At 71.1% G+C, this 57,671-nt stretch carries 46 protein-coding genes (1 of these 46 running past the window's edge); 27 read left to right on the top strand and 19 right to left on the bottom strand.

All coding sequences use genetic code 11. The annotated features are described in order from the left end of the window. Nucleotides 1-506, top strand: the 3' portion of a protein-coding gene (locus ODJ79_RS00230; RefSeq protein ID WP_263021200.1) for a fructosamine kinase family protein. It extends 376 nt beyond the left edge of the window; only the last 506 of its 882 coding nucleotides appear in the window; its start codon lies beyond the left edge, outside the window; it ends in the stop codon at nt 504-506. A 68-nt stretch (nt 507-574) separates the two neighbouring features. Here the strand turns inward: ODJ79_RS00230 and ODJ79_RS00225 are convergent, their stop codons facing one another. After that, complete coding sequence (locus tag ODJ79_RS00225) at nt 575-1,339, bottom strand: class I SAM-dependent methyltransferase (protein ID WP_263021199.1); 765 nt, start codon at nt 1,337-1,339, stop codon at nt 575-577. 165 nt (nt 1,340-1,504) lie between these two features. Between ODJ79_RS00225 and moaA the strand changes: the two genes are divergently transcribed. The 4 genes from moaA (at nt 1,505) to ODJ79_RS00205 (ending at nt 7,816) form a co-directional block, all read left to right on the top strand. Continuing rightward, nucleotides 1,505-2,521 (top strand): GTP 3',8-cyclase MoaA, encoded by a 1,017-nt coding sequence (moaA, locus tag ODJ79_RS00220; protein ID WP_263021198.1) that lies wholly within the window; start codon nt 1,505-1,507, stop codon nt 2,519-2,521. Between the two features lies 1 nt (nt 2,522). Next, nucleotides 2,523-2,765 (top strand): MoaD/ThiS family protein, encoded by a 243-nt coding sequence (locus ODJ79_RS00215; RefSeq protein WP_263021197.1) that lies wholly within the window; start codon nt 2,523-2,525, stop codon nt 2,763-2,765. A 506-nt stretch (nt 2,766-3,271) separates the two neighbouring features. Then, nucleotides 3,272-4,552, top strand: a complete 1,281-nt coding sequence (locus ODJ79_RS00210) for a metallophosphoesterase (protein ID WP_263021455.1) — start codon at nt 3,272-3,274, stop codon at nt 4,550-4,552. 66 nt (nt 4,553-4,618) lie between these two features. After that, entirely contained in the window at nt 4,619-7,816 is a 3,198-nt protein-coding gene (locus ODJ79_RS00205; RefSeq protein WP_263021196.1) for a UvrD-helicase domain-containing protein, read from the top strand. On the opposite strand, the gene ODJ79_RS00200 is transcribed toward ODJ79_RS00205, so the two are convergent. After that, nucleotides 7,803-8,252 carry a prepilin peptidase gene (locus tag ODJ79_RS00200; RefSeq protein WP_263021195.1) on the bottom strand — a complete coding sequence of 150 codons (450 nt, stop codon included), beginning with the start codon at nt 8,250-8,252 and terminating at the stop codon, nt 7,803-7,805. The genes ODJ79_RS00205 and ODJ79_RS00200 overlap by 14 nt on opposite strands. Nucleotides 8,253-8,622: 370 nt before the next feature. Between ODJ79_RS00200 and ODJ79_RS00195 the strand changes: the two genes are divergently transcribed. The 4 genes from ODJ79_RS00195 to ODJ79_RS00180 all read left to right on the top strand — a co-directional run bounded on the left by ODJ79_RS00195 (nt 8,623) and on the right by ODJ79_RS00180 (nt 12,436). After that, on the top strand, nt 8,623-9,255 hold the full coding sequence (locus ODJ79_RS00195; RefSeq protein ID WP_263021194.1) for a hypothetical protein: 633 nt from the start codon (nt 8,623-8,625) through the stop codon (nt 9,253-9,255). 100 nt (nt 9,256-9,355) lie between these two features. Beyond that, nucleotides 9,356-10,561 carry an ATP-binding protein gene (locus ODJ79_RS00190; RefSeq protein WP_263021193.1) on the top strand — a complete coding sequence of 402 codons (1,206 nt, stop codon included), beginning with the start codon at nt 9,356-9,358 and terminating at the stop codon, nt 10,559-10,561. A gap of 28 nt (nt 10,562-10,589) precedes the next feature. Continuing rightward, nucleotides 10,590-11,102, top strand: coding sequence for a DoxX family protein (locus tag ODJ79_RS00185; protein ID WP_263021192.1), 513 nt, complete (start codon nt 10,590-10,592; stop codon nt 11,100-11,102). 149 nt (nt 11,103-11,251) lie between these two features. After that, on the top strand, nt 11,252-12,436 hold the full coding sequence (locus tag ODJ79_RS00180) for a glycosyltransferase 87 family protein (protein ID WP_263021191.1): 1,185 nt from the start codon (nt 11,252-11,254) through the stop codon (nt 12,434-12,436). A gap of 55 nt (nt 12,437-12,491) precedes the next feature. Here ODJ79_RS00180 and ODJ79_RS00175 read toward each other — a convergent pair whose 3' ends face one another. From ODJ79_RS00175 to moaC, 4 genes are all read right to left on the bottom strand, one after another. Further along, entirely contained in the window at nt 12,492-12,920 is a 429-nt protein-coding gene (locus tag ODJ79_RS00175) for a molybdenum cofactor biosynthesis protein MoaE (RefSeq protein WP_263021190.1), read from the bottom strand. 163 nt (nt 12,921-13,083) lie between these two features. Next, nucleotides 13,084-14,310 carry a molybdopterin molybdotransferase MoeA gene (locus ODJ79_RS00170; RefSeq protein ID WP_263021189.1) on the bottom strand — a complete coding sequence of 409 codons (1,227 nt, stop codon included), beginning with the start codon at nt 14,308-14,310 and terminating at the stop codon, nt 13,084-13,086. A 120-nt stretch (nt 14,311-14,430) separates the two neighbouring features. Further along, a complete protein-coding gene (locus ODJ79_RS00165) occupies nt 14,431-14,937 on the bottom strand; it encodes a molybdenum cofactor biosynthesis protein B (RefSeq protein ID WP_263021188.1) in 507 nt (168 codons plus the stop codon). Beyond that, nucleotides 14,934-15,425, bottom strand: a complete 492-nt coding sequence (gene moaC, locus ODJ79_RS00160; RefSeq protein WP_263021187.1) for a cyclic pyranopterin monophosphate synthase MoaC — start codon at nt 15,423-15,425, stop codon at nt 14,934-14,936. The genes ODJ79_RS00165 and moaC overlap by 4 nt, the downstream gene beginning before the upstream one ends. A gap of 492 nt (nt 15,426-15,917) precedes the next feature. Between moaC and ODJ79_RS00155 the strand changes: the two genes are divergently transcribed. From ODJ79_RS00155 to ODJ79_RS00145, 3 genes are all read left to right on the top strand, one after another. Next, nucleotides 15,918-18,455: a bifunctional diguanylate cyclase/phosphodiesterase gene (locus ODJ79_RS00155; protein ID WP_263021186.1), complete on the top strand. Its 2,538-nt coding sequence runs from the start codon at nt 15,918-15,920 to the stop codon at nt 18,453-18,455. Between the two features lie 127 nt (nt 18,456-18,582). After that, nucleotides 18,583-19,818: a glycosyltransferase 87 family protein gene (locus ODJ79_RS00150; protein ID WP_263021185.1), complete on the top strand. Its 1,236-nt coding sequence runs from the start codon at nt 18,583-18,585 to the stop codon at nt 19,816-19,818. A gap of 41 nt (nt 19,819-19,859) precedes the next feature. After that, on the top strand, nt 19,860-20,297 hold the full coding sequence (locus tag ODJ79_RS00145; protein ID WP_263021184.1) for a zf-TFIIB domain-containing protein: 438 nt from the start codon (nt 19,860-19,862) through the stop codon (nt 20,295-20,297). Nucleotides 20,298-20,740: 443 nt separating this feature from the next. Here the strand turns inward: ODJ79_RS00145 and dnaB are convergent, their stop codons facing one another. Then, entirely contained in the window at nt 20,741-22,171 is a 1,431-nt protein-coding gene (dnaB, locus tag ODJ79_RS00140) for a replicative DNA helicase (protein WP_263021183.1), read from the bottom strand. Between the two features lie 490 nt (nt 22,172-22,661). On the opposite strand from dnaB, the gene ODJ79_RS00135 reads away from it, so the two are divergent. Next, nucleotides 22,662-26,258, top strand: a complete 3,597-nt coding sequence (locus tag ODJ79_RS00135) for a hypothetical protein (protein ID WP_263021182.1) — start codon at nt 22,662-22,664, stop codon at nt 26,256-26,258. 91 nt (nt 26,259-26,349) lie between these two features. Here ODJ79_RS00135 and rplI read toward each other — a convergent pair whose 3' ends face one another. The 5 genes from rplI to ODJ79_RS00110 all read right to left on the bottom strand — a co-directional run bounded on the left by rplI (nt 26,350) and on the right by ODJ79_RS00110 (nt 29,290). Beyond that, complete coding sequence (rplI, locus tag ODJ79_RS00130) at nt 26,350-26,799, bottom strand: 50S ribosomal protein L9 (protein ID WP_263021181.1); 450 nt, start codon at nt 26,797-26,799, stop codon at nt 26,350-26,352. A 14-nt stretch (nt 26,800-26,813) separates the two neighbouring features. Next, entirely contained in the window at nt 26,814-27,053 is a 240-nt protein-coding gene (gene rpsR / locus ODJ79_RS00125) for a 30S ribosomal protein S18 (protein ID WP_007073789.1), read from the bottom strand. A gap of 38 nt (nt 27,054-27,091) precedes the next feature. Beyond that, the gene (locus tag ODJ79_RS00120; protein WP_263021180.1) at nt 27,092-27,640 is read right to left on the bottom strand and encodes a single-stranded DNA-binding protein; all 549 of its coding nucleotides are present in this window, start codon (nt 27,638-27,640) and stop codon (nt 27,092-27,094) included. Nucleotides 27,641-27,706: 66 nt separating this feature from the next. Continuing rightward, on the bottom strand, nt 27,707-27,997 hold the full coding sequence (gene rpsF, locus ODJ79_RS00115; RefSeq protein ID WP_014448192.1) for a 30S ribosomal protein S6: 291 nt from the start codon (nt 27,995-27,997) through the stop codon (nt 27,707-27,709). A 321-nt stretch (nt 27,998-28,318) separates the two neighbouring features. Further along, nucleotides 28,319-29,290 (bottom strand): hypothetical protein, encoded by a 972-nt coding sequence (locus ODJ79_RS00110; protein ID WP_263021179.1) that lies wholly within the window; start codon nt 29,288-29,290, stop codon nt 28,319-28,321. 106 nt (nt 29,291-29,396) lie between these two features. Here ODJ79_RS00110 and ODJ79_RS00105 point away from each other — a divergent pair, with 106 nt between their 5' ends. Then, the gene (locus ODJ79_RS00105; RefSeq protein ID WP_263021178.1) at nt 29,397-30,173 is read left to right on the top strand and encodes a deoxyribonuclease IV; all 777 of its coding nucleotides are present in this window, start codon (nt 29,397-29,399) and stop codon (nt 30,171-30,173) included. Between the two features lie 38 nt (nt 30,174-30,211). After that, nucleotides 30,212-33,178 carry a hypothetical protein gene (locus ODJ79_RS00100; protein ID WP_263021177.1) on the top strand — a complete coding sequence of 989 codons (2,967 nt, stop codon included), beginning with the start codon at nt 30,212-30,214 and terminating at the stop codon, nt 33,176-33,178. A gap of 648 nt (nt 33,179-33,826) precedes the next feature. On the opposite strand, the gene ODJ79_RS00095 is transcribed toward ODJ79_RS00100, so the two are convergent. The 3 genes from ODJ79_RS00095 to ODJ79_RS00085 form a co-directional block, all read right to left on the bottom strand. After that, a complete protein-coding gene (locus ODJ79_RS00095; protein ID WP_263021176.1) occupies nt 33,827-35,356 on the bottom strand; it encodes a glycosyltransferase family 87 protein in 1,530 nt (509 codons plus the stop codon). A 154-nt stretch (nt 35,357-35,510) separates the two neighbouring features. Beyond that, entirely contained in the window at nt 35,511-37,973 is a 2,463-nt protein-coding gene (locus ODJ79_RS00090; protein WP_263021175.1) for a transglycosylase domain-containing protein, read from the bottom strand. A gap of 432 nt (nt 37,974-38,405) precedes the next feature. Then, nucleotides 38,406-38,873: a DUF5318 domain-containing protein gene (locus ODJ79_RS00085; RefSeq protein WP_263021174.1), complete on the bottom strand. Its 468-nt coding sequence runs from the start codon at nt 38,871-38,873 to the stop codon at nt 38,406-38,408. A gap of 168 nt (nt 38,874-39,041) precedes the next feature. On the opposite strand from ODJ79_RS00085, the gene ODJ79_RS00080 reads away from it, so the two are divergent. Beyond that, complete coding sequence (locus ODJ79_RS00080; protein WP_263021173.1) at nt 39,042-39,686, top strand: PadR family transcriptional regulator; 645 nt, start codon at nt 39,042-39,044, stop codon at nt 39,684-39,686. Nucleotides 39,687-39,707: 21 nt separating this feature from the next. Further along, nucleotides 39,708-40,787, top strand: coding sequence for an inositol-3-phosphate synthase (locus ODJ79_RS00075; protein WP_263021172.1), 1,080 nt, complete (start codon nt 39,708-39,710; stop codon nt 40,785-40,787). Between the two features lie 137 nt (nt 40,788-40,924). Here the strand turns inward: ODJ79_RS00075 and ODJ79_RS00070 are convergent, their stop codons facing one another. Beyond that, a complete protein-coding gene (locus tag ODJ79_RS00070) occupies nt 40,925-41,380 on the bottom strand; it encodes a methylated-DNA--[protein]-cysteine S-methyltransferase (protein ID WP_263021171.1) in 456 nt (151 codons plus the stop codon). A 39-nt stretch (nt 41,381-41,419) separates the two neighbouring features. Then, nucleotides 41,420-42,853 carry a CCA tRNA nucleotidyltransferase gene (locus ODJ79_RS00065; protein ID WP_263021170.1) on the bottom strand — a complete coding sequence of 478 codons (1,434 nt, stop codon included), beginning with the start codon at nt 42,851-42,853 and terminating at the stop codon, nt 41,420-41,422. A 134-nt stretch (nt 42,854-42,987) separates the two neighbouring features. On the opposite strand from ODJ79_RS00065, the gene ODJ79_RS00060 reads away from it, so the two are divergent. The 8 genes from ODJ79_RS00060 to ODJ79_RS00025 all read left to right on the top strand — a co-directional run bounded on the left by ODJ79_RS00060 (nt 42,988) and on the right by ODJ79_RS00025 (nt 52,040). Continuing rightward, nucleotides 42,988-43,869: a hypothetical protein gene (locus ODJ79_RS00060; protein WP_263021169.1), complete on the top strand. Its 882-nt coding sequence runs from the start codon at nt 42,988-42,990 to the stop codon at nt 43,867-43,869. 48 nt (nt 43,870-43,917) lie between these two features. Beyond that, nucleotides 43,918-45,801: a murein biosynthesis integral membrane protein MurJ gene (murJ, locus tag ODJ79_RS00055; RefSeq protein ID WP_263021168.1), complete on the top strand. Its 1,884-nt coding sequence runs from the start codon at nt 43,918-43,920 to the stop codon at nt 45,799-45,801. Between the two features lie 292 nt (nt 45,802-46,093). Then, entirely contained in the window at nt 46,094-47,635 is a 1,542-nt protein-coding gene (locus tag ODJ79_RS00050; protein ID WP_263021167.1) for a protein kinase family protein, read from the top strand. 16 nt (nt 47,636-47,651) lie between these two features. Then, nucleotides 47,652-48,431, top strand: a complete 780-nt coding sequence (sigM, locus tag ODJ79_RS00045) for an RNA polymerase sigma factor SigM (RefSeq protein WP_263021454.1) — start codon at nt 47,652-47,654, stop codon at nt 48,429-48,431. Further along, on the top strand, nt 48,428-49,318 hold the full coding sequence (locus tag ODJ79_RS00040; protein WP_263021166.1) for a hypothetical protein: 891 nt from the start codon (nt 48,428-48,430) through the stop codon (nt 49,316-49,318). Before sigM ends, ODJ79_RS00040 begins: the two co-directional genes overlap by 4 nt. Before the next feature lie 127 nt (nt 49,319-49,445). After that, entirely contained in the window at nt 49,446-50,405 is a 960-nt protein-coding gene (trxB, locus tag ODJ79_RS00035; protein WP_263021165.1) for a thioredoxin-disulfide reductase, read from the top strand. Nucleotides 50,406-50,418: 13 nt separating this feature from the next. Next, nucleotides 50,419-50,742 carry a thioredoxin gene (gene trxA, locus ODJ79_RS00030; protein WP_263021164.1) on the top strand — a complete coding sequence of 108 codons (324 nt, stop codon included), beginning with the start codon at nt 50,419-50,421 and terminating at the stop codon, nt 50,740-50,742. A 143-nt stretch (nt 50,743-50,885) separates the two neighbouring features. Beyond that, nucleotides 50,886-52,040: an N-acetylmuramoyl-L-alanine amidase gene (locus tag ODJ79_RS00025; RefSeq protein WP_263021163.1), complete on the top strand. Its 1,155-nt coding sequence runs from the start codon at nt 50,886-50,888 to the stop codon at nt 52,038-52,040. On the opposite strand, the gene ODJ79_RS00020 is transcribed toward ODJ79_RS00025, so the two are convergent. Continuing rightward, nucleotides 52,018-52,686 (bottom strand): GNAT family N-acetyltransferase, encoded by a 669-nt coding sequence (locus ODJ79_RS00020; protein ID WP_263021162.1) that lies wholly within the window; start codon nt 52,684-52,686, stop codon nt 52,018-52,020. The genes ODJ79_RS00025 and ODJ79_RS00020 overlap by 23 nt on opposite strands. Before the next feature lie 183 nt (nt 52,687-52,869). On the opposite strand from ODJ79_RS00020, the gene ODJ79_RS00015 reads away from it, so the two are divergent. Next, entirely contained in the window at nt 52,870-54,180 is a 1,311-nt protein-coding gene (locus ODJ79_RS00015; RefSeq protein WP_263021161.1) for a PLP-dependent aminotransferase family protein, read from the top strand. Further along, nucleotides 54,177-55,145 (top strand): D-alanine--D-alanine ligase, encoded by a 969-nt coding sequence (locus ODJ79_RS00010; protein ID WP_263021160.1) that lies wholly within the window; start codon nt 54,177-54,179, stop codon nt 55,143-55,145. The genes ODJ79_RS00015 and ODJ79_RS00010 overlap by 4 nt, the downstream gene beginning before the upstream one ends. 165 nt (nt 55,146-55,310) lie before the next feature. Here ODJ79_RS00010 and ODJ79_RS00005 read toward each other — a convergent pair whose 3' ends face one another. Further along, nucleotides 55,311-56,150 (bottom strand): hypothetical protein, encoded by an 840-nt coding sequence (locus ODJ79_RS00005; protein ID WP_263021453.1) that lies wholly within the window; start codon nt 56,148-56,150, stop codon nt 55,311-55,313. Nucleotides 56,151-57,671: the final 1,521 nt, after the last annotated feature.

The following is a 57,671-nucleotide window of genomic DNA, read 5'->3' as shown; positions in this document are numbered from 1 at the left end:
GGCCCGGCTACATCGGCCCGCTCCCGCTGGACAACACCCAGGATCCGGGCCCGTGGGGGCGGTGGTTCGCCGCCCGCCGCCTCCGGCCGTTCCTCCAGCGCTCCGCCGACCGCGGCGCGCTGACCTCGGACGATGTCGCGCTGCTGGACCGCCTCCTGGCCGCGCTGGATGCCTATTCCGACCCAGAGCGGCCGAGCCGTACCCACGGCGATCTCTGGCCCGGCAACCTGCTGTGGTCCGCGTCGAGGGCCTACCTGATCGACCCGGCGGCCCACGGCGCCCATCGAGAGACCGACCTTGCGGAGTTGGCCCTGTTCGGCGGCGCCCCGTACCTGGATCGCATCCTCGCGGCGTACCAGGAGGTGCATCCGCTGTCCGACGGCTGGCGCGCCCGCGTTCCCCTGCATCAGCTACACCTCTTACTGGTGCACACCGCGGCGTTCGGTGCTTCCTATCGCAGTGCGGTGGCGACAGCCGCCGAAGCGGCCCTCCGAGCAATCGGCTAGACGACCCCTCGGTTGCTCCGGGCTGTCATCTAGGCGCCCGGGCGGCTCCGGGTAGTGGCCGGACAGCGCTAGGTCGCCGCTCGGGCCGGCTTGCGTGCCTCGATGAGGAAGCGCTGCGAGTGGGTCACGAAAGCGCCGTCGCGCTCGACCTGGTCGTACAGGGCTCGGAGGCGGTCGCGGAAGGCGTCGACGGTGAATTTCGGCACCGTCCAGATGACCTTCCGCAGGAAGACGATGACGGCGGCGACGTCGAAGAACTCGATCCGGAGGGCTTCGCTGCGCAGGTCGACCACGTCGAGTCCGGCGGCGGTCGCCGATTCGCGGGCAAGCTCGGGATCGCGGGCTCGGCCCACCTCCTGCGGGCCCAGCATGAAGTCGATCAGCTCGCTCAGCGAGCCGGCGCCGACCTGCTGAGAGAAATAGGTGCCGCCCGGCTCGAGGATCCGAGCCACCTCCGCCCAGTTCACCGCGACCGGATGGCGGCTGACCACCAGGTCGAAGGCGCCGTCCGGGAACGGCAGGGGCTCGTCCTCGCCCACTTCGACGACCTTTCCGCCGAGCGGGGCAAGCCGTTCGCGGGCCAGCGCCGCGTTGGCCGGCCAACCCTCGGTGGCGACCAGTACCTCGGGCGCTGTCGGGATGGAGGCGAGCACCTCGCCACCGCCGGTCTGCAGGTCGAGCGCCCGCCGGGCCGCAGCCATCCGCTCGCCCATCAGTCGCGCGTAACCCCAGGACGGCCGCTCCTCGGTGGCCCGGCCGGCGAACCACGAGAAGTCCCACCCGTCGACCGGAACGGCCGACCCCTCGGCCACCAGCTCTTCGAACGTCGCCATGCCGCCACTTTCCCGGCCCCCAGAGCTCTGATCAACCTGTTTCGCCGCGCGGAAGGCGTCTCCGGGCGCGCTTGTCCACAGGTCGAAATCAGCGCGGGCGCGGGCAGGCGGGAGCGGCTATTTTTGGAGCGTGGATGACAGGACGAGATCAGGTACGGGCGTGGGGTGGCGCTCGTGACCGGGCTCGTGGATCGGTTCGGTCGGGTGGCTACCGACCTTCGGGTGTCGCTGACCGATCGATGCAACCTGCGCTGCACGTACTGCATGCCGGCCGAAGGACTGGCCTGGCTGCCTCGTGAGGAGCAGCTCACCGACGACGAGGTGGGGCGGCTCATCCGGATCGGGGTGGAGCTGCTGGGCATCGCCGAAGTGCGGCTCACCGGCGGCGAGCCGCTCCTGCGGCGTGGGCTGCTCGAGATCGTGGCGGCGGCCGCCCGGCTGGAGCCTCGACCTCGTCTGATGCTGACCACTAATGGCATCGGGCTGGAGCGGGTCGCGGCTGGGCTTCGGGAGGCAGGGCTCGACCGGATCAACGTGTCGCTCGACACGCTGGATCCGGAGCGGTTCAACAGGCTCACTCGGCGCGATCGGCTCGATGACGTGCTGCGGGGACTCGAGGCGGCGGCCTCGGCGGGGCTGACGCCGGTCAAAATCAACACCGTGCTGATGCGGGGGATCAACGAGGACGAGGCGCCGCAGCTGCTGAAGTTCGCATTGACGTACGGATATCAGCTGCGGTTCATCGAGCAGATGCCGCTCGACGCACAGCACCAGTGGGACCGGCACACAATGGTGACCGCCGACGAGATCCTGGCAGCGCTGGTGCCGTTCGATCTACAGCCCGATCCCGTTTCACGTGGAACCTCGCCGGCCGAGACGTGGCTCGTGCCGGGGCACGTGGATGCGGCGGGAGAGCCCGCCCGGGTGGGGGTCATCGCCAGCGTGACCCGGCCGTTCTGCGGCGACTGCGACCGCACCCGGCTGACGGCGGACGGGCAGATCCGCAATTGCCTGTTTGCCACCGACGAAAGCGACCTGCGGAAGCTGCTGCGCGCCGGGGCGTCCGACCCGGAGATCGCGGAGGCTTGGCGGACGGCGATGCGCGGCAAGCGGGCCGGGCACGGGATCGACGATCCAAGCTTCCTTCAGCCGGCTCGGCCGATGTCGGCGATCGGGGGCTGACGTGATCGCCGTGCGGTTCTTCGCGGGGGCGCGTGCCGCCGCGGGCGGGGTGTCGTCCGAGGGGGCGGAGGCCGGGTCGCTGCGGGAGTTGGTGCAGGTGTTGACCGATCGGCACGGGGAGCGGCTCGGGCTGGTGCTGAAGTCGGCCAGCTTCCTGGTGGACGGACTCGTCTGCCACGACCGCGAGGCGCCGCTGCCCGCCGGGGTCACGGTGGACGTGCTGCCGCCGTTCGCGGGCGGCTGAGCCCGGGCGCCGGCGGGCACGGCGGGGCGGGCTGGGCGCGGCCGGGCGGCGCGGCCGGGCGAGGGCTGGGGGCGGGCGGGCTCGGCGCGGGCCGGCGGGCTCGGCGCGGGCGGCCTCGGCACGAGCGGGCGCGGCGCGGGCGGGCTCGGCGCGGGCCGGCGGGCTCGGCGCGGGCGGCCTCGGCACGAGCGGGCGCGGCGCGGGCGGGCTCGGCGCGAGCGGGCGCGGCGCGAGCGGGCAGGCCGGGCGCGGCAGGCCGGGCGCGGGCGGACCCGGCGCGAGCGGGCGCGGCGCGAGCCGGCAGGCGCGGGCAGGCGCGGCGCGGGCGTGCTCGGCTCGGGCGGGTCGGCGCGGGCAGGCGCGGCGGGCTGGGTCCGCGGCGGGCTCGCGGGTGGGCGCGGCGCGCATCGGCTCGCGCGGCATCGGGTTGATCGTGAAACTCGGCGTCGGTGGTGGGTGCGATCGGCCGCGGCGGCAAACTTGACGCCTTAGGTGCTGAGGGAGCGGTGTTGGTCGCGTTCGTTGGGCTGATCTTTGGCGTCGTCGGGCTTGTTCACTTCTATCTGTGGAAGCGGCTTGTGCGGGATCCGCTGGGGTCCGGCCGGGATCGGCGGCTGGGTGGAATCGTGGCCGTCGGGTTGGCTGTCCTGCTGCCGGCGACGCTGATCGGCGCCCGGACCGGTTATGCCGAATGGCTGGCTTGGCCGGGCTATCTCTGGCTGGCCCTGATGTTCTATCTGCTGGTGACGCTGGTTCTGCTGGAGGTCCTGCGCGCGGCCGTGCTGCTCTTGTGGCGCTCGCGGAGGCGTACGGCGGAACCGGCAGTAAGCGTGAGCGCCCGCGCCCAGGGCGAGCGCGACGTGGTCGCGAGCGGCAACACCGAGCGCGACGTGGTCGCGAGCGGCAACACCGAGGGCGACGTGGGCACGAGCGGCAACGCCCAGAGCGAGGGCGAGGAGAGTCCCGGGGTCGATCGGCGGCTGGTGCTGGCCCGCGGGATGGCGATCTTCGCCGGACTGACCGCCGCCTGCATCACGGGGTACGGGATGAAGACCGCCCTCGGGCCACCGCAGGTCAATCGGTGGGCCATGCCGATGACGAAGCTCCCGTGGGGGATGGATGGGACGCGGCTGGTCGTCGTGTCCGACATTCACCTCGGGCCGCTGGCGGGGACGCATCACGTCGGGCGGATCGTTGAGCTGATCAATTCGGTCGGGGCGGACATCGTGTGCGTCGTCGGTGACCTGGTCGACGGGACGGTGGCCGAGCTCGGGCGGTTCGCGACACCGCTGGCCGACATCGAGTCGCGGTTCGGGGCGTACTTCGTGACCGGGAACCACGAGTACTACTCGGGCTATGCGCCCTGGGTGGAGGAGGTCGCGCAGCTGGGCGTGAAGCCGCTGCGCAACGAGCGGGTCGAGATCAACGGGCTGGATCTGGCCGGGGTCAACGACCTCGGCGGTACGCCGTACGGCGATGCGCCGGACTTCGCCAAGGCGCTCGGCGATCGGGACACCACCCGGCCCGTCGTGCTGATGGCCCATCAGCCGCTCGCGGCCCGCCAGGCCGCCCCGTTCGGGGTCGATCTCCAGGTCTCCGGGCACACCCACGGCGGTCAGATGGTGCCCTTCAATCTGGTGGTCAAGCTGCAACAACCTGTCGTCTCCGGCTACGGCGAGGTGGACGGCGTCCCGGTTTTCGTGACCAACGGCGCCGGCACCTGGGGCCCGCCGGTACGGGTCGGCGCACCTCCGCAGGTCACGGTCGTCGAGCTGCGGACCACGTGAGGGCATCAAGATCCGTAAGTTTGTCAGCGCGTGGCGATTGGTAGCGGAACCGGAGGGCATGACAGGATGCAGCGCGTGCCCTCGGAGAACGCAGGGTCCTCGGTTGCCGCGGACACATACGTCGCGGATCTGCACATCCACTCCCGGTTCTCCCGCGCCTGCAGCCGCGATCTGACGCTCCCCAATCTGGCCTGGTGGGCCCGCCGTAAGGGCATCGCCCTGCTGGGCACCGGCGACTTCACCCACCCCGCCTGGTTCGACCATCTCAAGGAGAGCCTGGTCGAGGACGCCGCCGGCCTGTTCCGCTACCGGGACGAGGACGAGGTCACCCACCGTCTGCCGGGATCGCTGCAGGCGGCGGAAAAAGCGAAGTTCATGCTGAGCGTCGAGATCTCGACGATCTACAAGCGGGATGACCGCACCCGCAAGGTGCACCACCTCATCTACATGCCGGACTTCGCGGCGGCCGGAAAATTCAACACCGCGCTGGGCCGGATCGGCAATCTCACCGCCGACGGCCGGCCGATCCTCGGGCTCGACTCCCGCGACCTGCTGGAGATCACCCTGGAGGCGGGCGGCTATCTGGTCCCGGCGCACATCTGGACGCCTTGGTTCTCGGCGCTCGGCTCGAAGTCCGGCTTCGACGCGATCGCCGACTGCTACGCCGATCTCGCCGAGCACATCACCGCCGTGGAGACCGGCCTCTCCTCGGACCCGGAGATGAACTGGCGGGTGTCCAGTCTGGACCGATACCGGCTGGTCTCGAACTCCGACGCGCACTCCCCGGCCGCGCTGGCCCGGGAGGCGACGCTGTTCGCCGGCGTCCCCGACTACGAGGCCGTCAAGAACGGAAACACCCTCGCGGGTACGCTCGAGTTCTTCCCCGAGGAGGGCAAGTACCACGCCGACGGGCACCGGGTCTGCGGGGTCAACTGGGAGCCGGAGCGCACCCGGGAGGCCGGCGGCCGCTGTCCGGAATGCGGCAAGCCGCTGACCGTGGGCGTGCTGAGCCGCGTCGAGGATCTCGCCGACCGTCCGGCCGGCTACCGGAAGAACGGTCACGTCGAGCACCTGATCCAGCTCCATGAGGTGCTCGGCGAGATCAACGGCGTCGGGCCGAAGTCGAAGACGGTCGAGGCGCAGCTCAACCACCTGGTCGCCACGCTCGGCTCGGAGCTGGACATCCTGCGCCGCACGCCGCTCGACGAGATCGGCCAGGCCGGCGGGGACGATCTTCAGGAGGCGATCACCCGGCTGCGCCGCGGCGACGTCCGCCGCGTTCCGGGCTATGACGGCGAATATGGCGTTATTTCCCTGTTCGACCCCGGCGAACTGAAGCACAAGTCCGCCCCGGCGCAGACCGAGACGCTGTTCGACGTCGCGATGTTCGAGGTCCCGCAGCAGCGCCAGCCTGAAAAGCCAGCAAATATCGCGAAAAAGGCGACAAAATCGGTCAAGGCTAAGCCGCAACCGCCCATCGCCACGCCCCCGAGCCCGCACGAACCCTTCGAGCCGATGCTCGCCGGCATGGAAGAGGTAGGAACGGGTCTGCTCGACCGCCTCGACGCCATGCAACGAGTCGCCGCGAGCGCCCCCGGCGGCCCCCTCCTGATCGTCGCCGGCCCCGGCACCGGCAAGACCCGCACCCTGACCCACCGCATCGCGTACCTCTGCGCCGAACTCGGTGTCTTCCCGCACCGCTGCCTGGCCATCACCTTCACCCGCCGGGCCGCCGCCGAGCTACGGGAGCGCCTCGACGCCCTGCTCGGCGACGTGGCCGAGGACATCACGGTCGGCACCTTCCACTCGGTCGGGCTGACCATCCTCAAGGAGAACGCCAAGGCGGCCGGGCTCGGGCCGCATTGGCGCATAGCCGAGGAGCACGAGCAGAAGGAGGCTCGCGAGCAGGCCGGCGACGACGATCTCGCGTACCGGAAGCTGCTCCGCCAGCAGGATCTCGTGGACCTCGACGATTTGATCAGGCTGCCGGTCGAGCTGCTGCGGGACGAGCCCGCCCTGACCGAGAAGTACCGCAAGCAGTGGCAGTGGATCTTCGTGGACGAGTACCAGGACGTCGACGAGGTCCAGTACGAACTGCTGCGCCTGCTCAGCCCGGCCGACGGCAACCTGTGCGCGATCGGCGACCCCGATCAGGCGATCTACTCGTTCCGCGGCGCCGACGTGAAGTACTTCCTGCGCTTCAACGAGGACTTCGTCGACGCCCGCCTGGTCCGTCTGACCCGCAACTACCGGTCGAGCGCCCCGATCCTGGCCGCCGCCGTGCAGGCGATCGCGCCGTCCTCGCTGGTCAGCGGCCGTCGGCTGGACCCGGCCCGGCTGGACCCCGAGGCCGCGCTGGTCGGCCGCTATCCGGCGGCGAGCGTCGCCGACGAGGCCGACTTCGTGGTTCGCACGATCGACGAGCTGGTCGGCGGCCTTTCGCACCGGTCGCTGGACTCGGGCCGGATCGACTCCCGCGCAGCCGCCGCCGGCAACCTGTCCTTCTCCGACATCGCCGTGCTCTATCGCACCGACGCCCAGTCCGGCCCGATCGTCGAGGCGCTGTCGCGGGCCGGCGTGCCGGTGCAGAAGCGCTCGCACAACCGGCTGCGCGACCGCGCCGGTGTCCAGGCCATCGCCCGCGAGCTGCGGCACGCCGGCGGTTCAGTCGGTCCCGGCGGTTCAGTCGGTCCCGGCGGTCCCGGCGGTCCCGGCGGCTCGCTCGCGGCCCGGGTGAAGCTGGCCGCGCAGGTGCTGGCCCAACGCTTCGCCGCGCCGACGCTGGACGCCGAGCAGCTCGCCCCGGAGGACATCTGGACCGCCGCCGACCTGCTCACGCCGCTGGCCCAGCGCGTCGGGAACAACCTCCCGCGCTTGCTGCAGGAGATCGAGACAGGTGCCGAGGTGGACGCGCTGGACCCGCGCGCCGAGGCGGTCAACCTGCTCACCCTGCACGCCGCCAAGGGCCTCGAGTTCCCGGTGGTCTTCCTGGTCGGCTGCGAGGACGGCCTGTTGCCGCTGCGCTGGCCGGGCTCGGCGCCGGCGGACGACGAGATCGCCGAGGAGCGCCGGCTGTTCTTCGTGGGCCTGACCCGCGCCCAGGACCGCCTCTACGTCACCCACGCGGCGCGGCGGTTCCGGCACGGCAGCGAACGCGAGCAGAGCCCGACCCCGTTCCTCGACGCGATCGACTCGGGGCTGTTCGAGCGCCTCGGCGACATCGTCCCGGCCCGTCCGAGGGACCGGCAGCTCAGGCTGTTGTGAGCGCCAGCAGCGCTCCGACCAACAGCGCCGGCCCGAACGGCAGCGCTCGGCGCCGCCCCCTGACCAGCAGGAACAGCGCGATCGGCCCGTTGATCAGGTGCGCCGCGAGCACCCCCGTGAGCACCGCCGGCCAACCGGCGAAACCCAGGATCAACGCGAGCACGGCGGCCAGCTTGGCGTCGCCGAGTCCAAGACCTCCGAGCAAAACCAGGATTGCGTACGCGAGGAGCACCGTCCCCGCAGCCAGGACCGCCGGCCCGATCCGCTCCGGCCGCAGCACCGCCAACGGCGCGCCGGCCAGCACCGCCACGGCGCCGACCAGTCGATCGGGCAGTCGCCGGCAGCGCAGGTCGATCACCGCGAGCAGCACTGCTGGGACGGCCGCCAGCAGGTAGGGCGGCAGCATCGGGGAGGGCCCGATCGCGATCGCTAGCACCGCCGCCACCGTCCCGCCGGCGAGGACCGTGCAGCCACCACTCCCGGAGCAGGGGCACGCGGCTCCCGCCCGTACCCACCCTGGGAGCCCCGGGGGAAACGGCCGCAAGCAATCCGCGCAGTGCCGACGAGGCTCGTCGGCGTAGCCGACGGCGAGGCGGTGAGCGACCCGGGGCAGGAACGCGCCCGACGACGCGCCGAACCCGGCTGCGAAGATCACGAGGAGGGGCGACACGACCGTGGACCGTAGCCGCCGGAGCCACCCGGCGGGCGTCGTGTTGCCGACACCTGCGGCGATTCCGTACCGGTTTGTATCACCCCCGCACGCTACGGTGGCAGGCAGCGTTTGACCGCACCCGGAGGAACCCCCCATGTCGCAGAACGGCCCGCACTCCGGCCCGCCATGGTCGCACGGGGGCTCCGACGAGCCGTATGGCGAGCCCGCCGACCCCTGGAGCGACCAGGGCGCGGCCGTGCCGCCGGATCCGTCGTGGGGTGGCCAGACGTCCGTTCCCCAGCAATCGATCTCGTACCCCTCCGAGTCGATGTGGGGCCAGCAGCAGCCGCCCTCGCCGCCGCCGAGCCGGAACACGCCGATCATCGCGCTGGTGGTCACCCTCGGCGTGCTGATCGTCATCGGCCTCGGCACCACCGGCTGGCTGCTCAAGGAGCGTGCCGACAAGCCGGCCGCCGCGCCGAGCCCGTCGGATGCCGCCACCAACCCCGGCCCGGCGCCGCTGGGCAGCGAGGACGCCCGCTTCAACGTGAAACAGGGCGACTGCGTGGTGAACGAGGGCACCGACGATCGGCCGGAGATGCGCGCGACCGCCTGCACCACGGGGACGTACGAGGTGCTCAAGCGGGTCGACGGCAAGACCACGGGGGAGAAGGACGCCGAGTCCAAGTGCTCGAAGGTGCCGGGCTACACGAAGTGGTACTTCTACGACAGCCCGCTCGACGACCTGGACTTCGTGCTCTGCCTCAAAGAGCATAAGACGCTCTAGCTCGTTCTAGCTCAAACGCTAGATTCCGGTAGATGACGCTCGCGAGGTTTTACTAGCGGACTCTAGCTATTTCGCTAGATGACCCGATACGGTGCAATGCGTGGATCCGGTGCGGAATCCCTACGCTCCCGGCGCCGGGCAGCGCCCGCCCGAGCTCGCCGGGCGAGGCCGTGAGCTCGACGCCTTCGACGTGGTGCTCGAGCGGGTCGCGCGCGGCCGGCCCGAGCGCAGCCTGGTCCTGACCGGCCTGCGCGGCGTCGGCAAGACGGTGCTGCTCAACACGCTGCGCTCGGCGGCGATCGGCCGGCTCTGGGGCACCGGCAAGATCGAGGCCCGTCCCGACCAGTCGCTGCGCCGCCCGGTCTCGGCCGCCCTGCACATGGCCATCCGCGAGCTGGCACCGCACCACCGCGACCCCGACCGGGTCGACGAGGTGCTGAGCGTGCTCAAGGCGTTCGCGCTGCGGGTCAACGACCCGAACGGCAAGATCCGCGATCGCTGGTCCCCCGGCATCGACGTGCCGCCCGCCCGCGGCCGCGCCGACTCCGGCGACATCGAGATCGACCTGGTCGAGCTGTTCACCGACGCGGCCTCGGTGGCCACCGACGTCGGCACCGGCATCGCCCTGTTCATCGACGAGATGCAGGATCTCGGGCCGGCCGACGTCTCCGCGCTCTGCGCCGCCTGCCATGAGCTCTCCCAGCTCGGCGCCCCGCTGATCGTGGTGGGCGCCGGGCTGCCACACCTGCCGGCCGTGCTGTCGGCGGCGAAGTCGTACTCCGAGCGACTCTTCCGCTACCAGCGCATCGACCGCCTCGACCGGGTGTCCGCCGATCTTGCGCTCAGCGCGCCGGCCGCCCGCGAGGACGTGGAGTACGAGGCGAAGGCGCTCGACCTGCTCTACGAGAAGTCCGGCGGATATCCGTACTTCGTCCAGGCGTACGGGAAGGCGACCTGGGACCACGCCCCGCAGTCCCCGGTCACCGATGCCGACGTGCGGGTCGCCGCCCCCGAGGCCGAGGCCGAGCTCGCGGTCGGCTTCTTCGGCTCGCGCTTCGAGCGGGCCACCCCGGCCGAGCGCGAGTACATGCGGGCGATGGCCACGCTCTCCGGCGATCCCGACAACGACATGGACGCCGCGGTGCCCACCGCGGAAATCGCGACGGCGCTCGGGCGCAAGCCCGCCAGCCTCTCCCCGGCCCGGGATGCCCTGATCAAGAAGGGTTTGATCTACTCGGGCGAGCGCGGCACGGTCGCGTTCACGGTGCCGCACTTCGGCCGATACCTGCGTACCCAGCCGGTATGAGGGCCGCCCGCCGGGTATAACCATTTTCATGAGACCCGTACGCACCGCGGCCCGTGCCATGCTCGCCTCGATCTTCGTGGTCGACGGCGTCCGTCATCTCATCAACCCCGAGGCCAAGGTCGAGACGGCGCGCCGGGTGCTCGACAAGGTGGGCCCGATGCTGGAGAAGGCGGACCCCCGCATCCCGACCGATCCGCGGACGATCGTGCGGGCCAAGGCGGCGACCGACGTGGTGGCCGGTCTCGCGCTCGCCACCGGGCATCTCACCCGGCCGGCCGCCGCGGTGCTCGCCGTCGGCCTGCTGCCGGTCGCGGCCACCGACCGGGGCGACATGCCGACCTCGCTGCTCAAGAACCTCGGCCTGCTCGGCGGCCTGCTGCTCGCCGCGGCCGACACCGAGGGCCGGCCCAGCCTGCACTACCGCACGACGCACGCGGTCGACCGCTCGCAGCGAGCCGTGAAGCGCGCCGCGAAGGCCGCCAAGCGGGATGCCAAGATCGCCGCGATGTCGGCCACGATGGCCCGCAAGCTCCCCGGGTGATCTGCCAACAGAACGGCACGGTCATCTCGGCTTCGCCGGTGACCTTGTAGCGATCCCAGCGTTAAAGCGATCGAGGGCCGCGCGGGCTGGTCTGCGTCTTCGAGAGCGACGGGGGTCGCGCCATGCCGGCGAAGCACACAAGGTCCGTCGTGGTCATTCTGGGCGGCATCGCCGCCGGCTTGGCCATCATCGACTTGCAGCAGGCGTACGGGATGAAGTCGGTCGCCGCCAACCGGCATGCCTCCGGCCTCGCCGCGCTGCTGCTGTCTCCCCTGTCCGCGCTCCCGGTCCCGTTCGCCGGTCTGCTACTCGCGCTGGTCGGCGTGGTCGCACTGGGCCTCGCCATGATCGTCCTGGCCGGCCCGGTCGCCCGTCGTTACGGCAAGTCCCGCTTCTGGGCCGTGCTCGCCGCGATCGGCCTGGCCCTGCCGGTCGCGCCGGTGCGCGCAACGCTCGGCCTCGGCTGCCTGGATCTGCTGCTGTTCGGCCTGGTGATCGCCGACGTGGTGGCGCTGCGGCGATCGGCCTGGGCGCGCAGCCGGGCCGTGTGGTGGCCCGGCCCACGCGCCTCCCGCGCGCCCGGCGGCCGGCTGCCGGCCCTGCTGCGCCGCGGTTGGCACACCGGAGCCTGGGCCGGCCTGGGCACCGGGATCGCCACCGCACTGACCCTCGGCCCCGGCCTGTTCGTCGCCTACTTCGCGGTGACCCGGCAGTGGCGGGCGGCGCTGACCGCCCTCGGCACGGCGGTCGCGCTGCTCGGCGGGGCGGCGCTGATCGCGCCGGGCCCGTTCCTGCGGCGGTCGGCGCCGTTGGCCGACCCGCTCAACCAGTCGCTGGCCGGGGTGCTGGCCCGGCTCTACCACTCGGCGAGCACGCCGGTGCTGATCTGGCTCTCGTTCGCGGGGCTGCTGGCGGCGGTCGGGCTGATCCGGGCGCGGTCGGCTCATGCCGATGGCGACGAGGTAACGGCGTTCACCCTGGTGGGGCTCTCCGCGGCGGTGGTGGGGCCGGTGACCCGGATCCACGAGATGATCTGGCTCCTGCCGGCGGTGCTGGTCCTGGTGGACGCCGCGGCCCGGCGGAGGGTCATCGCCACGACCCGGCGCGCGCGCCGGTTCCCGGGCATCGGGTTCGCCGTCTGGGCGGGATCGGTCTACCTGCTGCTGGTCGTCGATCCACGGTGGACGAGCGGGTGGAACGGCTATGCGTTCGCCGTGATTCTGCTGCTCAACGCTCTGCCGTGGCGGCCGGGAGCGGCGTCGGCGGTGCCGGCTCGTCGGGTGCCACAGGAGGTGCGCCGGGTGCCGGCCATCCCGGGCCCGCGAGGCCGCTGACCCGGGCTAGGAACCGCTCATCGGTGCCGTCGGACCGCGCGGCCGCGGACCCGGGCTAGGGGCAGTTGACCCACTCGTCGGTGCCGTCGGTGAAGACCTGCCGCTTCCAGATGGGCAGGCGAGCCTTCACCTCGTCGACCAACCGGGCGCAGGCCGCGAAGGCCGCCGCCCGATGCGCCGTGCTCACCGACGCGATCAGCGCCACGTCGCCGATCGCGAGCCGGCCGATCCGGTGCGACACGGCCACCGCGTACACCTCCGGGTCGGCGGCGATCTCGGCGGCGACCTCCCGCAGGATCGCCTCGGCGGTCGGGTGCCCCTCGTACTCGAGCAGCGTCACGCCCCGACCCGCGTCGTGATCGCGCACGACGCCCTGGAAGGAGACGACCGCTCCGGCGCGGGCCTCGGTGACCGCCTTCTCGTGCGCCGCCAGTTCGAGCGGCACGTCCAGCACCTGGGCGATGGCAACGATTGCGCCGGTCATGGCGTCTCCCCGGCTAGCAGCGGCAGAAACGGCGCGAGGTCACCGGTCATGGCCTCTTCCCCGCTGGCAGTGGCGGGCCCGTGCGTCATGGCCTCTCCCCGGCCGACAGTGGCGGGCCCGTGCGTCATGGTCTCTCCCCGGCCGACAGTGGCGGGATCGCGCGTCATGGCCTCTCCCCGGCCAGCAGCGGCAGCGGCAGGAACGGAACGAGGTCACCGGCCGCGGCCTCGGTGCCCGGACGAACCACTACGAAGCCGTGCGCGTTGGACAAACCGCGCAGCATCGCCGAGCCGACGTGGCCGACCGGCGTGGCGGTTCGTCCGTCGCGGTCGAGGCGGGCCAGGGCCAGATGCGTGAACCCGCCGCGACCCGGCACGGCGGCGGACGCCTCGACCCGGGTCAGGGCCGGCGCCGGGCGGCCCTGGAGGCCGGCGAGCAGCGGAGCGACCAGGGTGATCAGGGCGATCACGGCGGACTGCGGGTTACCGGGCAGGCCGGCCAGGAAGCGTGGGCGGCCGTCCGGGCCCGGGATGCGGGCGAGCAGCATCGGGAAGCCGGGGCGGACGGCGACGGTGTTCACCACGTACTCGGCGCCGAGCTCGGCCAGCGTCGGATGCAGGTGGTCGACCGGGCCGTGCATGGTGCCGCCGGTGGTGCAGACCAGGTCGGCGGTGGCCAGGGCGCCGCGTACCGCGTCGAGATGGGCCGCCAGGGTGTCGCGCACCGGCCCGGCCACCGCGTGCGGCTCGACGGTGGCGCCGCAGCGGCGCAGCCAGCCCGGCACCTGCGGGCCGAGCGAGTCGCGCACCCGGCCGGCGCCCGGCGTGCCCGCGGTGAGCAGCTCGTCGCCGAAGACCAGCACCCCGGCGCGCGGCCGGGGCAGGACACTCAGCGCTTCGTACCCGCAGGTGGCGGCGACGCCGATCACCGCCGGGTCGACGGCCGTGCCGGCCGGCAGCAGCTCCTCGTCCTTGTGCGCCTCCTCGCCGGGCAGCCGCCAGTCGGGCAGCGCCCGCGGCTCGCCGGTGACCGGGCCGGAGCCGTCCCGGGCGGAGTCTTCCACCCGGACCAGAGCGGTCGCGCCGGCCGGCACCATCGCGCCGGTCGCGATCTCGACGCAGTCGCCGTCCGCGTCGAGTGCGGGGGCGATGCCGCCGGCCAGCACCCGGCCGACGACGCGCCAGGGCTGCGGGCCGCGCACCGCCCAGCCGTCGATGCTCGACGTGGCGAACGCGGGGAGGTCGGTGAGCGCGCGCAACGGCTCGGCGAGGGTGCGGCCGTCCGCCTCGGGCAGCGAGATCAGCTCGGCCGGCCCGGAAGCCTGCCGACCCGCCTCGTACGCGAGGGCGCGGGCGTGCTCCCAGTCGACCGGAGTCGCGTCAACACTCACCGTGCGAGCCTATCCGGGATCACCCCGGGTGGTCGCCGGTAGGTGCCCGGCTAGGCAGCGTCCCATTATATGGAAGATCGCCGTTGTCGAGTTTTGCACTATCCGTCTAGGACTTGAGGTTTAATCCTCCGAGTACAGTCCTCGCCGCTGGTCGCCTCGCGGGTGGTCCCCGCCGTTGATCTGGTCGACCGTGTGCCTGAGCAGGGGCTTCAGCACCGCCAGGCCGTCCTTGGCCCCACCGGACGAACCCGGCAAATTCACAATTAACGTACGCCCGGCGACTCCCGCGAGCCCCCGGGAGAGGGCGGCCGCGGGCACCCTGTCCCGACTGTAGGCACGGATCGCCTCGGCGATGCCCGGAACCTCGAAGTCGAGCACCCCACGGGTCGCCTCCGGGGTCCGGTCGGTCGGGGTCACCCCCGTTCCGCCGCTGGTCAGGACGACATCGATTCCGTCGGCGACGGCCGCGCGGAGCGCCTCGGCGACCGGCTCGCCGTCCGGCACCACGATCGGGTCGCCGACCTCGCAGCCGAGCTCGCGCAGGCCCGCGACCAGGCGCGGACCGCTCGTGTCGGAGTAGACGCCGCTCGCCGCCCGGTTACTGGCGACGATCACTCGGGCCCTCATGGACGGTCCTCCGGGCGTACCCAATCGCCGGTCTTTCCACCTTCTTTGCGCAGGACCCGCACGTTTTCGATGCTCGCCGCCGGATCCACCGCCTTGATCATGTCGACCATGGCGAGGCCGGCGGTCGCGACGGCAGTGAGCGCCTCCATCTCTACACCGGTACGGTCGGCGGTCTTGGTGGTCGCAGTGATCTCAACCGCACTGTCGGTGAGGTCGAGGTCGAGCGTGACGCCATGCAGGCCGATCGGGTGGCAGAGAGGAATCAATTCGGGAGTTCGCTTCGCACCCATGATCCCGGCGAGCCGGGCGACGGCGAGCGCATCCCCCTTGGGCAGGCCATCTCCGCGTAGCAGAGCGATGACCTCCGGGGTGGTGACGACGCGGCCGGCGGCCGTCGCTCGCCGGGCGGAGATGTCTTTTGCCGAAACGTCGACCATGCGCGCTGCGCCGGCCTCGTCAACGTGAGTAAGCGGGGATCGGTCGGGCATACCGGGAGTTTATAGAACGTTCGGTGGATCACTGCGTTAGCTCTATCGCAGCGCAAGATACACAATTTCCTGTAGGCAAATATTCATGATCTATGCGCAGGTCAGGAGCTTGCAGAGATTGCGGATAACGGGCAGATCCGTCATTCCAGAGCGTTAGTCGAACTGCACTCTCAGCTATTCGGACACTGCGACCAAAACGTCAATTCAAGTAGCGGAGAGTTTTGCATTCGGAACAGGCAGTAACGGCCCGTTCCCCGATTATCGCTTTCTGCGCATACCGACACAAATCGGTTCCCATCATGACGCATCGCTCTTAACGTCTCACTCGTCGCGACGTACCGAAGATCCAATCTGGGGGCCCGCTTGGGGGGCTCTTCACCGCGAGGAGACAAGAGCAATGCGCACAATCGACTGGTCCTGAGACGGGTGGTGCGCTCCTAGCGCACACGAATACGCTTGAGCCCGGATAGCACCGTTGCGCTCGGCGACAGGATGACTACGTTGCGACACCAACGCTCTAACGACGACGTGACCGATCGGCAGCTCAAGCTGCTCATCGGTCTCGTCGTCGTTTTGGCGCTCGGTGCGCTCAGCCTCAGCATCTGGCACACGGTGGTCACGCACGCCAGCCTTCCCAATCCGCTGCTGCTGCTCGCGATATACGTACTCGCGGTGGTTGCCTACCGGGTGCTGGTCGGTGTTCGGATCTATTCGAACCTCAAGAGTTCGACATGGACCGAAGTGCCGACCATGATCGGCTTAGTCTTAATGCCGACCCCATGGGTCGTGTTGTGCCTGGTCGCCGGCCAGCTGTCGATTCGCCTGTTCAACAGCAAGCCGTTCCTCCGAGGCGTCTTCTCGATCGCCAAAGAGATTCTCGTCGTCACCGCGGCCGGAACCACGCTCACGCTCCTCGGCTACACGCCCAGCGCGACCCATCCACAGGTGGCGGTCGGCGCGATCGTCCTGGCCTACCTGGTCAGTTGGATCGTTGATGAGCTCGTGTTCCATCCGGTCTTCGCGGTCGCCCTGCAGACGAAGATTCTCGCGTCCTTCCGGCACGGACTGGCCGAACGCGCGTCCACCCACCTGCCCAGGCTCGTGACCGCCGTCTACGTCATCGAGGTGCTGGTTCACGGTGGCAGCCTTCTGCTGCTCGCCTTCGTGCCCATGGTGGTGGCCTGCCTGCACCTGTGGGATTCGCGTCGGCAGCGCACCAAGCAGGAGCGCGATGCCTGGCGGCAACTCGCTGACACCACCGACGAGCTCAGCTCCGTAGACCTCAATCAGGTGCTCCATGTCGCCGCGGCGCAAGGCAAGCGGCTCTTCTCGGCCGACGTGGTCGAGATCGACCTAACCGCGAGCGGCGTCGACCGAGTGGTCCGCGCCGACGCCGACGGCGTGAACTACGACGGCCCCGGGCCGCGGAAGTTCGGCGGCGACTCGTCGATCACCACCGACCTCGAGACGCGCGACCGCAGCTATCAGGCCGGCGCGCTGATCCTCGACTTCCACGGCAAGATCAAGCTGACCGAGTTCGAGCGGTACAAGCTCAAGACGTTCGCGTCCGCGCTGTGCACCGCGATCCGCAACGCCGCCGCGTACGCCGAGCTGCAGCGCCTCAACGAGCAGAACGCGTTCGACGCGGCGCACGACCCGCTGACCGGCCTGGCCAACCGCCGCGAGCTGTACGAGCGGGCCGAGGAATACTTCGCGGGCCGCACCGACGACGGCGTGGTCGCCCTGCTGCTGATCGACCTCAACCACTTCAAAGAGGTCAACGACACCCTCGGCCACGGCGCCGGCGACGCGGTGCTGCGCGAGGTGGCCCGCCGGCTCGACGACGCGGCGGCCCCCGGCGACCTGGTCGCCCGGCTCGGCGGCGACGAGTTCGCGGTGCTGCTGCTCAACCTGGTCACCCCGGCCCTGGCCACGCACCGGGCCGAGCAGATGCTCAGCGCGCTCGAGGCGACCCTCGAGGTCGAGGGCATGCAGATCACCGTCGAGGCGGCCGGCGGCATCGCCCTGGCCCTCGGCAGCGGCGGCATCAACGAGCTGATGCGGCGCGCCGACGTGGCGATGTACCAGGCGAAGCGCGCCGGCCAGCGCACCGCGACGTACGCGCACTCGCAGGACACCGCCGACGTCAGCCGCCTGATGCTCGGTGGCGAGCTGCAGCGCGCGATCGCCGAGCAGGAGTTCGTGGTCGACTTCCAGCCGATCGTCGACCTGGGCAGCGGCGAGATCATCTCGACCGAGGCCCTGGCCCGCTGGCAGCACCCCGAGCACGGCTACCTCACTCCTATGCAGTTCCTCGAGACCGTGGAGCGCTCCGGTCAGCTGCCCGCCTTCGCCGAGGCGGTGCTCGACCAGGCGCTGGCCGCCTCGGTGGCGTGGCGCGAGGCCGGCTTCGACCTGCCGGTCGCGGTGAATGTGTCGCCGCGCAGCCTGCTCGACCCGCGCTTCCCGGCCACCGTGCTGGCCCAGTTGTCCCGGCACGGCGTGCCGTCCGACCGGCTCGTCCTGGAGCTCGCCGAGACGCTCACGATCAGCCAGCTCGACACCGTCGGCCGGGCGCTCGCCGAACTGCGCGAGGCCGGGGTCGGCCTGGCGCTCGACGACTTCGGCACCGGCGTCTCGCCGCTCTCGGTGCTGTCGCACCTCCCGGTCAACCAGCTGAAGATCGACCGCGAGTTCGTCACCGCAGTGGAGACCTCCTCGGAGGCCGCCGCGGTGATCCGCTCGACCGTCGACCTGGCCCGCAGCCTGCACCTCACGGTGGTGGCCGAGGGCGTGGAGAGCGAGCCGCAGCGGCATGCCCTGTGGGAGCTGGGCTGTGTCGCCGGTCAGGGCCACCTGTTCGCCCGGCCGATGCCGGCGGCCCGGCTGATGGGCACGCTGCAGCGGGGTTCGGGCGGTCGCCCGGGCACGCTGGCCACCCCGCTGCACGACGGCGGCGCCGTGGTCCGGCTGCCGCGCCGACGCCCGCCGGGCTCGGGCCGCGCCGCGTCGCCGCACCAGCCGGCCTGAGCGATCCTGACGCGCAGCTGCACGACGGTGGCGCCCTGGTCCGGCTGCCGCGCCGGGTCGCCGCACCAGCCGGCCTGAGCGATCCTGACGCGCACCGCGGCCGATCTGCTCTGACACACTGGCCCGCGTGAATAGACGCGCCGTCCACCTGCTCCAGCGCATCGATCGGGCGGGCGACGGACTGACCACCGACCTTTTCCTGTACGCGTTGTCCGCCGCCTTCGCGCTGCTCACGGCGCTCACCTCGACGCTGTTGCCGCACCGGGCGTGGGGCGCGGTCGCGGTCTGGGCCTACGCCGCGGCGGCGGTGGTCGTCGTCGTCCAGTTGGCGACCCGCTCGACCGCCGGGCGCGCCGCGCTCGCCTGGGCCACCGGGGCGTTCGCGGCGTTGCTGCCGCTGCTGATCGAGGCGGTGCAGCGGGCCGGTGGGCGCATCGACCGGGCACAGGAGGAGGTGCTGGTCGTCGAGCAGATGGGCGCGCGGCTGCTGCACCACGGCACGCCCTACCTGTCCCGGGAGGCAATCGCGGCGCTGCCCGCGGACGAGCGGCTGATGGGCTACAGCCCGTACCAACCCGGGATGGCGGTCTTCGGCCTGCCCCGAGCGATCTTCGGCGACCACTGGTGGACGGACGCGCGGGTGTGGTTCGCCGTGGTGTCGGTGGCCGCCCTCGTCATCGCCGTCCGGCTGCTGCCGGCCGGCCCGCTTCGGGTACGGGCGATCCAATCCGTCGCGGTGCTGCCGATCTGCGCACTCACGCTGGCCACCGGCGGCGACGACCTGCCGGTGCTCACGCTCTGCCTGCTCGCCCTGGCGCTCGCGGCGACCGGCCGGTGGGGCTGGGCGGGCGTCGCGGTCGGCGCGGCCGCCGCCTGCAAGCTGTTCGCCTTCCCGGTCGTCGTGGTGCTCGCCGCGTACGCGGTGGCGTCCCGCCGCGGGCGGTCGTTCCTGCCCGGTGCCGTCGGACTACCGATCCTGGTGTTGATTCCGCCGCTGCTGATCGACGCCGCGGCGGTCGTCGAGAACGTGCTCCGCTTCCCGCTCGGTCACGGGGTGGTCACCAGCCCGGCACAGTCGCCGTTTCCCGGCTACCTGATCGCGCGGCACCTGCCGGGCGGCCGATTCATCACCATCGCCCTGCTGGCCACGGTCGCCGTGGTGATCGGCATACGGCTGCTGCGCCGCCCACCGCGAACGGCGACGACCGCCGCCCTGATCATCGGCTGGGGCATGCTCGCGGCGATCCTGCTGCTCCCCACGACCCGCTTCGGTTACCTGCTCTATCCGATCGCCTTTCTGGTCTGGGCGCCCGCCCTCACGTCCGATGTTTCTCATCGAGCACTCAGCAAGCACACAGCCTGACCAGCCCCGAATGCGTGCCGTCGGCTTGTACCGTCAGTGAGATGCAGATGACCTGTCCGAAGTGTCACGGCGAGATGAGGGTCTACGAGCGCAGCGGCGTCACGGTGGATCAGTGCACCGAGTGCCGCGGCATCTTCCTCGATCGCGGCGAACTGGAGAAACTTTTCGAGGCCGAGTCGACCTGGAACAGTCGGCAGGCCACGCCCCCTTCCGGGGCTCCGACGCCGCCCCCGGGCGCCTACGCCCCGCCGCCCCCGCCCCCGCCGGCCCACGGCGGCGGTTATGCGGCCTCACCGACCCACGGCGGCGGCTATGCGGCCCCGCCGCCGGCTTATGGCGCGCCGGCCGCCCACGGCTATCCGGCGCCCGGTTACGGTCACCACGGCCACTACCGGCACCACGGCCACTACCGCCAGCAGGGTGGCTACCACGGCCACTACCGACGGCGTAAGAGCTTCCTGCACGACCTCTTCGACTGACCGACGAGCGACCCGCCCGCCAACCGACATGCGGCGCCCCACCGGAACCGTCGTCGGTGGCGGGCGGCCGCCGCGCAGCCAGACAGCCGTGCACAGCCGCGCAAGCCGTCGCACAACCGCACAACCCGCCGCGCAGCAGCGCGCGCAGCGCGCGCAGCCAGCACGCCGTCGCGCAGCCAGGCAGCCGCGCAAGCCGCCGCGCAGACGAACGATCACAGCGCAGCCGCGCAGCCGCCGCACAGCAGTCGCGCAGCCAAGCAACCACAGCGCAGCCGCGCACCCGCCGCGCAGCCGCGCACCCGCCGCGCAGCCGAGCAACCACAGCGCAGCCGCGCACCCGCCGCGCAGCAGTCGCGCAGCCGAGCGACCACAGCGTTCGCAGGCGGCCGATCCACCCCCGACGAGCGGCCCGCCGATCACGACCAGTCGACGGTCGGTCCTGGTTAGACGATCGCCATGTCGACGAAGCGGGACAAATGCAGCTGCGCCGCCACGGTCACCGTGTCGGTGGGCCCGTTTCGGTGCTTGGCGACGATGAAGTCCGCCTCGCCCGCCCGCGGCGACTCCTTGTCGTAGTAGTCGTCACGATGCAGCAGGATCACCACGTCCGCATCCTGCTCAATGGAGCCTGACTCCCGCAGATCGGACAATTGCGGCCGCTTATCCGTACGCTGCTCGGGACCACGGTTCAGCTGCGACACCGCGATCACGGGACACTCGATCTCCTTGGCCAGCAGCTTCAGGCCACGAGACAGGTCGGCGACCTCCTGCTGCCGGCTCTCGGTGCGCTTCGGCGAGGTCATCAGCTGGAGGTAGTCGACCACCAGCAGCTTGAGGTCGTGCCGTTGTTTGAGGCGCCGCGCCTTTGCCCGGATCTCCATCAGGTTCATGCTCGGCGTGTCGTCGACGAAGATCGGTGCTTCGCTGATCTCGCCCATCCGGCGGGCCAGCTTGCTCCAGTCGTCGTCGGTGAGCTGGCCGGAGCGCAGCACGTGCAACGGCACCCGGGCCTCGGCGGACAGAAGCCGCATCACCATCTCGATCTTGCTCATTTCGAGCGAGAAGATAGCGCTGGCGCAATTGCTCCGAATCGCGGCGTTACGGGCAAAGTCCATGCTCACGGTCGACTTACCGAGACCGGGCCGACCGGCCACGATGATGAGCTGACCGGGGTGCAGGCCGTTGAGCAGGCGGTCCAGATCGGAGAACCCGGTCGGCACGCCGGTCATCACGCCGCCCTGCGCGCCGACCGCCTCGATCTCGTCGAGGGTGGGCTGCAGCATGTCGCCGAGGGCCGCGAAATCCTCGCTGACCCGCTTCTCGGTGACGTCGTAGATGGCCTGCTGGGCGAGGTCGACGATGTCGTCGACGTCCCGCCCGCCGTTGCCGCCGGTGCCGTAGCCCAGCTGCACGATCTTCGTACCGGCCTCGACGAGGCGGCGCAGGATCGCGCGCTCGGACACAATGCGCGCGTAATAGGAGGCGTTGGCCGCGGTGGGCACGCTCTCGATCAGCGTGTGTAGATAAGGCACTCCACCGATCCGCTGCAGGTCACCGGCGTCGGAAAGGGCCGCGGCCACGGTCAGCGCATCGGCGGGCTCGCCCCGCCCGTACAGGTCGAGCACGACGTCGAAGATCGTGGCGTGCACCGGACGGTAGAAGTCCTGCACCTTGAGGATCTCGACCACGTCGGCGATCGCGTCCTTGGAGAGCAGCATGCCGCCGAGCACGCCCTGCTCGGCCGCCACGTCCTGCGGCGGGGACCGGTCAAAGCCGCCGGCCGCCGGCCCGTCGCCGCCCCCGCGCGGCGGCCCACCGGCGGATGACTGGGCTGGTGGCCGCGACTCCGGCCGCGCGTCGTCGGTGATCGACACCCGGACCTCCCTCGTTCGCTGTGCCGTTCTCCCGTGATCCAACAGCCCGGGTATGACACTTTCGGCTGAACCCCACCGGCGATCAACAAAGAATGACGCAGCGCGGCTGCATCACTCTACGAAGACGCCGTCACCTGCCCAAGCGCGCCGGTGGACGAGTCTTGGGACAACCTGTGGACATCCGGCCCCAGCCTGTGGGCGGCCCTGTGTACAGCTTGTGCACAACTTTTCCGGGTGCCATGTCCTGGCCCATATTCAGCAGGAAATACGTCGTCAACAGCTTGTGGGGGAGAAAAAGCTGCCGCGCGTGAGCAAGCCATCGCCCGGAGGCGTTGCGGTTCGGACGCTTGCACGTCACGCTTTCTGGGTGGACCAACGGGAATGGGACTACGGTGCCCGCATGCCGCGCGATCGTCGCGCTGCGCAACCGTGGCCTTCCCAGAGTCCGGAGCGTACCGATTTCGCCGAGCCCGAGCCGAAATGGCAGTCGTTGACCGACACGGGCAGCATGGAGCCCAGCCCCGAGGCGCTCGCCTGGCAGCGCCGCGCCGACGCATGGGCGCAGCAGCCCGAGCCCGACGGGCAGGCGATCGAGCCGACCAACCGCTGGTCCGACGTGGCCTCGACCGGCCGCACCACGTTCCCGGCCGACGGCATGGGCTGGCGCACCGAGACGGCCGAGTGGCGGGCCACCGGCGCCCGCTGGCGGCAGACCACCGAGTGGCGCTCCACCACCGGCTCGCACGGCTGGCGCTCCACCACCGAGGCCTGGCAGACCGGCGGCGCCGACGGGCACAACCCGCCCGCCGAGACGCCCACCTCGCAGCCGGCGATCTCCAGCACCGCGTGGTCCGCCGACCCGCCCGCCGAGGAGACGCGCCCGGCGTGGCAGCAGTTCACCAGCCAGGCGCGCCCGTGGGAGCAGCCACAGCAGTCCACGCCCAGCTGGCAGCAGCCCGCGCCGCGTACTCCGGCGGAAAGTTCCCCGTCCTGGCAGCAGTTGGTCGGTGGCGGTTCGTCCGATCAGTCGCGCGGTTCGGCCGATCGGCCGTCCTGGCAGCGCGACGCCATCGACGGCACCGCGACCTGGAACGATTCGGGCGCCGCCAGCTCCACCAAAGACCCCAACTCGATGTCCAGCTGGCTGCGCATGGACGACCCGGCCGAGACGCCGAGCTGGCAGACCCCGCGCGACGACGGCCGTCATCTCGTACGCGAGGACGACCGCGCCGCTTGGCGCCGCGGCGCCGAACTGGGTGCCGAGTCGCCTCCGATCGGCCGCCGCCGGGCTCCCGAGGGCGGTACGGGTTGGGACGCCGGTTCCGACTCCGACAACTGGGCCGGGCACACCGACACGGGCAACATCCAGCTCTACCCCGACCCAGCCACGCCGAGCACGCCAAGCTGGGCCGCCGCCGACCCCACGACCCGCCCGGAGTCCCACACCGGCCGCCGTGCGCTCTCGGGCGGCTCCTACGAGGGCGCCGGCGCCCCCTACGACGACCCGACGCGCCGGTCCGGTTATGACGACCCGGTCCGCCGGTCCGGTTATGACGACCCGGCCCGCCGGTCCGGTTATGACGACCCGGCCGGCCGGTCCGGTTATGACGACCCGGCGCGGCGGTCCGCCTACGACGATCCGGCCCGCAAGTCCCCCTACGGCGAGCCCACCCGGCGCAGCCGGCACGCGGACCCCGGAACGGCGCCGACCGCCCGCCCGGCCGGCGGCGCCGCCTCGGTCCCGATGCCGCTCGGCTACGACACCCGCCCCGGTGGCAGCCACGCGGGCGAGCCCGCGCCCGGCCCACGCCGGGGCCGCTACGCCGACGACGCCCCGCCGGTCGAGATCCCGCGCGGCTACGCCGGTGACACCCCCTCCGGCTCCGGTGTCGGCCGCGGCACCGCCGAGCCACCGTCCACGTCCCCGACCAGCAGTTACGGCCGGGGAGCGGCCGGCTACCCGGGCGACCCGCAGCCCACCGGCGGCTTCGGTCGCGGATCAGCACCCATCGAGCCCCCGCCCGCCGCCCCGACCAGCAGCTTCGGCCGCGGCACCGGCCTGGCCGAACCACCCTCCGCCGCCCCCACCACCGGCTTCGGCCGCCGCGCCGCCCCGGCCTATCCGGCCGACCAGCCGCCCGCCGGCGGTCGCCGCCGGAACCTCGCCGACGAGGAGCCCGGCCGCCAGCCCGCCGACGGCGGCGCCCGCGGCATGCCCGGCGGCCGTCCGTCCCGCGCGGAGCAGCGGCCGGCCCCGCCCGCGCGCGGCGGCAAGGCTCGGTACAACGAGACGCACAGCGACGACTGGCGCGAGCAGACCGGCTCCTGGGTCGCCGAGCCCGACACCAGCAGCTGGGTCCGTGACCCCGACACCGGCCAGTGGAGCCGCTCCGAGGACGACCCGCGCGTGCTCGCCTGGCGGGAAGAGGCGGCGCGCCGCGAGGCAATGAGCGACGGCAAGCCCGTGCGCCGTGAGTTGCCCGCCGCCCCGGCCAAGCCAGAACCACCCGCCGACGACTGGCGTACCCGGCGCGACGACCCCGGCGCGGCCAGTTCCCCGCGCAGCGCGATGCCCGCCGCGCCCCGCAGCGGCATGCCGTCGAGCGCTCCCCGCAGCGCCACGCCGTACGGCGCCCCGCCCGACGACGAGCCGACCTACCCGAGCGCGGCCGGCAGCAGTGCCCCGTACGGCACACCGCGTCGCGAGCTGCCCAGTGGCCGCCGCCCGGACGACACCGGCTTCGGCACCGCCCCGGCCAGCGGCCCCTCGTACGGCAGCCCGCGCCGGGAGCTTCCGAGCGGCCGCCGCCCGGACGACACCGGCTTCGGCACCGCCCCGGCCAGCGGCCCGTCCTACGGCGGTGGCCGCACCTACGGCAGTCCAGCGAGCAGTGGCCCGGTCTACGGCAGCGCGCGCCGGGAACTGCCCAGCGGCCGCGACGACGGACCGGGCAACGCTCCGCGCAGCGGTCTGCCCTACGGCGATGCCCCGGCGGGCGGCTCGACCTACGGCGGCTCCGCCGACTACCGATCCGGCGGCCGTCGCCGCGATGACGACGACGAGCCACCCACCGGCGGCGGTCGCCGCTCCGCCGGCTACGACGAGCCGCTGAGCCCGGAGGCTTGGCGCCGTACCCCCGATGCCGGCCCGTCATGGCAGAGCCGCGCCCTGGGCACCGCCGCCGAGACCCCGTCGTGGTCAAGCGCCGGCCCGGCCCAGCGGCCTGCCGACGACTGGCGCCGCGACCTCGCCGAGTCGCCCGGCCAGCGACCCGTCGCCGACGACTGGCGCCAAGACCTCGGTGACGCCGGCCGGCGTCCCGCGGCCGACGACTGGCGTGCCGATTTCGCCGAGCCCGGCCGCCGTCCGGCCGCCGACGACTGGCGTCGTGAGTTCGCCGAGCCGGCCGAAAGCGGCCGCGGCTCGGCCCCCTACCGGGAGGGCGGCGGCGACGACTGGCGCCGAGACCTCTCGCCGGATGGCGGTAATCTCGCCGAGGGTGAGTCCCGGCGCTACGGCACCTCGGATTACGTGCCCTTTCGGTCCGGCGGGGCCGCAGCGGTCCCGCGATCCTCGAACCTATCGATGACCTCCACCTCGCTGATCTCGCCGGTGCCGCGCGAGCAGCGAGATTTCCGCGATCCGATGGTGCGCCCGCAGCGCGCCGGCAACGGGTTCCAGCAGAGTCAGACCGGTTCCTACGAGCGTCGCCCGGTCACCGGCGGCTTCCCCATGAGCCGGAGGAGCGACCTGCTCGATCCGGACGACGAGGAGGGTGATCAGGACTCGGGCGGCCCACTCGCCGCGATCGGTTACACCGTCATCTGGTACGGAGTTCCGCTCGTCCTGTTCGTCGTTTACATGCTGGTGGTCGACACCGGCTCGCAGACGCACGCCCTCGGCACCCTCGCCAAGGCGGCCCCGCAGTTCCTGATCTCGCTGGTGCTGAGCGTCGTGGTCGCCCTGGGCCTGCGCAAGTTCAGCAGCTCCTGGAAGGCGATCAGCGTCGGCCTCGCCGCCGCGGTGGTCGGCGGCGGACTGGCCACTGTGATCAGTTCCGCGATCACCGGCAACAGCCTCAGCTGAGCCGACCAGCTCGCTTCGGAAGGCCCCCAAAAGCGAAGAGGCCCCGTGTCCGCGGAAAGCGCGAACACGGGGCCTCGACTCTGAACCGAAACTACTTGGCGGCTACCACGTTCACCGGGAACGTCGCGGTCACCTCGGGGTGCAGCTTGACCTGGACGTTGTACGCGCCCGTGGTCTTGATGTGGCCCGGCAGCTCGAGCCGGCGACGGTCGAGCGACGGACCGCCGGCGGCCTTGACCGCGTCGACGACCTCGGCCGGCGTGATCGAGCCGAACAGGCGGCCGCCGTTGCCGGAACGCGCCGACAGCGTGACCTTGAGGCCGGCCAGCTGCGCCTTGACCTCGTTGGCCTGGCCCAGGTCGCGGATCTCGCGAGCCTCGCGGGCCCGCTTGATGACGACGACCTGCTTCTCGGCGCCCTTGCTCCACTGGATCGCGAAGCCCTGCGGCAGCAGGTAGTTACGGCCGTAGCCGTCCTTGACCTCGACGATGTCGCCGGGGGTGCCGAGACCCGACACCTCCTGAGTGAGGATGATCTTCATGTCGCGGATCCCCCTCAGCGCGCCGTCGCCGTGTACGGCAGGAGCGCCATCTCGCGGGCGTTCTTGACCGCGCGGGCGATCTGCCGCTGCTGCTGAGAGGTCACCCCGGTCACCCGGCGAGCGCGGATCTTGCCGCGGTCGGAGATGAACTTCCGCAGCAGGGCGGTGTCCTTGTAGTCGATGTAGGTGATCCCGTCCTTGTCGAGCGGGTTCACCTTCTTCTTCGGCTTGCGAAGTGCCGCAGCCTTAGCCATTGCTCTTACTCCTGAACTCTTTTGACAGCCCGACAGGGCTAGAAGGGAGGCTCGTCGTCGAACGAGGAGCCGGTGCCGCCGCCGGAGCGGCCGCCCTGGGCCGGAGCCGCCGTCGCCCACGGGTCGTCGAAGTTGCCTCCGCCGCCACCGCTGGGCTGCCGACTGCCGCTACCACCGCCGTTGGAGGCGCCGAAGCCGCCACCGCCGGCACCACCGCCGGAGCGGCTCATCCGCTGCACCTTCGCCGTTGCGTACCGCAGCGACGGGCCGATCTCGTCGACCTCGAGCTCGTAGACGGTGCGCTTCTCTCCCTCGCGGGTCTCGTAGGACCGCTGGCGCAGCCGACCCTGCACGATCACCCGAGCGCCGCGCTGCAGCGACTCGGCGACGTGCTCGGCGGCGTCACGCCAGATGTTGCACGCAAGGAACAGTGGCTCGCCGTCTTTCCACTCGCCCGACTGCCGGTCCAGAGTGCGCGGCGTGGACGCGATGCGGAACTTGGCAACCGCCGCACCCGACGGGGTGAAGCGCAGCTCGGGATCGTCGGTGAGGTTACCGACGACCGTGATAACGGTTTCTCCTGCCATGATCTACTCCTCGCCGCTGTTCTCGTTCGTTGGAGGGTCGCAGAACCCCCTGACAAAAACGAGGGATCAGCGGGTCTCGGGCCGGATGACCTTGGTACGCAGGATGGACTCGTTGAGCCGCAGCTGACGGTCCAACTCGGCGACGGCCTCGGGGGTCGCCTGAAGGTCGACGACGGCGTAGATGCCCTCGGCCTTCTTGTTGATCTCGAACGAGAGCCGGCGACGGCCCCACACATCGAGCTTCTCCACCGAGCCACCCGCGGTCCTGATCACGTTCAGGTACTGGTCGAGCGACGGGGCGACGGTGCGCTCCTCGAGCGACGGATCGAGGATCACCATGAGTTCGTAATGACGCAAGACGTTCTCACCTCCTGTGGGCTGAACGGCCACGGTCTCTCCGTGGCAGGAGGTCTTGTGTCGATCGCAGAGAAAAACCGTGGGTGGATGCCCACGGCGGTCACACTGCGAACCGAGCAAGCATACCCACGGGTCTCGACCTGCCCAAATCCGGGCGAGTACACGAAAGAGGACCCCGTCGGTGGACGAGGTCCTCTTTCGTTCGGGAGCCGCGGGGCGTCCGTTCCGCTTTCGCTGGGTGGGACCTGGGGAGGAACGACCACACCGATGAGGTTGGACGCGGCCGCCCCGCGGAGCTTGTTGACAACTAGCTTACGCCACTTATGCCCGATTTGCACGCTGCGACACGATCGCCCGAATTGCCGCCGCGCCTACCCCCATCACGAAGACCACCGCCGTCAGCGCCAACGGCCCGACCGGCCCTCGCTCCGGGATCGACGCCACCGCAGCCACCTGCTCCGCGACCTCGGCGGTTGCCGGCGCCGGTGCCGCGGGCGCGGGTTTGCGCATGGCCGAGTTCAAACCCAGCTTGCGTACGCCGGGGGCCAGCTCCTTACGCTCGCCGGACGGCACACCGGCGACCACCCGGACCTGGTCGCCGGGCGTACCGGATGCGCTGACCCGAACCTGGCCGACGCCGCCATCGCGCGGCATGCCCGGGCCGGCGGACGCCACCTGGGTCACGGCCGAACCGCGCAACGTCCCCGGCGCGTGCACCCTCGGCCGGCTCGTCGATGCCGGCCGCCGGTGCCGCGCCACCCTCGACGCCGAATGCGTCCGGGTGCCGCCCGACGCGGAACCGGGTGGCGAGCTCGTGACGGCTATCACGGACGCGCTCGAACCGCCTGCGGAGGGCACCGGCGTCGAGTCGGGCAGCTGAGCCGGAGCAGACGCCGACGGGGTCGCCGTGATCAGCACCGGCGTCGCCTCGTCGTCGAGGGTGCAGGTCGGCTTGAGCAGCACCGAGGTCGTGCCCCGGCGGAAGACCACCTCGGTCGCCGAGTCGTCCGGCACGACTCCCTTGCGCGCGCCACCGACCCGTAGCTGCGCGCTGTGCCCGGTCTTGTTGATCAGCCACACCGGGCTGCCGGCGGGCACGGTCATGCGCTCGATGTCCGGCCGCGAGCGGCAGGAAGGTCCCGGCGCACCGCCGGAGAAGGTCGCCTGCCGGGCGGCGTCTCGCGACGGGCTCGTCTGTTCGGCACTCGCCACGCCGGTAGCGAGCATCGGTGCGCCGAATACCAGGCCGCCGAACACGTACGCCGTGATCCGGTAGCGGAACCGCCGCGACATCCACCATCTCCCAGTCCGTGAACGAGTCTCGATCTGAGCTAACGAGGTCCGCCGGGGCACGGTGACGCGCGGGGAAAGCGTCAGACCCCCGTCGTAGGCTCTTCCCATGCGCATCGGAGCTCATGTCGATCCCGCCGACCCCCTGGACGCGGCACGTGCGCGCGGGGCCGAGGCCGTGCAGTTCTTCCTGACCGATCCGCAGGGTTACAAATCGCCCAAACCGCGAGAAGATGCTGCCGCCCTGCGCGAGTCCGAGGTGGATATCTACATCCACGCGCCGTACATCGTGAATGTCGCCTCGCCGAACAACCGCATCCGCATCCCCAGCCGCAAGCTTCTGATGGCGCACGCCCGGGCCGCGGCCGAGTTGGGCGCGAAAGGCCTGATCGTGCACGGCGGCCACGTGGGCAAGGACGCCGACCTGGCGGCCGGCTTCGAGAATTGGCGCAAGGCGTTCGAGTACGCCGAGTCCGACGGCGGTCTGCCGCTGCCGATCCTGATCGAGAACACCGCCGGGGGCGACAACGCCTGCGCCCGGCGCTTCGACGATCTGGCCCGGCTGTGGGACGCCGTGGGCGGCTTCGGCGCCGGCTTCTGCCTCGACACGTGTCACGCTTTCGCGGGCGGCGAAGACCTGGTCGGCATCGTCGACCGGGTCAAGGCGATCACCGGCCGGATCGACCTGATCCACGCCAACGACTCGAAGGGTGGTTTCGACTCGGGTCAGGACAGGCACGACAATCTGGGAAATGGCAAGATCGACCCGGAGTTGGTAGTGGCCGCGATCCGGGCGGCCGGCGCTCCGGCCGTCGTCGAGACGCCCGGCGGCGTCGAGGGCCAGACCGCCGACATCGCACTCCTGCGTGAGCGGGCGGGCCGCTGACGGCTCGGGCCGAGCCAGCCGGTATTGGGGAGAGGACCATGACCACCGACCAGCCGCAGGAGCAGCCGGCCACCACGCCGCCGCCCCGCGCCCCGGCGGCCGAGACCTTGCGCCCCGCCGCGCCGGTTCCCGCCCAACGCCCCGGCAAGCCCCAACCCTCTCCCGCGCCGACTCCCACGCCCAGCAAGCCCACACCGCCCCGCCCGGCCGCCGCGCCGGTTCCGGCCACCGGCGAGCCCACACCTCGCCGCCCGGCTGCCGCGCCGGTTCCCACCCAGCGCCCCGGCGAGCCGGCACCCGCCGCCACGCGCCCCGGTTCGGCTGCTCCACCGCCCGGAGCGGCCGCCGCGCCGCCCAAAGCGCCCGGCGCGCCACCCACACCGGCCGAGGCACCTCGCCCTCCGGCCGGCGCACCCGCGAATCCCCCCGCCACGGCCTCCACCCCTGCTGACAAGCTCGCGAAACCCGCCGCCGGCCCGTCCGCCACCCTGGCCGACCCGCCCGCCAATCCGACCGCCGGGCCGTCCGCCACCCCAGCCGACACATCCACCAAGTCCACCGCCGAGCCCTCCGCCACCCCGGCCGACACATCCACCAAGCCCTCCGCCACCCCTGCTGAGGCATCCCCGAGCCCCGCCGGTGCCGCCCCCGATCCGGCAGGCGCATCCGCCCAGCCGGCTGCGGCGCCGCCGATGAGTGAGGCGGCCCGGGCCGCGCGCCTGACGGTCGCGCTGGAGGATGAGGCCGGGGCCGCTCCCGCCGACTCGGGCTGGCGGCGATTCCTTCGCGTCACCGGTCGACGACGGTCCGCCGTTCCCGCCCGCGAGCTCGTCGGCGTCGGCGTCGCCGTGCCCCGCCCGCCCGATACATCCGTTTCCGCGCCAGGTGCGCTCGATACGCCCGCCGATTCCTCGGAGGCCACGCCGAGCGTCCGCCTCAAGGAGCCGTTGCCGAGCGAGCGTCCCGCCAACGCTCCGCCCGACCCTTGGACGGCCTTCGCGACCACCAAGGACCGCCAGCCGGGCCGCATCCGCCGGGCCATCCGGGCCGTCGGCCGCGCCCTGATCCACGAGTACGCCGTGGTCACCTACATCGCGGTCGCCCTCGCCGTGGCGATGACCTGGCCGACCCTGCAGTACCCGCTGCACACCCTGCCGCAGGACCTCGGCGACCCGGCCCGCCAGGCGTGGCAGGTCGCCTGGAGCGGGCACATCCTGCTCACCGACCCGGTCAAGCTGTGGCAGGCGAACGCGTTCTTCCCCCAACCGAACAGCTTCGCGTTCGGCGACAGTCTGCTCGGCTATGCCCCGGCCGGCATGCTCGGCCACGGTCCGCTCGCCGCCGCGCTGCGCTACAACATTCTGTTCGTGCTGGCCCACGCGCTGCTGCTGATCGGCGCCTACGCCCTGGTCCGCCAGCTCGGCGCGGGCCGCACCGGCGCCGCCGTGGCCGCGGTCGCCTTCGCGTACGCGCCGTGGCGCCTCGCCCAGGAGGGCCACCTCGACATCATCTCGGCCGGCGGCATCCCGCTCGCGCTGGCCATGCTCGCCCGCGGGCACGGCTGGTCGATGCGGCGCGGCTACCGGCGTACCCACCGCAGCGTCGCCTGGGCCGCGGCCGGCTGGCTGGTCGCAGCCTGGCAGATCAGCCTCGGGTTCTCGCTGGGCCTGCCGTTCCTCGGCGTGCTCGCGCTCATCCTGCTCGTGCTGCTGATCCGGGTGCCGATCCGATGGCTGCGCCGGCCCTTCGAGCGGCCGGTGCTCGGCTGGCGACTGCTGGCCGCCGACACGATCGGTCCGCTGGTCGTGGCATGTGTGGCCGCCTTGACCGCCATTCCGTACTTTCGCGGCGGCGACACCAGCACCGCCACCGCCGAGATCAAGTTCTTCTCGCCGCCGTTGCGCAGCCTGCTGATCGGCCCGGCCGAGTCACGGCTGTGGGGCGGTGCGCACCAGGTGCCCCGCTCGTCGCTGAGCTGGCCGGCCGAGATGTCGCTGCTGCCGGGCTTCGTGCTGTACGCCCTGGCGCTGGCCGGTCTGGCCTTCTCCATCTGGACACTGTGGCAGCGCCTGCTGCTGCTGGCCGGCCTGGCCGTCACGACCATCCTGACCCTGGGGACGAACTTCTTCGACGGTCGTTGGACCTACCTGCCACTCTTCGGTCACCTGCCGGCCTCGGTCGGTGTCCGCATCCCCGGGCGCCTGATGGTCTGGACGACCCTGTTGCTGGCAATCCTCGCGGCCGGCGCGGTGGCCGAGTTCGTCCGGCGGGCCGAGAACTGGGCCGAGCAGCGCGTCCCGCCGTGGCCCAGCCCGTGGCTACGGCTGGCGACACTGATCCCGCTCGCCCTGGTGCTCCTCGAGGGCTGGCCGTCGACGGCGCACCCGGTGGTCCCGGCCCAGCCGGCCGCCATGCGGACGGTGACCGGCCCGATGCTGGTGCTGCCGACCGCCGAGCTCACCGACCAGATGATCATGTTCTGGTCGACGACCCGCTTCCAGCAGATCGCCAACGGCTCGGGCGGTCCGGCGAGCGCTCACCAGGCCGAGATGCGCAAGAACGTCGTCACCTTCCCCGACGCCGCCAGCATCCAATACCTCAAGTCCCAGGGGATCAATACGGTCGTCCTGCTCCGGAAATACGTGGCCGGCACCCCTTGGGAACGCTCCGGCGACGTCCCGGTCGACGCGCTCGGCATCAGTCGCGAAGACCTCGACGACGCCGTCCTGTTCCGCCTCAACCAGCCGCCGACAACCACCCAACCTGGCACCGGCACCCAGCCCGGCACCGGAGTCCAGCCGGGCACGGGCACCCAGCCCGGTGAGGGCCCCGGCGTACTGCCCGGCACGACCACCCAGCCCGGCATAGGCACCACCACCCAACCGGGCGTGGGAACGACGACCCAACCGGGCGTGGGCACGACCACCCCGCCGGGTGGCCTGTTCCCGATCCAGGGCAACCAACCCGGCAACCTCCCACCCGGTGGCCCGCCCGGCGCGGTCTAGCCGCCATCAACTGACCGTCACCCACCCACGACCTTCGTCCCGGACCGCGGGTCGACCCCACACCCGTCGCCCAGGCGCCGCTGTCACCCCGTCGCCGCAGGCGTCGCTGTCACCGTCACCGCAGGCGCCGCTGTCACCGGCACCGCAGGTCCCGCTGTCACCGTCACCGCAGGGGCCGCTGTCACCGTCACCGCGGTCACCGCAGCCCCCGTCGCAGCGGTCACGGCGGCCGCCCTGCCGTCGCCGCCGCGGGCGCCCTGTCTCCCGCCTCGCCCCGTCGTCCGTCGCCCTGGCGTCGCCGTTGTCGCGGTGGCCCTGTCGTCGTCATCGCCCGCAGGCGTCCCCGCCCGCCGCAGGGCTGTCCCGGCCGCTGGGCGTAGCCGGCGGCACGGCCGCTCCCGCCGCACGGCCGCTCCCGCCGCACGGCCGCTCCCGCCGCACGGCCGCTCCCGCCGCTGGGCCGCTCCCGCCGCTGGGCGCGCCGCCGCTGGGGCGTCCCCGCCGCAAGGTGCCCCGCCGCAACCTGCCCCCGCCGCCCGGTCGCCGGAATCGCCGCGGGTGCGCCCTGGCGTCGCCGATGTCGACGGGTGTTCGCAAGGTGACGCCCGGGCGGCCGTGAGGCGGCCCGGGCGTCGTTGGCGTCGGGTGTCAGCCGGCCAGGGCGGCGGGCTCGGGGGTGGGTGGCGGCTCGGGTGCCTCGGCCGGCTTGCTGCGGTTGTGGACGAAGGATCGCCGGAAGGTCTCGATCCAGCCGGCGTCGGGCCGGTTGAGGTGGCCGCCGTCCGGATCGTCGGAGTAGGTCTGCCGGACCGCGTCGAGCTCGGGTCGCCAGATCTCGCGGATCACGAGGCCGCACAGCACGGCGACGGTGATGATGCGCAGCGTCGCGGCCAGCACGAACGTGCCCTCGGGGATGACCGGCTTGCCGCCGGCGCCGAGCAGTTCGGCGTAGAACGCGGTGAAGTAGCCGAACTCGGCGACCGTCCAGGCGAGGATCGCACCCCAGCGCGGCCGGGCAAGGACGATCAGCGGGAGCAGCCACAGCACGTACTGCTGCGACCAGACCTTGCTGAACAGCAGGAACGCCGCGACGACCAGGAAGGCCAGCTGGGCCAGGCGCGGGCGGCGGGGCGCCAGGAACGCCAGCAGCGCGATCGCGACGCAGGCGAGCCCGAACAACCCGTACGTAAGAATGTTGAGGGTGGGAATGTGGTTGCTCAGCCACTGGAACGGGCCCTGCGCAACGCCGCCGGTGTGCCACTTGCCGTCCAGGTAGCGGCCGACATACCAGAGCGTGCCCCAGTCGATCGGCCGCTCGCTGTTGAGCTGGAAGAAGCGCATCCAGCTGTCGTGGTAGAGGTACCAGACCGGGAAGTTGACCGCGATCCACGTGCCGGCGGTGGCCAGGAACGCCCAGAGCCATTTGTCGACCGTGCGCGACCGCAGGGCCAGCACGAGCAGCGGGCCGAGGATGAACAGCGGCCAGAGTTTGGCCGCCGCGCCCAGCCCGAAGAACACGCCGGCCCACGCGGGATGTCGCCGGGCCCAGAGGTACAGGCCGATCGCGGCCAGCCCGATCGCCAGGAAGTCCCAGTTGACCGTGGCGGTGAAGAAGATGATCGGGGAGAGCGCGAAGATCGCCGCGTCCCACGGCCGTCTCCGGCGCAGCGCGAGGATCACGGCCGCGGTCACCACGGCCAGCGCGGAGAGGACCAGCGCGTTCACGTTGTAGAACCACTGGCCCTGGTTGATCTCCGGGTGCTTCACCCCGTACGCGTGCACCGGCAGCCCGAGCGCGCCCATGAAGTAGCCGGTGACCACGGGGTACTCCACGGCGTGGTCCTTGTAGGGGACCTTGCCCTCGTTGAGCCCCTCGGCGTAGTACAGCGCGAGCACGTCGGTGTAGCAGAACCGGGTGTACTGGATGTTCTTCTGCCAGTCCCCGGTCTGACACGGCGACTTCTGCACCCAGGAGAACGCCAGCGTGATGCACATCAGCGCCATGATGATCCGCGCCGCCGTCCAGAACCGTCCGCGTCTCGCATCCGGTCGCACGGCGTGCCCGCCCAGCGGTCCGCCGATCGCCTCGGAGAGGCCGCGCACGAACGGATCACCGGTCGCCGCGGCGGCGGGCGCATCCTCGGGGCGGTCGATGTCCTCGGACGGTTGGGTGCTCATGACAACGCATCATGCCGCATCGGGACGCAATAGTCGGACACAACTTCCGGCGTACGTGAGAAAGCCTGATGAAACGGCACGCCGCGCCGGGACGACAACGGCCGGCGCACCCCCGCAGGGTGCACGCCGGCCGTCAGGACGCAAGGGTCAGCCGCTAACCGCCTTGGGCGGCTTGTGTCCCCGTCACGGCATTGCCGTTGATTATCCCGCCGCCGTTGCCGGGGCCGCCGTTGTTCCCGCCGCCGTTGCCGGGGCCGCCGTTGTTACCCCCGTTGTTACCCCCGTTGTTCCCGCCGTTGTTCCCGCCGTTGTTGTCGCCGGGGCAGGGCAGGCCGAGCAGGGCAGCCGCGCAGTTCTGGTCCGGCGGGGTCACGACGACCGGCTTCACGCCGTTGCCGAACTTGGTCGCGACGCCGGTGCGGATGCGCTCCGGGAAGTCCTTGTTGCTCCAGTCCTTCGCCTCCGCGGCCTGGTTGATGAACTGTCGCCAGATCTTCGACGGGACACCGGCGCCGAACATGTCCTTGAACCTGCTGCTGCTCTTCGGATCATGCAGCTCGACCTTGTTTCCCTTGCCGCCGACCCAGACGGTCACGGCCAACTGCGGGATGCCGCCGACGAACCAACAGTCACCGGATCCGGTGTGCTTGTCCTTGCCGTCGTTGAACTCCCAGGTGCCGGACTTGGCGATGCCCTCGCGGCCGCCGTCCAGGTCACGGTTGTCGACCTGCACGATCTTCGACATGACGCCCTGCAGGTTGGACATCGTGTCGGCGCGGAACACCTGCTTGCCGGCCGACTTCTCGGCGTTGAGGACCTCGACCTTGCCGTCCTCCGGGTTGACCCGTTTCACCTGGGTGACGAAGTGCGCGTCGTGGTGCACACCGTTGTTGACGATGGTGGCGACGCCCTCGGCGTGCTCCAGCGGGATCACCCGGTACTGGCCGAAAGCGACCTCGTTGTCGAAGTAGCCGTTCCGCAACCACGTCGACTTGTCGGTCGTGGTCAGGTCGACGAGTTTGCCGCTGTCGGTGTACATGTGCTTGAGCCCGGCCGCCTTGGCCGCGGCGATCACCTTGTCCCGCCCCATCGCGTCGGCGAGCCAGTAGAACGGGAAGTTGTACGACTTGATCGTCGCCGTCTCGAGGTCGCAGTCCTTGGTGTGGTTCTTGCAGATCGTGCCCGGGTCGGCGCCGGCGTTGTTGATCGCCTTGCCGTTGGGCCGCTTCAGCGTGCTGTCCCAGATGCTGTCGAAGGACAGGTCCTCCTGCAGGCCGGCCGCGAGCGTGTAGATCTTGAAGCTCGAGCCGGGGGACTGACCGCCGGTGATCCCGTCGCCGTCGCCGGACATGTAGCCGGCGTAGTCGGTGCCGGTAGGTTTGTCGCCGCCGTAGTAGCCCAGCACCCGACCGTTCGAGGGATCGATACCGATCACCGCGGCCTGATAGGTGCTCGGCAACCCGTGCATCGGCGAGGTTTCACGAGCGGCGGAGCCGGCGTCCTCGGCCGCCTTCTGCACGACCGGGTCGATCGTCGTGGTGACGGTGAGGCCGCCCTGGTTGAACTCGTCCTCGCTGACGCCCATCTTCGCGAGCTCGGCCTTGACGTGCCGCAGGATCATGCCGACCGGCTTGTCCGCGGCGCAGGTCTTGCAGGAGTTCGCGGTGGGCTTACGGACCGTCGGGTACTTCCGGGCCGCGTACTCGGCGGGGCTGATCCAGCCCATGTCCAGCATGTTCTTCATCGTGTACTCCCACCGATCCTTGGCGTCGGTGGGGTTGTAGTTCGGGTCGTAACCCCTGTGGCTCGCGGTCGGGTAGGGCTGCTTGATGATCGAGGCGAGCACCGCGGCCTCGGACGCCGAGATGGCGTTCTTCTGCCCTGCCGGCGTGGTCACCGACTTGCCGAAGTAGCCCTGCGCCGCGGCCTCGATGCCGTACCTGCCCTCACCGAGGTCGATGTAGTTCAGGTACATGCCCATGATCTGGTCTTTGTTGTACGTCGACTCGAGCTTGCGGGCGATGACCGCCTCCCGCAGCTTGCGGTTGATGCTGATCGCCTTCAGGTCGGCCGCGTGCCGCGCGTACTGCTGGGTGATCGTCGAGGCGCCCTGGGTCGCGCCGCCGGTGAAGTTGTTCCACGCGGCGCGGACGATGCCCTTCATGTCGATGCCGTGGTGGTTGTAGAAGTTCTTGTCCTCGGCGGCGGCGACTGCGTGCTCGACGACCTTGTTGATCTTCTCTTCCGGGACCACGGTGCGGTTCTGCTCGCCCATCTTGGCGAGCACCGTGCCGTCCTGATACTTGATCACGTTGGACTGGTCCTCGGTGACCGGCGGCGGCAGCGCGACGTCGTCGAAGAAGTAGGTGCCGCCGACCACGCCGGCGCCGAGCATGATGACGAGCACGGCAGCCGCCGCGGTGAGGATGTTGGTACGCCGGCGGCGCTTGGCCGCCTTGGACCTGTCCTTGCCGCCGGGACCACCGGGGGAGCCGGGAGCGGCCGGCCCCGGCCGGACCGCGGCGCGGGCCACCGAGGCCCGGCCGCCGACGGAGCCGGTTCCGGCGCTGACGGAGGCGCGGGCGCCCACCCGGGCCGAACCCGCGGCGCCGCCCACGGAGGCACTACCGGTGGCGCCGGGCGCCTGACCGACCGGAGCAACTCCCGGGCTCCCGCCCACCCGGGCAGCGCCCACCGAGGCGCTGCCGACGGAGGCACGCCCGCCGGACCCACGGCGGTACGCGTCCGGGGCGGGACGGGCCGCGCCCATAGATCTGCTGGGGTCGTCAGGCGCGGAGGCACCGGGCACGGGCACCCCGGCCCGGGCACGCGGAGACTGCGATTCGCCGTACGAAGTCATGCGGTCACACCTCGGTCACGGCCGCGTGCATCGCGAGAGCCCTGGACGGGCCCCCGCCGACGACGCCGCGCGCGGGAGATTTGGGCTGCATTCCGGCAGCCGCCCTGTCGGATGTCTTCGATGACCGATTGCGGCGCTGGATGCCCGAGTCGGTCGGGGTCGTGCACACGGTACCGATTTCGAGCCACCTCATCGGCGGCCCTCCCGGCGTTGCGATGACGACCCTGTTTCGCGGTGGCGGCCCGCGACGGCCGAGGCGGTGGCCTCGGCCTGATCAAGCTCGTCGGCAGTCAGCGCGTCCCGGCCGAGCACGTATTGCTGGGTCAGGTGATTCCACGCGCAGGAGCGGCACACCTCCACGACGAAGACTTGGAACTCACGCAGAGTCATCGCCAGGACGGGGAGCTCGGCCAGCTTTCGGGCCTGCCCGGCGGACTGCTTGAGTTCATCCCCGTAGATGTAGTGCACCAGGGTGAGATTGTCGCGGCGGCAGACCGGACAGCGGTCGTCGGTCGGCTCGCCATGGAACAGAGCTGCGTTTTTCAGGTACGGCGACGCATCGCAGACCTCAAGCGTCCCGATCCGGCCGTTGTGCACGTCACGCAGCACTGCCCGCTTCTGTAGCGAGTAGTCGACGACCTGCCGCTGCGTGCGCATGGCGAAGAGAGTACGCGGTCCACGGCGGCGCGGCGACAGCCATCACTCTGCGTGGCGTGGTGATCGCGTAACCGGCACCACGTTCTGTTCTTCTTGCGTCCATCTCCGAGCAGATCTACTGTTGCGATGTATCGGGCCGATACATCGGGTACGAAGAGGGGGTGGCCAGTGTTGGAGTTGGCGATCCTCGGTCTCCTGCAGGAGACCCCGATGCACGGCTACGAGCTTCGCAAGGAGCTGGCGACCAAGCTCGGCACGATCCGCGCGGCAATCAGCTACGGCACCCTGTACCCGACTTTGAAGCGGCTGCAGACCGCCGGCTGGATCACCGAGTCGGCGTCGGATCCGTCGATCATCCCCCCGATGACCAGCAAACGCGGGCGGGTTGTTTACAAGATCACTGCGGAGGGCAAGGAACGCTTTGCCGATCTGCTCGCCCAGGCCGGCCCGGAGACGTACGACGACGCCGGCTTCGGGGTGCACTTCGCCTTCTTCGCCCGCACCGATCAGGCCACCCGCCTGCGCATCCTCGAGGGCCGCCGACGGCGGATCGAGGAGCGCCGCGAGGGCCTGCGCGAGGTTCTTTCCCGCGCCGGTGAACGGCTCGACGCGTACACGCTGGAATTGCAACGCCACGGACTCGACGCTTGCGAGCGCGAGGTCCGGTGGCTGGAGGAGCTCATCACCAACGAGCGCTCCGGCCGCGCGCCGGCTACCCCCGGCTCCTTCGACCTCCCCGCCGCTGAGTCACCAAAGCGAGTGGCCGGGGACGCATCCCCCCAAACCCCGCGTCCGCACGAGGACCGGCCGTGATGAAACAAGGAGGCAAACGCGATGGGCTCCGTCCGCGTCGCCATCGTCGGTGTGGGTAACTGCGCCTCGTCCCTGGTCCAGGGCGTGGAGTACTACAAGAACGCCGACCCCAACGACCGCGTCCCGGGTCTCATGCACGTGACCTTCGGCGACTACCACGTTTCCGACGTGCAGTTCGTCGCGGCGTTCGATGTGGACGCCAAGAAGGTCGGCATGGACCTGGCCGAGGCGATCGTCGCCAGCGAGAACAACACGATCAAGCTGACCGACGTGCCGCCGACCGGCGTCACCGTCCAGCGTGGACCGACCTTCGACGGTCTGGGCACCTACTACCGCGAGATGATCGAGGAGTCGCCGGCCGAGTCGGTCGACGTGGCCCAGGCGCTGCGCGACGCGCAGGTCGACGTGGTCGTCTCCTACCTGCCGGTCGGCTCCGAGCAGGCGGACAAGTTCTACGCCCAGGCCGCGATCGACGCCGGGTGCGCCTTCGTCAACGCGCTGCCCGTCTTCATCGCCTCGAACCCCGAGTGGGCGCAGAAGTTCACCGACGCGGGCCTCCCGATCGTCGGCGACGACATCAAGAGCCAGGTCGGTGCGACGATCGTGCACCGCGCGCTCGCCAAGCTGTTCGAGGACCGAGGCGTCGAGCTGCTGCGTACGTACCAGCTCAACTTCGGCGGCAACATGGACTTCATGAACATGCTGGAGCGCAACCGCCTGGTCTCCAAGAAGATCTCGAAGACCCAGTCAGTGACCAGCCAGATCCCGCACGAGATGGTCAAGAGCGACGTGCACATCGGCCCGTCCGACCACGTGCCGTGGCTCGACGACCGCAAGTGGGCCTACATCCGCCTCGAGGGTCGCTCGTTCGGCGACACCCCGCTGAACGCCGAGCTCAAGCTCGAGGTGTGGGACTCCCCGAACTCGGCCGGCGTCATCATCGACGCGGTCCGCGCCGCGAAGATCGCCAAGGACCGCGGCATCGGCGGCCCGATCCTCTCGGCGTCCTCCTACTTCATGAAGTCCCCGCCGGTCCAGTACAACGACCACGACGCGAAGGAGGCCGTCGAGGCCTTCATCCGCGGCGAGATCGAGCGCTGACACGGCGAGCAACGCAAAGGCCGGGCCGCCGAGGCGACCCGGCCTTTGCCGTTTCCTCACCAGCTCCGCGGGTACGGCGTCAGTCGCATCGCGATCTCGCGGACGTCGGTGACCCGGCCCGCGGTGATGTCCGCCGGTCAACCCCAGGCGCGTGCCAAAGCGACCCGCGCCTCCAGCTCCAGCAGTTTCCGCTTGCGGTCGAGGCCGCCGCCGAAGCCGACCATCTTGCCGCCGGCGCCGACCACGCGGTGGCACGGGACGATGACCGGAACGGGGTTGTGGTTGCAGGCCGTGCCGACCGCGCGGGCCGCGCCCGGGTCGCCCAGGGCAGTGGCGATCGCGCCATACGTGATCATCTCGCCATAGGGAATCTTGGCGATCTCGGCCCAGACGGCACGCTCGAACTCGGAGCCGCCGCGCAGCTCGAACGGCACGGTGAAGTCGGTGAGCTCGCCGGCGAAATACTCCGTCAGCTGCGCGGCGGCCGGATGCTCCGCGGACGGACCTGGGCGCGCGCCGAAGCGCACCTTGATCACGGTGTCACCGGCGACGGTCACGCCGAGCGGGCCGATGGGCGAATCGACGACGAACATGCCACCGATTCTGCTCCGGGGGTATGACAAGAAACCCGATCAGGACGACAGGTGACCGTTGTCCCGGGCCCACTTGAGGAGCTCCGCCTCGGCCTCCTCCCGGCTCAGCGGGCCGCGGTCGAGCCGCATCTCCTTGAGGTAACGCCACGCCTGCCCGACCACCGGGCCCGGCGGCAGGCCGAGCAGTTCCATGATCGCGTTGCCGTCGAGGTCGGGGCGGACCCGGGCCAGGTCCTCTTCGGCCTGCAGGCGGGCGATCCGCTCCTCGAGCGCGTCGTAGTCGGCCGCGAGGTTGGCGGCCTTGCGGCGGTTGCGGGTCGTGACGTCCGAGCGGGTGAGCCGGTGCAGCCGGGTGAGCAGCGGCCCGGCGTCGGTCACGTAACGGCGCACCGCGGAGTCGGTCCACTCGCCCCGGCCGTACCCGTAGAAGCGCAGGTGCAGCGCGACCAGATCGACCACGTCGGTGATGACGTCCTTGGGGTATCGCAGGGCCTTCATCCGCTGCTTGGTGAGCCGCGCCCCGACGATCTCGTGGTGGTGGAAGCTCACCCGGCCGTCGCGGCCGACCGCCTTGGTGGCCGGCTTGCCGACGTCGTGCATGAGCGCGGCCATCCGCAGCACGAAGTCGGGACCGTCGGCGCCCTCGAGGCGGATCGCGTTCTGCACGACGGTCAACGTGTGCTCGTAGACGTCCTTGTGCTGGGCGTGCTCGTCGATCTCGAGCTTGAGTCCGGAGATCTCCGGCAGGAAGCGGTCGGCCAGGCCGGTGTCGACGAGCAGCCGCAGCCCGGTGATCGGGTCGGCGCCGGACATCAGCTTGGTGAACTCGTCGCGGACCCGCTCGGCGGTGATCCGGTCGAGATCGGGTGCCATGCGCTCCATGGCCGCGATGACCGATTCATCCACCTTGAAGCGGAGCTTCGCGACAAACCGGGCGGCGCGCAGCATCCGAAGTGGATCGTCGCCGAACGAGATCGAGGGCGCGGCCGGCGTGCGGATCACCCGGGCCGCGAGATCGGCCAGGCCGCCGAACGGGTCGGTGAAGACGTGACCGGGCAGCGACACCGCCATCGCGTTGATCGTGAAATCGCGCCGCTCGAGATCCTCGAGGAGCGACTTGCCGTAGCGGACGATCGGGTTGCGGGTGACACCGTCGTAGGCCTCGGCCCGGAAGGTCGTGATCTCCAGCCGCAGGCCGTTCTTCTGCACCCCGATGGTGCCGAACTCGCGACCGGTCTCCCAGATCGCGTCCGCCCAGCCCTGCACGATCGCGAGGGTCTGCTCGGGCGGCGCGTCGGTACAGAAGTCGAGGTCGTCACCGAGAGCGCCCAGCAGCGCGTCTCGCACCGAGCCGCCGACCAGGTGCAACTCGTGGCCGGCCGCTTCGAACCGGCGCCCGAGCTCATCCGCGACCGGGGACACTCGGAGCAGCTCGGCGACGGCCTTGCGCTGGGCAGCATTCAACACAGACATGGGACGACCAGCGTATCGGGTCTTCAGTCCGGTCTTGGGTGGTGGGCGGGGTGGTCGGATGGCGGTGCGGTGTACGCCCCTGGGCACTGGGCGGGCGCGTGGCAGGAGCCGCAGACAGCAGGCAGTATGAACCCGTGCCCGTTTCCGAGGCGCTGCGTCGCCTGAGTGAGGACCCCGGGTTCTGGACGGGCGCGAGCGCGACCCCCGCCGGCCTCGACGCGAGGGAGCTGCGGGTGACCTTGCCGGTCACCGGCGGCTATGCGCTGGTGTTCGAGCTCGATCTGGCAACCGGCGACCGCACGCTGGGCCTGCGCGTCCCGGCCAGCTCGGAGCCGATCCAGCTGGGCTGGGCCGAGGCGGCCGGCCCCTACCCCGCGGCGCTGCGCTGGTGGGAGCTCGACCTGTGCGCCCGGGTGATCGCCCTGGAGGATCCGACCCTGCCGCACCCCGGCCTGGTGGTCGCGCTGCTGTCCCCGTTCGCCCCGGCCACGCCGGATGACGACGAGACCCTCGTCGCCGCCGTGCGCGAGGTCGCCTACCGCTCGCTGCGCCGGGACGTGCCGCCGGTCACGCCGCACGGTCCCGAACAGGCGCCGCTGCCCCTGTTCGCGAGCGCCGAGTGGTGGCCGGCGCCACCCGCGCCGTCACCGCAGGTGCTCGACGAGGCCGCGATCGCCGAGCTCACCCGTACCGTGACGCGGTTCCCAGAGGTGCGACAAGGGTCGCGCTTCCCGCGGGAGAGCCTGGCCGATCTCGTACGCCTGGCCGCCGCGCACCTTGATCGCCTGCCGCGCCAGTCCTGGTATGCGACGACCGTCCCGCTGGCCCGGCACATCCTCGACACCGGTGACCTGGCACCCGTTCCCGCTCTGCTCGGTGCGCTGACCGAGGCCGGCTGCGATCACCCGACGGTGCTGGATGCGCTGAGTGAGCCCCTGGTTGCTGCCGAGGCGTGCTGGATGGTCGAGACTCTCGCGGGCGCGCGCCCCGGCACCCTCCTGCGACGCCATGTATGACGTACCCCTTTATGGTGACCCTGTGTTCTCATCCCCGGTGGAGGCGGCGTGACCGGCGGCCTCTATAACAGTGCCAACTCGCGAGGCTTGCCGCCGTCCGCGGACGACGTGCCGAGCGACGAGGAGGTCCAGCCGCAGCCGGGGACCTTCGAGCAGACCCGGCAGAACCCGCCCGGCGTGTACGGCCGCCCGGTCGATCCGGAGGCGGTGATCGGCCCGGTCACCACGTCCATGCCGGGGGTGCCGCTCGAGCAGGACAATCTCCCGCCGCAGGAGGTGCCGGCCGAGAGCCAGCGGCCGGCGGCCGGCGGCGGCCTGCTGCGATCCAGCGCGATCATGGCGGTCGGCACGCTGGCGTCCCGGGTCACCGGCTTCTTCCGGTCGGCGCTGCTGGTCGCGGCGCTGGGCACCGGACTGCTGGCCGACTCGTTCAACACCGCCAACACGATCCCCAACATCGTGTTCGACCTCCTGCTCGGCGGCGTGCTGACCGCGGCCCACGTCCCGCTGCTGATCCGCGCGCGCAACAAGTCGGAGAAGTACGGCGAGGAGTTCGAGCAGCGCCTGTTCACCGTCCTGCTCTGCGCGCTCGCTCTGATCACCGTGGCCGCGATGTCGGTCGCGCCGATGCTCATCAACCTGTACGGCAGCAAGTTCACCCCGGCGCAGCATCGGATCGCCGTGCTGTTCCTGCTGTTCTTCCTGCCGCAGATCTTCTTCTACGGCTTCGCGGCGGTCGCCGGCGCCTCGCTGAACGCTCGGGGCCGGTTCGCCGCGCCGATGTGGACCCCGGTCATCAACAACATCGTGGTGATCGGGGTCCTCGGCGCCTTCATGGTCATCACCCACGGTGACAAGCTGACTCCGGAGACGATCGGCGACGGTCAGCTCCGCTTCCTGGCGATCGGCGTGACGGCCGGCGTGGGCGCGCAGGCGTTCGGTCTGATTCCCTCGATGCGGGCGCTCGGCTTCAACTTCCGCCCGCGCTTCGACTTCCGGCGCGCCGAGCTGACCCAGATGTGGGGCATGGCCAGCTGGACCCTGCTCTACGTGGTGGCCCAGCAGGTCGCGCTGGTCGTCTACACCAACCTCGCCAACGCGGCCGGCGCGCGCTACGCCAAGGAGACCGGCAGCCACACCGGCGTCGGACTCACGCCCTGGACGAACGCGTACGCCTTCTTCCAGCTCCCGTACGCCGTGGTCGCGATCTCGATCATCACGGCGATCCTGCCCCGGATGACACAGAGCGCCGCCGAGGGAAAGCTGAGCCGGCTCGCCGGAGAGCTTCGCGAGGGCCTGCGACTGTCGCTGGCGCTGATGCTGCCCGCGGTCGCGCTGCTCTTCGGCGCGGCGAGCGAGATCTGTTTCGTCCTGTTCGCGCACGGCAACACCAGCGCGGCCAGCGCGGAGGTGATAGCGAACGTGCTGCGGGTCTTCGCGATCGGCCTGACCCCGTTCGCGGTGCTCCAGCTGCTGCAGCGGGGTTTCTACGCCCAGCAGGACACCCGCACGCCGGGCCTGGTCGCGATCTTCTCGACCGGCATCGGGGCGCTGACCGCCATCGTGTTCTCCCGGGTGCTGTCGACCGAGCACGTGGTGCTCGGCATCGCCGGCGCGCAGGGCATCTCCTGGGCGTTCGGCTGCCTCGTGTCCGTCGTGCTGCTGCGCCGCCGGGTCGGGCGCCTCGGCGGGCGCGAAATTCTGACCCTCTTCTCGAAGGCCGCGATCTGCAGCCTGGCCGCGCTCGCCGTCGCCGAGATCGGCCATCTGGTCGTCGGCCCGCACGTGAACGACAGCTTCGTGCTGTCCGCGATCCTGTTGGCCGCGCAATGCGTGCTCGGCTTCGGAGCGTTCCTGGCGGTGGCCGCGGTGGTCCGGCTCCCCGAGATCAACCAGGTCATCGGGATGGTCCGCCGCAAGATCGGGCGCTGACCGTACGGGTGAGGATCGAGCGCTGATCGGCAGGGCAAAAAGCGTCCACCGTTCCAAATCGGTCGCGGCGGGACCCAGACTACCTTCGGGGCACCATCTGATCAGGTGCTTCTCCGCCGTTTCGGGTCGAGAAAAGTCCGTTCGGACGGGCAAGTCCGAGTGCCGCGCCGGGGGGACGACCTGCCGTAGGGTTGGTACGGGCGGGTATGGTCAGTGTCGGCATGTGCGCAGCGCACGTCGTCAGTTGCACCCAGCGCGCTATCGGCGTGCGCGGAGCACCGAGGGAGGACGGGTGACCCAGGTCGGCGAAGGCCACGAGACCGCGGCCGATGCGGACGGACCGGTCATGACCCGCGGTAACCCCACCGTCGGTGAGATCCTGGCCGAGCGCTATCAGCTCGAGGAGCACGTCAACGACGACAGCGCCGGCCGCCAGGTCTGGCGCGGTGTCGACGTGATCCTCCGTCGTCCCGTCGCGGTGGTGCTGCGTTACCCGGGCGGTGACTCCGCCACCGAGATGCTGCAGGCCGCGGTCGACGCGAGCCGCGTGATCCACCCCAACCTGGTCGGCGTCTACGACGCGATCGACGAGGGCACCCGCGCCTACGTGGTGCGCGAGTGGGTCGACGGCGCGTCGCTGCGCGAGCTGGTCACCCAGGAGGGCCCGTTCGACCCGGCCCGGTCCACCACGATCGCGCACGCCATCGCCGACTCGCTGGCCGCCGTGCACGCGACCGGCATGGTGCACGGCAACGTGCACCCCGGCACGACCCTGATCGCCGACGACGGCCGGGTCGTGCTCGCCGACGCGCGGGCCGACGCGGCCGACAGCGCGGAGAAAGACGCTCGTGCCGTCGGCGGCATTCTTTACTACGCCCTGACCGGGCGCTGGCCGCACGCCGAGGTCGGCCGGTCGTCGATTCCCGACGCGAACCGCGATGGATCGGGCAACCCGGCCGCCCCGCGGCAGATCCGCGCGGGCGTCCCGGCGTACCTCGACGATCTGACGATGGATCTGCTCGACAGTCGGGTCGCGGCCCCCGAGGCCGCCGCACTCTCCGCCGAGCTGGCCCGGCTGGACGCCGCCGCCGACGACGACTACGAGGACGTCGGCCCGCTGCGCTTCTCCCAGAGCAATGCCACCTCCGAGCCGCCGCGGAACAGTTCCAAGATCGTCATTGGGGTGGCGGCGCTGGTCGTCATCGCCATCATCGGCCTGGTCTTCGGCATCCGCGCGATCACCAGTTCGGGTACGCCGCAGTCGAAGTCGACCACCCAGGCGAACGCCGGCGGCGCGCCGACCAGCGCGGGCACCGACACCCAGGCCCCGGCGAAGAACCCGGTGCAGATCAAGCTCACCCCCGACATGGTGCGCATCGTCGACCCGCCGTCGGGCGACCGCAGCGACTCCGACGAGGCCAAGAACGTCGTCGACGGCGACCCGAGCACGTCGTGGACCACGCACAGCTTCAAGTCCGCCAAATTCGGCAACCTCAAGGCCGGCATGGGTGTCCTGATCAACCTGGGCGCCAAGCGGAACCTTGCCGACGTGCGGGTCGAGACCTCGTCGTCCGGCGTGGGCATGGACATCCGCTACGGCACGATCGACCCGGGCGACAACAGCCAGGGCGACCAGAAGATCGTCGACACGTACAAGAGGCTGGGTGAGCCGGACGCCGACGCGAAGGGCGACGGCACCAACCGCATCTTCTCGGTCTTCGATCCGAACACCCAGTACCAGTACATCCTCGTCTGGCTGACCGAACTGCCGCCGAACGACGACGGCAGCGGCTTCAAGGTCAGCGTCAACGAGGTCTCGGTTTACGGCTACTGACCCGCCCACAGGTTAGATTGCTCCCGTGACTGAGGGGCCGAGCGACGCCGACCTCCTGCGTGCGCACCTCGACGGTGACGCGCAGGCGTTCGCCGTGCTGGTCCGCCGGCACCGGGACCGGCTGTGGGCGGTCGCCCTGCGCACGATCGGCGATCGCGAGGAGGCCGCCGACGCGGTGCAGGACGCGCTGCTCTCGGCGCACCGCAACGCCGGCAAGTTCCGCGGCGACTCGGCCGTCACCACCTGGCTGCACCGCATCGTGGTGAACGCCAGCCTCGACCGGATCCGTCGCCGGCAGGCGCACCCGACCGTGCCGCTGCCGGACGGCAGTCGCGCCGACGACCGGCCGTCCGCGCCCGAGCCGGCCGCACCGCCCGAGGATCACGACACCAGGCTGGTGGTGCGGCAGGCGCTGGCCGATCTGCCGGCCGAGCAGCGGGCCGCGATCGTGCTGGTCGACGTGCAGGGCTATCCGGTGGCCGAGGCCGCCGAGATCCTGGGCGTCGCCGAGGGCACGATCAAGAGCCGCTGCGCGCGCGGCCGCGCCCGGATGGCACTGGCCCTGGCCGGCCTGCGCGGCGCGGCACCCGACGACGCGCGACAAAGCGGCGCGGCACCCGACGACGCGCGACAAGGCGGCGCGGCACCCGACGACGCGCGACAAGGCGCCGGACGAGGCTCGGGAGACGCTGGTCACGCCGCCGGCGGGAACCAGCAGGCCGCCCAGACCGTCCCATCCAGACCGGGAGCGGACCATCCGCTGCCCACGCCGGCCGAGGGGAGGGACGAGAGGTGACCGGGGCCGAGTTCCGCGGGGTCGACGTCGACCTGCTGGCCGACTACATCGGCGGCGCGCTGGTCGATACCCCCGACGAGTCGATGGTCGCCGCGCTGATCGCCGACGACCCGGCCTGGCGGTCCGCCTACGAGTCCCTCAGCGGCGACATGGCGGCGGTCGAGGCCGAGCTGGGCCGCCTCGAGGCAGTGCCGATGCCCGACGACATCGTGGCCAGGCTCGACGTGGCACTGGCCGAAGCGACGACGAAACCGCAGCTCACCTTGATCCACGGGGACGCCGCTTCGCCCGTACGGGAAAAAAGGAAGTTGCGGTGGGTCACGCCGATCGCGATCGCCGCGGGCGCGGTGGCGTTTGTCGGATTCGGCCTCGACTACCTCGCCGGTCTCGAGCGTGGCGCCTCGGACAAGGCTTCGAACACCAGCGCCGCCGGCTCGGGCGAGGCTCGGCAGGACACCGCCGAGGCGCCCGCCGCTGCGGGTGGGCAACCGGAGCGCTCCGAGCCCTACGCCGCGCAGGACAACGCGGACGCCGGCAAGACCACCGCGCTGCCGCAGCTGCGCTACACCGGCATCGACTACACCGAGGCGACACTCGCCGAGCCGGCGCCGCAGCCGCTGGCCGCCTCGGCATCGTCGATGGCGGGCGGCGTACTGCGCCGGCTGAGCACGCCGGTCAACCTTCAGCAGTGCCTTGACAAGATCGCCGAGGCGAACGGTGCCGGCCCGATCACGGTCGATACGGTGGATTACGCGAAGTTCGAGGGAATGCCCGCGATCGTGGTGCGTTTCACCGCCAAGAATGGCACCTGGGCCTGGGCGAGTGGCCCCGCGTGCGGCACATCCGACCGCGGCGCGGACACCCGGGCGAAGGTGTCGGTACGCTGAGCGCCACACCCCGGTGAGGTCGGCCACGGCCCGCCCTGGCGGGAATGGCATGCGCCTAGCATGACGTTCTAGCGTGCAGTGTCGCCGGGCGTTGACCCGGCGAGTTTTTGACGACAGGGAGTCGGCAGTGGACGAGGTCCGCAATCTGATCATCATCGGTTCGGGGCCGTCCGGCTACACCGCGGCGTTGTACGCGGCCCGGGCCAATCTCAAGCCGCTCGTGATCGAGGGCGTCCAGTCCGGTGGCGCGCTGATGACCACCACCGAGGTGGAGAACTTCCCCGGGCACCGGGACGGCATCATGGGCCCCGAGCTCATGGACAACATGCGGGCGCAGGCCGAGAAGTTCGGTGCCGAGTTCCTCACCGACGACGTGACCCGGGTCGAGCTGACCGACAAGCCCACCGAGGCCGGCACCGAGGGTCTCAAGACCGTCTGGGTCGGCGACAAGGAGTTCTTCGCCCGCGCCGTGATCCTCGCTACCGGCTCCGCCTGGCGCCCGATCGGGGTGCCCGGCGAGCAGGAGCTGCTCGGCCACGGCGTGTCGTCGTGTGCGACCTGTGACGGCTTCTTCTTCCGCAACCAGCACATCGTGGTGGTCGGCGGCGGCGACTCCGCGATGGAGGAGGCGACCTTCCTCACCCGCTTCGCCGAGACCGTGACGATCGTGCACCGCCGGGACAGCTTCCGGGCCAGCAAGGTCATGCAGGTACGCGCCCTGAACAACCCGAAGATCAAGATCGAGTGGGACTCGGTCGTCGAGGAGATCCTCGGCGACGACGGCAAGGTCGTCGGCGTCCGGCTCAAGAACGTCAAGACCGGCGAGACCAAGGTGCTTGACGTGACCGGTGTGTTCGTGGCGATCGGCCACGACCCGCGCAGTGAGCTGTTCAAGGGCCAGATCGAGCTCGACGACGAGGGCTACGTGAAGGTCGACTCCCCCTCGACCCGCACCAACATCCCGGGCGTGTTCGCCGCCGGTGACCTCGTCGACCACACCTATCGTCAGGCCATCACGGCCTCCGGCACGGGTTGTGCCGCGGCGCTCGACGCCGAACGCTTCATCGCCTCATTCGTAGAGCTGTAAGGGAGAGGTCGTCGTGGGAGCAGGCAAGGCCGTCACCGACGCCACGTTCACCAGTGACGTGCTGCAGTCGGACAAGCCGGTGCTGGTGGACTTCTGGGCGGAGTGGTGCATGCCCTGCAAGAAGGTCGACCCGCTGCTCGGCGAGATCGCCAAGGAGATGGGCGACCGGGTCGAGATCGTCAGCGTCAACATCGACGAGAACCCGGAGACCACCCGGGCGTACCGGGTGATGTCGGTCCCCACGCTGACTATCTTCAAGGGTGGCGAACCGGTCAACTCGGTCACCGGGGCCAAGCCGAAGACCGCCCTGGTGAGCTTCATCGAGTCGGCTCTCTGAACCGATAGTCACGCCCCGCATCCTTTCGGATGCGGGGCGTTGTCGTGCCCCGGGCGGATTGCGCCACCGGGTGGGTGCGGCGGTTGGGGAGTACGCTCCGAAGTCGTTCTTCATTTCCCTCGGACCCATGCAAGGAGTCCCGCGTGCGTTCCATCCGACGTGGAGACAGCGGCCCGGCCGTTGCCGAGATCAGATCCATCCTGGTTGGCCTGGATCTGCTCGACAGCCCCTCGGACGCCTTCGACGACGCCATGGACACCGCGGTCCGCGCGTTCCAGCAGAGCCGCGGCATCGGCGTCGACGGGCTGGTCGGCGACGAGACCTGGGGCGCGCTGGATGCGGCGCGCTGGCGGCTCGGCGCCCGCACGCTCTACCACTCGGTACCGGCCGCGCTGGTCGGCGAGGACGTCCGGGCGCTGCAGGAGCGGCTGCTGGAGATGGGGTACGACACCGGCCGCGCCGACTCGATCTACGGCGGGCGCACCGCCCGCGCGGTCGCCCAGTTCCAACGCGAGGTCGGCCTGACCCCCGACGGGTCGTGCGGTCCCAACACCATGAAGGCGCTGCGCCGGCTCGGCCGCAAGGTCGTCGGCGGCCGCCCCCAGTGGCTGCGCGAGGCCGAGGCGTTCCGCCAGGCCGGCACCAACCTGATGGGCAAGACCATCGTGATCGACGCGGGCCACGGCGGCGGCGACGACCTGGGCGTGGTGGTCCCCGAGGGCCCGCTGCGCTGGACCGAGGCCGATCTCGTCTTCGACCTGGCCGCCCGGCTCGAGGGCCGGCTCGCCGCGGCCGGCATGCGGGTGCACCTGACCCGCGGCCCGCACCCGGCCCGGCCGATGACCGGCGCCGAGCGGGCCACGCTGGCCAACAGCCTGGGCGCCGACCTACTGATCTCGCTGCACGTCGACGGGCACGAGAACGAGGCCGCGCACGGGGTGGCGACCTACCACTACGGCACCGGCAACGGGCTGAGCTCCACGGTCGGCGAGCGGCTGGCCAACCTGGTGCAGCGCGAGATCGTGGTGCGGACCGGGATGCGGGACTGCCGGATCCACGCCAAGACCTGGGAGCTGCTACGGCTGACCCAGATGCCGGCCGTACGCGTCGACCTGGGTTACCTGACCTCGCCCACCGACCGTGATCGGCTGGTGAATCCACTGTTCCGGGATCAGATCGTCGAGGCGATCCTGGCCGCGGTGCAGCGGATGTACTACCCCGTCGAGATCGACGTGCCGACCGGCTCGATCGACGTGCGGCAGCTCCGCGTGGCCCTCAGTTCTCCGCGCTCCGCGTAGCCGTCGCGGGCCGCACCGGGCGCAGCAGCGTCTCCGGGCTCATCGAGCCGAGCAGCTTCTCCAGCGCGTACTCGACGTCGGACTTCCAGGACAGGGCCGTCCGCAACTCCAGCCGTAGCCGCGGATAGCGCGGATGCGGGCGTACGGTCTTAAAGCCGACGGAGAGGAAGAAATCGACCGGCGCAACGCAGCCTGTCTGCTTGTCGTCGTCGGCCTCGCCGAACTTCGCGTCGCCGAACGCCTCGATCGCCTTCACCCCGCGCTTGGTCAGATCGCGTGCCACCCCCTGCACCAGCATGCGGCCCAAGCCGCCACCGGCGAACGCGGCCACCACGTGCGCGGTCATCATCAGCGCCGCGTCGGCGCTCACCGGCGACGTGGGAAAAGCCATCGAGCGGGGGACGTACGCGGGCGGGGCATACATCACGAACCCGGCCGGCATGCCATCCACGTAGGCGAGCTTGCCGCAGGAGCCCCACTCCAGCAGCGTCTGCGACACCCACGCCTCTTTTTCCAGGCCCGGGTCGCCGGACGCGCACGCCCGCTCGGCGGCGACCGGGTCCAGCTCCCAGTAGACGCACTGCCGACATGGGCGGGGCAGGTCCTCGAGGGTGTCCAGCGTGAGATTGACCAGGCGTCGCGACACAGCCATCCCCCTCACTGGGCCACGGCGCGTACGTCTGCCAGGCCCCCACCGGCCCCGGGCAGGATCCTACGCCGCAAAATCCATGAACGGGACCAGGTCGGGCATCCACCCGGTTATCCGAGGGCCTCCCGTGCGGGAGCCGACTAGCATTTGTGGTCCCGGCCTGCCTTAAGGAGGGCACAGATGACCGGCACCACCCAGGACGACTACACCGATGTGTACGCGCGACGCGTGCGCGGGATGACGACCTCCGAGATCCGCGCACTGTTCGCCGTCGCCAGCCGTCCCGAGGTGGTGTCGCTGGCCGGCGGCTCCCCATACATCGCCGCACTCCCGCTGGACGCCGTCGGCGAGATGCTCGGCAGCCTCGCCGCCGAGCACGGCGCGGTGAGCCTGCAGTACGGCATCGGCCAGGGCACGGTCGAGCTGCGCGAGCGCATCTGCGAGGTGATGGCGCTCTCCGGCATCCGCGGCGCCTCCCCCGACGACGTGGTGGTCACCGTCGGCGGCCAGCAGGCGATCGACCTGCTCGCCCGTCTCTTCCTCGACCCGGGCGACGTGGTGCTCGCCGAGGGCCCGAGCTATGTCGGCGCGCTCGGCGTCTTCCAGGCCGCCCAGGCACAGGTTCACCACGTACCGATGGATTACGAGGGGCTGATCCCGGCCGCGCTCGAGGAGGCGATCGCCGCGGTGGCGCGATCCGGCCGCCGGGCGAAGTTCCTGTACACCATCCCGACGTTCCAGAACCCGGCCGGCGTGACGCTCACCGAGGAGCGGCGGGAGCGGGTGCTCGAGATCTGCGAGCGGGCCGGGTTGCTGGTGGTGGAGGACGACCCGTACGGGATGCTGTCTTTTGAAGGCGATGCCCCGCTGCCGTTGCGCGCGCGCCGGCGCGATGGGGTCTTCTACGTCAGCACGTTCTCCAAGACCTTCGCTCCCGGTCTGCGGGTGGGCTGGATCCTCGCGCCGCACGCGGTGCGGGAAAAGCTCGTGATGATGAGCGAGGCGAACGTGTTGTGTCCGAGCGCCTTCGCGCAGGGCGCCGTCACGCAATACCTCACCACCATGCCGTGGCGCGAGCAGATCAAGTCGTACCGCGAGATCTACCGCGAGCGCCGCGACGTGCTGCTCACCGCGCTGCGCGACCTGATGCCGGCCGGCACCAGCTGGACCAACCCGGCGGGCGGCCTGTTCGTCTGGGCGACCCTCCCCGAGGGCCTCGATTCCAAGGCGATGATGCCGCGCGCGATCGCGGCGAGGGTGGCCTACGTGCCCGGCACCGGCTTCTACGCGGACGGCACCGGAACGAGCAACATGAGACTCAATTTCTCGTACGCGTCGCCCGACCGCCTGCGTGAGGGTGTGCGTCGGCTCGCCGGCGTGATGGAGCAGGAGCTCGCGATGCGGGCGGTGTTCGGCCCGGCCTCGGCGCCGCACCACCATCGTCGTCGCGGCGCGGCCGCCGCCGACGCCCCCGGCCCCGACTTGGCATGATCCCTTCTATGGCTGCAGGTGACGATGTGCGCGTGATGGTTCTGGCCGGTGGCCTGTCGTACGAACGGGACGTCTCGCTGCGCTCCGGCCGCCGCGTGCTCGACGCGCTGCGCGACGCAGGTGTGCACGCCGAGATGCACGACGCGGACGTCTCGCTGCTGCCCGCTCTGCAGGCGGATCCACCGGACGCCGTGGTGATCGCGCTGCACGGCGCCACCGGCGAGGACGGGTCGCTGCGCGGGGTGCTCGACCTGTGCGGGGTGCCCTACGTCGGCTGCGACGCGCGCGCCTCCCGGCTGGCCTGGGACAAGCCGTCGGCCAAATCGATGCTGCGCGAGGCGGGCATCCCGACGCCCGACTGGGTGGCGCTGCCGCACGACCGGTTCTCCGAGCTGGGCGCGGTCGCGGTGCTCGACCGGATCGTCGACCGGCTCGGCCTGCCGCTGATGGTCAAGCCGGCGCAGGGCGGCTCCGGCCTGGGAGCCGCGGTGGTCCGGGAAGAGGTGGATCTTCCGGCCGCGATGGTGGGGTGCTTCGCGTACGACTCGACCGCGCTGGTCGAGAGGTACGTGCGGGGCAAGGATGTCGCCGTGTCGATTGTTGACCTCGGCTCCGGCCCCCAGGCGTTGCCGATCGTCGAGATCGTGCCCCGGGACGGGGTGTACGACTACGCGGCCCGCTACACGGCCGGCCTGACCACGTGGCACACGCCCGCCCGGCTCGACGACGAGACGACCGCGCGGGTCGCCGAGACGGCGCTCGCCGCGCACAAGGCGCTCGGCCTGCGCGACCTGTCCCGGGTCGATCTGATCGTGGCCGAGGACGGTTCGCCGCAGGTGCTCGGGATCAACGTGTCGCCCGGGATGACCGAGACCTCGCTGTTGCCGCTCGCAGTGCAGGCGGCCGGCCTCGATCTGGGCCACATCCTGGCGACGCTGATCGGGCGGGCTGTGGCCCGGGCGTAGTCGCGCGTCCCGCGCGGGGGTCGGGCTGGCCGGCTCTGGGGCTGCCTTGTTATCGCTGGCCCTGGGCAGCCGCGCGCAATGACCTGCTCGCGGGCGCCCGGGTTATCGCCGGGCCGCTAGCGTGATCCGGCGTGCAGGTCCCTGGGCAGAATCGCGGCGCCGCTTTTACGTGATCGCCCTGGGTTGCACGGCAGGGACGTCCTCCACCATGTCGTTCGCGACCGCGATCGTTGACGCCGTCTTGGTCTCGGTCTTGGCCTCAGTCGCGACCGTCGCCTCGGTCTCGGCCTCCGTCCCGGTCCCGTTCTTCGCCTCGGTTTCGGTCTTGGTCTCCGTCCCGGTCCCGATTTCGGCGTCGGTCTTCGCTTCGACGTCGCCCAGGGTGGCGGGGCGGTGGTCGTCGGCGTCGTGCGCCGCGGACGGGCTATGTGTGATCGTGGAAGGCGCCTCCCATTGGATGTGCGGCGGCTCGGCGATCGCCTGGCCGCCGAACTCCGCAAGCCACGCGGCAACCAGGGCGAGGTTTTCCCGCCACTGAGGCTCGGGGATCACCGGAAGGATGTCGTCCCAGAGCGAAAGGAACGTGCCGCGGAGCTGTAGCCGGCCGTAGGGGCGGGCCAGGAACCACAGATGCAAATGTGCGGAGCCGTCACCCCATCGGTTGACATGAACGCGCGCCACGCCGTCCAGCGATCGGATCGCCCGCTCGAGGCGCACCGTCATCACACCGAGCTCGGCGGCGAGCAGGTTGGGCAGGTCGCCGAGATCGAGGTGCGACCGGCACTCGAGGATGAGGACCATCGGCAGCCCTGTGGGGCGATCCATGGCCCGGACTCGCCACCGTTCACTGACCCAGATGTACGCCTCATCAGGGGTGTTGCAGGCAACGCAGTCCGCCGCGTCCTCACCGCTGCGCGGCGGCTCGACCTCAACCGGGTCGGCCAGGGGTTTGACCCGCATGTCGCCCTCGAACGGGAAGGAGGGCCAGCGCGTGAAGTCGGGCAGAGGGGCGGCGTTGTCGGGCACGGCGTGACTTTAGCCGAGGTCAAGGCGTGTGTCCCGGGTCAATTTTCCGGCGGCACGGTAACCATGCGTCGGCCGTCTCATCACCGAGATCACCATCGATGCCGATCACGGTCCGTGGACACCAAGCAACCCCCACAGTTATCCACAGAAGTTATCCACAGGCCGCCCGGTTTCACGTGAAACACGACGTCGCAGCCTTGCACGCCCTGTGGATGAACCCTTGGAAGGCCACCCCTCCATCAACGTTGTTTCACGTGAAACCGCCCCAGCCGGTTTCTCAACAGCCGTTACCCACAGCCTGTGGATAACCGCCGAGGCAGCGCCCGAGCATGCCGGCCCGCCGAGTCTTGGAGCCAGACTCGCATTCACTTTCCGCCCACCCAAGTGAACAGGCCTCGATGGCGACCAAGGGCCGTGGCCGGCCCACCCGAGTGCCGTTCCCGGATGGGGTCCCATCCCGTCGCCATCCCGTCCCCTCGCCGTCTCCGTCGCCTGTCGCCTGTCGTCTGTCGCCTGTCGCCTGTCGGCCTCGCCCTCGCGTCCCATTGCCCTAACCTTGCCCGCGCCCGCGCCCGCGCCGGCGCCCTGCGCCCGCCGTCGCCCCGCGGCCGCCCTCGCCCCGCGCCCGCCCTCGCCCTCCGCCCGCCCCGCCTTGTCCGTGGCCCTCGCCGCATTGTCCGTGCCCTCGCCGCCTCGTCCGTGCCCTCGCCGCCTCGTCCGTGCCCTCGCCGCCTCGTCCGTGCCCTCGCCGCCTCGTCCGTGCCCTCGCCGCCTTGTCCGTGCCCTCGCCGCCTCGTCCGTGCCTTCGCCTCGTCCGCACCCTCGCCCTCGCCATGGGCCAACCCCTCGCCTCGCCCTGGGCCCACCCGCGCCCCGCGCCCCGCGCCCTGCGCCCTGCGCTCTCGCCCTGCCCTGCCCTCGCCTCGCCCTCGGAGTCGGCGTCCACGTCGACCGCCGAGCAAGCGCCCGGCCGTAGCTATGGATGGCGGGGCAGCCTTCCGTCGCTCGTGAGTCCTGGCTCCCGCCCTACACCGGCCATGCAATTCCGCACACGCGCTCCGCGAGCTGCCTCCGCCCGCCCGCTCGCCGGGCCGCCCACGCAGGCGCCAATGCCGACGACGTCGACGCCAGCAGCGTCGGAATATTGCGGCTGACCCGATGCGACTTCCCACCCAAGGCAGGCGCGGCTCGGCGGCGCTGTATGGCCGGCTCGGCCTCGATCTCTGGACCGATGTAACGACGGCCATCGGCTACGCCGGCCTGCCGCAGGCGTCGCCGTCTTCGTCACTCCCGTTTGTCCGTGGGGCTGGCATCGAGGTTCGCCCGACGTGCATTGCTGGCGGAGGTCGCGCCACCGCCCAGCCGGAGGAGGCGACCAACGGCCGGACTCCGCCGGGCTCCGGCTGCGCCGGGGAAGCGATTGGTTTCACGTGAAACCCGGCTCCCGGCTCCCGGCTCCCGGCTCCCGGCTCCCGGCTCCCGGCTCCCGGCTCCCGGCTC

The sequence above is a fragment of the Actinoplanes sp. KI2 genome, assembly GCF_025630775.1.
GTDB lineage: Bacteria > Actinomycetota > Actinomycetes > Mycobacteriales > Micromonosporaceae > Actinoplanes.
This window is presented reverse-complemented; position numbering and strand designations above follow the sequence as displayed.

What these genes read in the sequence shown, in the direction of transcription:
- ODJ79_RS00015 (WP_263021161.1), top strand. Translation starts at nt 52,870, where the DNA reads ATGACCGGCACCACCCAGGACGACTACACCGATGTGTACGCGCGACGC.
- ODJ79_RS00085 (WP_263021174.1), bottom strand. Translation starts at nt 38,873, where the DNA reads ATGCGCACGCAGCGGCAGGTCGTCGACTACTCGCTACAGAAGCGGGCA.
- ODJ79_RS00105 (WP_263021178.1), top strand. Translation starts at nt 29,397, where the DNA reads ATGCGCATCGGAGCTCATGTCGATCCCGCCGACCCCCTGGACGCGGCA.
- ODJ79_RS00110 (WP_263021179.1), bottom strand. Translation starts at nt 29,290, where the DNA reads ATGTCGCGGCGGTTCCGCTACCGGATCACGGCGTACGTGTTCGGCGGC.
- rplI (WP_263021181.1), bottom strand. Translation starts at nt 26,799, where the DNA reads ATGAAGATCATCCTCACTCAGGAGGTGTCGGGTCTCGGCACCCCCGGC.
- ODJ79_RS00010 (WP_263021160.1), top strand. Translation starts at nt 54,177, where the DNA reads ATGATCCCTTCTATGGCTGCAGGTGACGATGTGCGCGTGATGGTTCTG.
- ODJ79_RS00070 (WP_263021171.1), bottom strand. Translation starts at nt 41,380, where the DNA reads ATGTTCGTCGTCGATTCGCCCATCGGCCCGCTCGGCGTGACCGTCGCC.
- ODJ79_RS00145 (WP_263021184.1), top strand. Translation starts at nt 19,860, where the DNA reads ATGCAGATGACCTGTCCGAAGTGTCACGGCGAGATGAGGGTCTACGAG.
- ODJ79_RS00100 (WP_263021177.1), top strand. Translation starts at nt 30,212, where the DNA reads ATGACCACCGACCAGCCGCAGGAGCAGCCGGCCACCACGCCGCCGCCC.
- ODJ79_RS00155 (WP_263021186.1), top strand. Translation starts at nt 15,918, where the DNA reads ATGACTACGTTGCGACACCAACGCTCTAACGACGACGTGACCGATCGG.
- ODJ79_RS00065 (WP_263021170.1), bottom strand. Translation starts at nt 42,853, where the DNA reads ATGTCTGTGTTGAATGCTGCCCAGCGCAAGGCCGTCGCCGAGCTGCTC.
- ODJ79_RS00225 (WP_263021199.1), bottom strand. Translation starts at nt 1,339, where the DNA reads ATGGCGACGTTCGAAGAGCTGGTGGCCGAGGGGTCGGCCGTTCCGGTC.
- ODJ79_RS00185 (WP_263021192.1), top strand. Translation starts at nt 10,590, where the DNA reads ATGAGACCCGTACGCACCGCGGCCCGTGCCATGCTCGCCTCGATCTTC.
- ODJ79_RS00165 (WP_263021188.1), bottom strand. Translation starts at nt 14,937, where the DNA reads ATGAGGGCCCGAGTGATCGTCGCCAGTAACCGGGCGGCGAGCGGCGTC.
- rpsR (WP_007073789.1), bottom strand. Translation starts at nt 27,053, where the DNA reads ATGGCTAAGGCTGCGGCACTTCGCAAGCCGAAGAAGAAGGTGAACCCG.
- moaC (WP_263021187.1), bottom strand. Translation starts at nt 15,425, where the DNA reads ATGCCCGACCGATCCCCGCTTACTCACGTTGACGAGGCCGGCGCAGCG.
- ODJ79_RS00195 (WP_263021194.1), top strand. Translation starts at nt 8,623, where the DNA reads ATGTCGCAGAACGGCCCGCACTCCGGCCCGCCATGGTCGCACGGGGGC.
- ODJ79_RS00120 (WP_263021180.1), bottom strand. Translation starts at nt 27,640, where the DNA reads ATGGCAGGAGAAACCGTTATCACGGTCGTCGGTAACCTCACCGACGAT.
- ODJ79_RS00095 (WP_263021176.1), bottom strand. Translation starts at nt 35,356, where the DNA reads ATGAGCACCCAACCGTCCGAGGACATCGACCGCCCCGAGGATGCGCCC.
- ODJ79_RS00175 (WP_263021190.1), bottom strand. Translation starts at nt 12,920, where the DNA reads ATGACCGGCGCAATCGTTGCCATCGCCCAGGTGCTGGACGTGCCGCTC.
- ODJ79_RS00075 (WP_263021172.1), top strand. Translation starts at nt 39,708, where the DNA reads ATGGGCTCCGTCCGCGTCGCCATCGTCGGTGTGGGTAACTGCGCCTCG.
- ODJ79_RS00205 (WP_263021196.1), top strand. Translation starts at nt 4,619, where the DNA reads ATGCAGCGCGTGCCCTCGGAGAACGCAGGGTCCTCGGTTGCCGCGGAC.